Origin of the sequence: Parahaliea maris, from assembly GCF_008064665.1 — a bacterium.
In the GTDB taxonomy this organism is placed as follows: domain Bacteria; phylum Pseudomonadota; class Gammaproteobacteria; order Pseudomonadales; family Halieaceae; genus Parahaliea; species Parahaliea maris.
The window spans coordinates 1-57,671 of sequence record NZ_VRZA01000001.1 but is presented as its reverse complement, the minus strand read 5'-3'; the positions used below and the strand labels follow the sequence as shown (position 1 = coordinate 57,671).

Genomic DNA, 57,671 nt, shown 5'->3' with positions numbered 1-57,671 from the left:
AAAACACGTCCTGGATTCGCTGCCAGACGCTTCTTGCTGGCTGTCGTGTCACGCTGTCGACGCTGTTGTTCCAGATTAGCTTGCCCTCGGCATCAAGGCTCACTTCCCAGCTGTTGTCTGGCTGTATGTCGCGATCGATGAGGGTGTTGACTACTTCCGCAAGGGGGGGGCTGTCGATGAAGACCCCCATTTCGGAATTGATCACGGCAGAGCGGGGGTCGTAATTCATGGAACCGATATAGACCGTGCGGTCATCGATCGTCATGGCTTTGGTGTGCAGCCCCATGAAGCGGCTCCTGACCGGGGGTGTATCGGCTACTGTCTGTTGGGTGCTGCCGTCATGTCGGAGTTCGTACAGGTTAACTCCCGCTTCAAGCATACGCTTGCGCCAGGGCTTGTAATGACTGTTGACGGCGGGCACATCGTGGGACGCGAGTGAATTGGTTAGCACGTCGATGCTCACTCCGTGGGAGTCGAGCCCCTGGAGTGTCTTGATGGTCTGGTCGTTCGGGATAATATAGGCGTTGACGACCCGCAGTTCGGTGCGCGCAGTGCGGATTGCGCGGCGGGTTTCTTCCAACATCACATGCTCCAGCGTCTTCCCGCGCGGACGGTCGGACGTCACCCGGGCTATCCCTGGCAGGACGTCGCTGGAGAGCTGAGCAAGTTCGGTCGACCAATCGGCTGGCGCAATGGGTATTTCGCTCAGCTCCTGTGCCTGGCGCAGATCGGACAGCATGTTTGCCCTCGCCTCGGCGGTATCGTTTGCTGTCACGGGAATATCCAGTGCACTGGCGGGCAAGACCCACTCGCTATTCCAGAATTCATCGAATACCCCGGAAGCCTGGGCCGCCACCGGTCCCACCCCAAGAACGTCGAGATCACGAAAGTTGAAGTGGGGGTTGAGCCCCATGTATTCATCGCCGAGATTGCGCCCACCGAGTACGACAGCCATGTTGTCCACAATCAGGGCCTTGTTGTGCATGCGCTGGTTGACGCGACCCGCTTCGAGCAGTGATTCCCCCACGCGGCCGCCGATTGCGCGCCGGGACCAGGGATTGAACAACCGCAACTCCACATTGGGGTGCGAATTCAGCCGTGCGGCGACGGTATCACGCTGTGAAACGCGGCCCGAGTTTTCCAGCAGGGTGTTCAGGTCGTCGACCAGTAGCCTCACCCGGACGCCGCGGTCTGCCGCGGCGATGAGTCGGTAGGCGATCAGCCGCCCGCTGTCGTCGCCGTACCAGAGGTAGTATTGCAGGTCGATTGACTGACGGGCGGAGTCGATCATCCGCAGGCGCCACTCCAGGCCCGAGCGATTATCATCCAGCAGCAGAAAACCGGAGTATTGTTCACCGTGGGTAGAGGCCACCTGGTTGGCGATACGGGAAAATGGACCTGAGACAACAGGCGGCAAGGCATACTGCGGTGGCGTTGCCGTTGGTATCGAGACGGGAGAGGCACAGCCGCCAAGCCCCGTGAGAAGCACGGCCAGTAACGGCAGCCATCGTCTGGTGAATCGGGAATGGATACTCACTGCGCTTCCGTTGCCTCTGGTATCAGTTCAACGGAGGTACGCTCCCGTACGGGGTCTACCCAGTCCAGTAATTCGACCCCGTCCAGGGGTTGTCGGGTGTCGTTGAGAATCAGCACAACTCGCAGGCCGTCCGTGTAGTAGTGGTCCTGGGTATCCGATTGCCCAGACAGTATACGCCGGAGGGGGCTCCATGGGGCTGCGTCATTTCCGCACACTGTAATATTTTGTAAACCTCGTACCAGTCCCGTCGGGGAATCCGGTATCTTCAGCTGTATCCACGAACTGAACGTCTCCTGACCCATGAAATTCAAACGCATCATCTTCTGGTCTCACCTCATCGCGGGGGTGACCGCTGGCCTGGTAGTTCTCAGCCTCTCCCTGACGGGGGTACTGCTCACCTATGAGCGGCAGATCGTCTCGTGGCTCGATCGCACCAGCATTGAAGGTGAGGGCGGCCGGCTACTGAGTGCCGAAGAGCTGGTCGTGCGCGCGCGGGCGGTGACGGAAGGGCGGGCTACTGCACTGTCATTCAGCCGTTCTCCCGAGGACCCGGTCACGGTCAAGCTGGGGCGACGCGAGTCGCTGTTGCTCGACCCCCGTTCCGGAGAGGTGCTGGAGGGCGCGGTCGGTGCCAGGAAGTTTTTCCACACGGTGACGGTACTCCACCGGTGGTTTGCGCTGGAGGGGGCCAGTCGGGATACCGCACGTGCTGTGACGGGTGCCGCCAACCTGGTGTTCCTGTTCCTTGCGCTTTCCGGCCTGTACCTGTGGCTCCCCCGGCGCTGGAACTGGCGCCTGCTCAAAATGAACATGCTGCCCCGGCGCCACTACCCGGGCGCTAAAGCGCGGGACTACAACTGGCATCACGTACTTGGCTTCTGGTGCCTGATACCCCTGGTGGTGGTGATCGCCACCGGAGCGGTTTTCTCTTACGGATGGGCGAACAATCTGGTCTATAGCGCATTCGGTGAATCGCCACCGGTTCGCGGTGGGCCACCACAGGCTGAAGCTACGGCGGCAGGCTCTGTGGTATCGCCTGCAACGACCCTGGATTTCGACTCCCTGAAAGCGGTTGCCGAGCGCCACGATGCAGGCTGGACCGCACTCGCCCTGCAGTTACCCTCGCCCGGGGACCACAACGTCGATTTCGAAATCGATACCGGAACCGGCGGGCAGCCGCAGAAGCGGACTACCCTCAGCCTGGACAGAAGTTCCGGTGAAATGGTTGCTGTGAGTGGATTCGAAGACAACTCCCCCGGGCGGCAGGCGCGTATCTTCATCCGTTTTTTGCATACGGGGGAGGCTCTGGGCCTGTGGGGGCAGACCCTGGCCGGCCTGGCTTCACTGGGGGCGTGTATCCTGGTGTACACGGGGCTGGCTTTGGCCTACCGGAGGCTGGTCGCACCCTTGTTGACCCGGGCCATGCTGACGGACTGACCGCCAATTTGGGGTAAGTCCGCTTTCTCGTTGAAAAAGCGCACCGCTCTGAGGATACTCGGGTCAAACCTGAGCCGGTAACGGTGCCCCATGTACAAAGCCCTGTCGAGCCTGCTGGCGTTCACCTGTCTGAGCTGGCTGGGCTATGTGTTTTTCAAGAAGTCCCTGGCGCTGACCAATATCACTATTTTTCAGTTGCTGGGCTGGGCCTGGGGCCATCATCCGAGCGGCAAACTGCTGTGTTTTGTGTTTGCCCTGATGTTCCTGACCACCTTTACGATGATGGTATCCACCACCCAGAAGTGCCTTGATACGCTGCTGGGAACTCCCAAGACGTTTGTCTACGTCGGTGATGAGCTGATGAATCGCTACCAGCGCTACTTTGCGGTGGACGATCCCGAGCGCGAAATCAAATCCCTGCCGCCAGCCGACGGCCATACCCTGCGTTTCAGTTACCCCACCGCACTGGATACCCTGTTTACCCGGCGGGTGTTTCTGGTCAATGGCGAAGACTCCCGTCTGTACACCGCGGCCGACAGCGCCGGGGTGGTCACGGGCGTATTTTATTCGCTGTTTTTCTACTTCGCCGGCGCCATGTGCGTGGTGATCCTGCACACCGTCGCCCGGGACTATATGGCCGGGCAGGAGCGTACAGTCACGCCTTTCGATTCCTTCGTCGAGTTTATTGTGGTGCTGGCCTTTCTACTGGTGATGAACGCTGTGTTGCTGGTCACCCAGGGCACTGCCTACAAATTGAAGCTCTCGAAACCGGTCGAGCAGTCTTCTACCCCGGAGCTGCGGCTGGCCTACCAGCCCGGAGACCGCGTGCAGGTGCGTCTGCTGGAGGAGGTCAAGCAACCCAATACCGGTAGCGACAGCGGCCTGGTGGGCAACCGCGCCGCCTATTACCTGGTACAGCTGGATACGCCCCAGGGCATTCCGGTCACGGCCGCCTTCCAGTTTGGTTACTGGCGCAAACAGCAGGACGCGGTGGAGGACTTTTCCCGGGCCCTTGCTCTCAACCCGGAACTGGAGTGCGAAGTGATGGACGACCTGACCCTGCGCCCCACCCGGCTGAAAAGGGGCGCAGTGAACTGGTTCAGGGAGTACGGCCCGGCCGCTGGCGAGTGAGTAGGTCGATAAAGCGGGAAGGGAGCGCCAATCTGCCCACCTGAGCGCTGGCGAGAGGCATCCGTGCCCATTTCACGCTAAAATCGCCATCTGTCGGAGAAAGCGACATGCCTTGGTGGTTTTTTCGCCGTCAGACTTGCCTCCGGCGCCAGCGCTAGTAAAGTGTGCGCCTCGTTTTTATCGGGGGGCTGGCGTTGTTGCCGGAATCCCGCAAACGCCCGTGATGGGCGCAATGGAGTGAAGTAAATGAGCACACCGGTTGCCGTGGTAATGGGGTCCCAGTCGGACTGGGAGACCATGAAGGAAGCCTGCGATGCCCTGACCCAGTTCAATGTGGGCTGGAAGGCCGAGGTGGTGTCCGCCCACCGGACTCCCCAGCGCATGGTCGATTTCGCCAAGAGTGCCCATGCCAACGGCTACAAGGTCATCATTGCCGGTGCCGGCGGTGCGGCGCACCTGCCGGGCATGATTGCCTCCCTGACCCCGCTGCCGGTGCTCGGTGTGCCGGTGAAAAGCAGCACCCTGTCGGGCTGGGACAGCCTGTTGTCCATCGTGCAGATGCCCAAGGGCGTGGCTGTGGGCACCCTGGCCATCGGCACCGCAGGCGCCTGGAACGCTGGCCTGCTGGCGACCCAGATGCTGGCGGTGGATGACCCGGCCCAGCTCGCGAAAATTGCCGACTGGAAAGCCTCCCGTGCCGAGGAAGTGCTGGCCAACGCGGAGCTGGGACAGGGCTGATGAATCGCGTACTCGTGCTCGGTGGCGGCCAACTCGGGCTGATGATGGCCGAGGCCGCGGCCAGGCTGGGCCTGGTGGTGGACCGCTACGACCCCGAACGCGCCCTGTTATTGCCGGGCACTTCGGATCTGGCGGTGCCGATCAGCTGGGAGGAGTGCCTGGAACGCTATCCGGTGATTACCGTGGAGCGCGAAGCCTTTCCGGACAGCGGCCTCTCGGCCGACCTGGCCAACAGCGATCGCTGCGTGGCCCGGGGTGCCCTGGCGGTGATCCCGGACCGCTTCACCCAGAAGAGCATGCTCGACAAGCTGGGTATCCCCACCGCACCCTGGGTGACCCTCGACAAGGCCGCAGACCTGAACGCTGCCGTCGAGCAGTTTGGCGGTGTGGTGGTCAAGGCTCGCAGTGGCGGCTACGACGGTCGCGGAACCTGGATTGTGGGTGAGGGCGGTGATCTTGCCTCCGTTCCCGCCTCCGAACTGGCGGGCAAGGCGATTATCGAGCAGAAGATTCCCTTCCGTCGCGAACTGTCCATTGTTGGCGCCCGCAGCATCAGTGGCGAAACCCTCTTTTACCCGCTCACCCGCAACTGGCACGTGGACGGCATTCTGCGCCTCAGCCTGGCACCCGCCAACGCTACGGCTGCCCTGCAGAAGCCGGCGGAAGCGATGCTCGCGGGCATCATGGAAGAGCTCGACTACGCCGGGGTCATGGCCGTCGAGTTCTTTGAAGTGGACGGTCAGTTGATGGTCAACGAGATCGCGCCGCGGGTGCACAACTCCGGGCACTGGACCCACGAAGGCGCCGACTGGTCCCAGTTCGACCTGCACGTACACGCCCTGGCGGGGGTGCCGCTGCACGCGGTCAATGTGCATGGCTGTGCCGCCATGGTGAATATTATCGGCACACCCTTCGAAAGCGCCTGGCTGCAGCATCCGGGTGTGGTGCACTGGTACGGCAAGGATTATCGCCCCGGGCGCAAGCTGGGGCACGCCAACCTGGTGGCGGACTCCCTGGAAGGTCTTCGCGCTGGACTGGACGCCTGGGCCGATGTGTTGCCCGACGGCTACCAGGCGGTGCTGGAGTCCGAGCTGGCGCTGGTGGACGGCTGAGCCTCAACCAGCGCGCCCCGGCGCTATCTACACCCCCCCTGGACCCCCCTACACGCCCTCAGTTCACCAGCGCTTTAGTGAAGTCGCCAGCGCGCTCGCGCTGGGCGATACACAACTCGATGGTTTCCTCCGTTTGCGCCAGGCTGCGCTCATGCCCGGGCGCCAGCGCACCGTGTTGCCGGTACAGAGCGCGCAGTTCCTCCAGTCGCTCGCTACTACAGAAAGCCCGGGCAAGGGCGGGCGTACGGCGGCGCCACTGGCCGGGTATCTTCTCCAGCACCTCGGCAAAATGGCTCTGGAGCCATTCCCAGTGTTGGTCCTGCAGCTGCGGTACCGCCATCGCGGTGGCGATCAGGCCGAAGGATTCACGTGGCCCTACAGACTCGCTCAGCGCCAGTCGCTGCACTTCTGCTGCCTGTTCGCTGTGAATGGCGGCGCCAATGGCGTTGGCACTGGCGCTGTCGAAGCGGGGGTCGTCCAGCTCGCCCCTGAGCTTGACCAGGTGGGGCAGAAAAGCCGTACCCGTATCCTGTATGGCGACGGCCAGCGCCGCGTCGTAAAGGTCGGAGTCCAGCGCTTCGGGGGCGCGCTCGCCCTCAAAGCCGGTAAAGGCAATGGAACGTTTAGCCAGATTCTCGCGCGCCTGGGTGTCTACACCGGTGCGCGCCATGAAGGCCAGCACTTCACTGTGCAGCAAGGCCTGCTCTGGCTCCTCGCTGTCGGCTGTACGTTCAAGCACCGGTTGGTACAGCGAGGCCAGTAAACGGGTGAAATCCGGCTGCGCCTCATCCTGCAGGAAGCGGTGCCGATAGGTCTCGAGTGGCCTGAAAGGCGCAGTGATCACCTGGCGTCGGGAGGCTCCAGAGGAAGCGCGTACCACCTCGAGCAGCGTGCTGGCCGCGAGCTGTCCCGCGTCAAAGGCGGCGAACGCGCTGTCCACCAGCGACAACTGCTCCTGGGCGGATAGCCCCCCGAATTGATCCAGCAGGGCCTGCCATTGGTCACTGGCAACGTTCCAGCGGTAGTAACCGCTGCCCTCGGCATTGGGCAACAGCCAATGGGGGCAGTTCTCGGCATCCAGCGGCAGGGTTTGTGTTGATTCTGTCAGCATAAGGCACTGCCGGCCCTGGTCGCTGCGCAGGCACAGGGGGATGGTCCACTGCTGGCCACTGTCCTGGATCGCCGAGCCGATGGGGCGATAGCGTTGCTGGCGGATCGCCACCTGGGGGCCGGCTTCGGCGATGCAGTGCAGGTTGATGCTCAGCAGGGGAACGCCTTTCTGCTCAACGAAACTGCGAAAGGTGTCAGTCAATTCGGGGGTATCCGTCTCTTCCCCGATCACGCGATAGAAGTCGTCCGAATCAGCGACGCCGTCAGCGAAAGTTTCGACATAGCGGCCCAGGGCCGGCCGGAACCGTTCCGGGCCAAAATAACTGTCGACCATGTGGATTACCGCCAGGCTCTTGGCGTAGGTGATGGCGTCGTAGGCGTTGCGAATATCCTCGTTGCCGGCAATGGGCTCCCGAATCGCGCGAGTGCTGGCCAGGGAGTCCAGCTGCATCGCGCCGAGGGCGCGAATGGCAGCGTTCAATTCGTGGCCGCCGTCCGGCTCGAGGATGGCCAGGTCGAGGGGTGTTCCCCAGGTGGCGAAGCCCTCCTTGAGCCACAGGTCGTCCCACCAAGGGGGTGTGACGAGGTTGCCGAACCACATGTGGGCGATCTCGTGGGCGTGGACACCGAGCAGCGCCAGGCGGGCCCCCGGCGCTGGTTCGTCACCCTCGACCAGAACCAGCTGCTCGCGATAGGTGATGGCGGCGGACAGTTCCGTGGCACCGCTGGGCCACTGGGGCGCGGCGATGATGTCGAGCTTCCTGAACGGGTAGGGCCGCTGCAGCTCCTGCTCGAAGATTTCCACCATGCGCGGTGTTGCGTCGAGAATATAGGCCATGTCCGCCCCGCGGCCCTTGCGCGCAAACCCGCGCAGCGGCACAGGCTGCTCGCGATAGTCGCTGGCTGGAATCGCAGGACGTTCCACCACGTCAAAGGGCCCCACCGCCAGCGCCAGCAGGTAAGTGGGGGTGGGGCGGCTGGTGGCGAAAGTTACTTTTTTCAGTCCAGTTCCGGCGGGTGAGCTGTGAACGACCGGCTCGTTGCTGATAGCGATGTAGTCCTCGGGAATGGTCAGGCTGATATCGAAGGGCGCCTTGAAGCCCGGCTCGTCGAAGCCGGGAAGGTACTTGCGCGCCTGGATCGATTCGGACTTGGCGAGGGCGTAGGACTCTCCCTGCTCCTCTACCTTGAACAGGCCCGCCAGGTTGCGGTCGAAGCGGGCGCTGTAGGCCAGCTGCAGGGTTGCGGTGCCGGGGGGCAGGGTCTCGGCAAAATCAACGCGCACCACGCCGCTGTCGAGGACTTGCGAGTAGCTGGCGGTTACCGTCTTGCCGCCGGCGGGTTGAATGATGGCCTTGCTGACCTGCAGGTCCTTGCCGTGGATCCAGATGTGGTCGACTGCTCGATCAAGCTGCAGGTCGATGTCCACCTCACCGGAAAAGTCATCGAGGCGCGGGTCGAGGAACAGGTTCAGGCGGTAGGCCGTGGGGTGAACTCCTTCGGGGAGCGGCCCGTCGGGGGCCTCACTCGCATTCGTGGCGTCTGTTGCTGTGATGGTGGCAGCCGTCTCTGGAGAGGCCTCCGAATGGTCGGAGCGGTCACAGGCGGACAGCATGGCCATGGTCAGCAGGCCGAACAGGATCAACTTTTTCATAGGCAGCGCGGGTTGAGCAAAAGCGTTTATTGTAAAGGCTATTGCGGTGAGTACCACCCGGCTGCCCCCTGAGCACAGGAGGTCCCCTCTCCTGCGCCCATGGGTACAAAAAGGGCTGGATTACTCAGAACGCCTGCCCCGGCGGTTCCTTGCCCAGCGCCACCGAACCGGTGAACAGGTGCTGCCGTTTCTCCTGCAGCGGGTGAAAGTGGGAGGCCATCACGTCGCGCAGCAGGCTCTCGATGCCGTTGGCGCGCATGAAGCCGGGGACGCCGCAGGCTTCCACCGCCTTGGCGCAGACCACCTTGCAGGCCTCGGCAGCCACGGTTTTGCGCTTCACCATTTCATTGACGGTGTCGGTGTTCGCCGCAAAGGTGTAGCCGTCGGCCATGCGTACCATGTCGTCCACCATTACGCGGGCGGTGGTGAGTGCAGTTTCCATTTCCCCCACGATATAGGGCGTCACCGGGTCGTTGCTTGCAGCACAGCGCGCGCGTGCCCTGGCTGCGGCCTGCTCCGCTACGCCCAGGTAAACCGACATGATCAGCGGCAGTGCGACCGGCAGCACTACACAGTACATGGCGTGAAAATCACCGCGGGGGCGACGTGCCACAATGCTTGCTTCGGGTATGAATACCTTCTCGATCTTCACGCTATTGGAGCCGGAGCCGCGCATGCCCATCGGGGCCCAGTTGTCGAGCACGGTAACCCCTTCCGCGTTCAGCGGCAGCGGGAAGTGCAGTACCTGCCAGCCTTCCTCGGAGTGCTCATAGGGGCCCGAGGTGACCAACAGGTTCGCGGCCGGTGAGCCGCTGGCGAAGTGCTTGGTCGCGGTGTACAGGTAACCTCCCTCCACTGCCTCCATCTCCCCGTTGGAGGCCAGCCAGTCCCCGGCGCCGGTGCTCACCAGGCGCAGCTCGTTGGCGGCCACTTTCTGCAGCATGGGGCCGCCTCCCTGGCCATGCAGGTCCTTGTAGACGTTGGCAGCCACCACGTGCTGGTGCATGGACAGTGAGAGGGCGGTAGAAGGATGGTAACCCGCCACCTTGCGGAGCAACTCCGCCACATCGGCGTAGGACATTCCGCCGCCGCCATGCGCTTCAGGTATCAGCGCAGAGAACACCCGGTGCTCGGCCAGCAGGTCGTAGTTCTCCCTGGAAAATGTGTCGGTTGCGTCCGCCTGTTCGCCATTGCTGGCGAGAGTCGGGCCGATGGTTTCGATACAGTCTGTGATACGTACATTGGCTTTCATTTTTTATCTCCCGGGCAGAATCGCTGCCCCGCGTTCGTTAGAGTCCGCCACCAGCACTGGTGCGATTGATTGTAGTGAAGTCTGCTTTACCTGCCGCCAGCAATGCTGCCGGGTGTGGCAGTTCACGCTCGACCGGGCGCTGCACGCTGCCGTATTTACCCCCGGCAAACACCAGGGGATGCCCCGGAGATGTCCCGAAGGCGCTGACCTTGCCGACGATCAGCAGGTGGTCCCCGAGGGCTACCTGCCGATAGAGCCGGCAACGTAACCAGGCGCAGGCGCCGGGTATCACCGGCCCGGCCGGTCCACTGCTATCCAGTCCGGCGAACCTGTCTACGCCGGGCCGGGCAAAGCGGTCAGCCACGTAGCGCTGGTTCTCGTCGAGGAACGAGAAGGTGAACTGGCCACAGCGCTGGAAGGTGCGATAGCTGCCCGCCTGTCTGGCGATGCACCAGCCCACCAGAGCCGGTTCCAGTGAAATGGAGTGAAAGCTGTTGATCGTCATCCCCGCGGGCGCACAGCCTTCGGGAGCGGTGGTGACCACCGCAACCCCGGTGGGGAAGTGTCCCAGCGCATGGCGCAGCGCCCGGGTGTCGATGGGTTTGCGATTGCTTCTGCACATGACTGATTCCTCCGCGTCGGTGTGCCTTGTACGTGATCCAAGGTACCCGGGAGGCCGCCTGGCAACTACTTCACAAGTTGCAGCGTTGCACTACACTTTATGAAGTAACCCACTACCAGAAGAGAAGTCATGCCAGAAAGCGGTTACGGGCAGTTTTGCCCGATCTCCAAGGCCCTGGAGATCCTTGGGGAAAAATGGACGCTATTGATCATCCGCGAACTGCTGATGGGGGGGACGCGGTTCAATGAATTGCAACGCGGGCTGGCGTCGATTTCCCCCTCACTGTTGACCCGGCGACTGGCCAGCCTGGAACAGGACGGCCTGCTGGCCAAGCGGAAAATCGCCGGCCAGAAAGGCTACGAATACTTCCCCACGGAGTCCTGCAAGGAACTGCTCCCCGTGCTGGAGCAGGTGGGGAGCTGGGGTATGCGCTGGGCCCGCAATAACCTCGTCGAAAACGATTTCGACATCGAACTGCTGATGCTTTACATGGAGCGCAGCATCGATCCGGAAAAGTTGCCAGGGCGGCAGGCGGTGATCTGTTTCAATTTCACCGACGTCACGGAATTCCAGCGCTGGTGGGTGGTGGTGGAAGAGGAAGACGTCGATGTCTGTGTACACGACCCGGGCAAGGAAGTGGACGTCTACATCAACGTTGAATTGCGCGCCATGTGTGAACTGTGGATGGGTGACGTCAGCTACCGCAGGGCCCAGGCCGACAAACGCCTGCAACTGCTGGGTGACCCGGCGCTGACACGCAGCATTGGGAGTTGGATCACACCGAGTATCTTCGCCGGTATTGAGCCCGCCACAGCCATCGTTGCGGCCCAATGAACTAGCAGGACATTGTCATCGGCCGCGTTGCACTCGCCTTATCTTGAAAGCGTCATTACTGGCGCGCACTGATTTTCCGGTTCATCACCGTTTGCGTCGCCTGATCATACACCGCCGTCATGCGCTCGATGGTACCCGCAGAACGCTTTAACGCCGTGTCGAAATCCTTCAGGTCATCCAGCAAGCGGATCAGGATTTCTTCCCGCAACCGGGCGTATTCGCTGGTGGCCTCCATGCCCTTGTCGGTGAGGCGATAGCCCGCTTCCCGCTTCGAACTCCCCGTGACCCGTTCGATCAGGTCGTCCTGCTCCAGTTTCTTGAGTGAGTACTGCAACGTGGAGACATCATTGCGGTTGAGGAACATCAGCAACTCGGACAGATTCTGGGCGCCACCGCACATTCTGATCGAGTGCAGCAGGGCAACGGACCGGTAGCTCAGGGGAGAACCGGAGGCCGACTTCTGTAACACCGTGCTCCAACGACTGAATGCTTCGATGGTGCGAATGATGGCGAGTTCGACACGAGTCAGTTCAGCAGCCAGCTCCGAGCTGGACATGTAATTTTCGTTTTCGTTAGTCATTTTCATTAAATTCAATAGGTTAGGGATTTTCAAAGACAAACAGTACAGCTAATAAATGGGCATAAAGCATGTAAATTACATGCAATAACCATAAATAATTGCCATAGAAATAGCTAGATTAAAATAAGTTGACCTCGCTGTAGAGCCTGATAAGTTTTTTAGCCATCCCGGGTGCCCGCATCCATCTGGTCCGAAGCGACCGCCAACAGGCGCAGAGACCAGGCTTTACCAACAACGACTTGGAAGAGGCCGCTCTGGCCTGTAGGGGAGAACCATGCGTACACATAACCGGACATCAGTACTCGGCCTCGCCGTTGCCACGGCCATTCCACTGCTCTCAAATGCCTCGGTTTCGCAGGCTCAGACCGGCGTAAGCCGCGGCGGCCTGGAGGAAGTGATTGTCTCTGCCCGCCGGGTGGAAGAAACCTTGCAGGAAGTGCCTGCCAGTGTATCGGTGTTGACGGAGGATGCGCTGCGTCGCACGGGTGTCACTTCAGTAGAGGGTGTTGTCGGTCTGACACCCGGCGTTACGATCGTGACCAACTCGACGGAAGTGGGCGACACACAGATCAACATTCGCGGTATCAATGGCGCCCGGGATGCCGAGAACAATGTGGCCCTGGTGGTCGATGGCATCCTGAAAACCAATACCGCACAGATCGCCCAAATCCACGGGAGCCTGGTACAAACCGAGGTGATGAAGGGGCCGCAGGGCGCCTACTACGGCCGCAACGCAGCTGCTGGCGCGGTCATCCTGACCACCAGGAAACCCGGGGAAGAGTTCTCTGGCGATGTCGCGGTAAAAGCCGGCCAGCAGAATCACCTGGGTGTCACCGCCGTCATCGATGGCCCCCTGAGCGACAACGCCGGGTTCGTGCTCTACGGCGATCACTATGAATCTGACGGTTACTACCGCAATCGCAGCCCGGTACCGACTGCTCGCGGGAACACGGTGGACGCGCGGGACAATGACACCCTCGGTGCCCGTCTCGTATTCACGCCGACCGATACCCTCGAGCTTGACGTCAAAGCGCGGTATTCGGAATACGAGGGTTCAGCGCTCACCTTCAATCCTGTCTTCAGCCTGCCCGGCTTTGCCGCGGCCCTCGGTGACCCTCTGTTCGACGAGGACGTCAACGATCACAACTACGACTTCATCGGCAATATCAAACCCGAAAACACCCAGGAGACGACAGAGTTCTCCGTGAAAGGCACCTGGGACCTGGACGATTACACGGTGACCGCTTGGGGCTTGTACTCGGACGTCGAGCAGGCCTGGATCGCAGACAGTACAGCGGCCTCATTTTACCGCTTTGAATTGCAGCCCTCCTGTCGGCAGACAGCCGTAGAGATTTTCAATTCCGGTTATCTGCTGCCCAGTCCACAGGTGTTGCTGCCGGACCCCTTCAGTTCGGTGTATGGTCCCTTTGGCCCGACCACTTGTGACGGCACCCAGTACCAGGCCCGGGCTCAGGAGGACCTCAGTGCGGAAGTACGCATCGCCTCCGATTATGACGGCCCCCTCAACTGGTCGGCTGGCGCCTATTATCTGAACCTGGAACGGGAAACGTCAGTCTCCATTGCCGAGGACCAGGGGCAGGGCGCGATTCTCCAGCCCTATAACCCCCCGGAGTCGATCAACCCCACCTCCCTGATGTTCGCCGACCGTTTCGACACGGACGTCTATGCGGTATTCGGCTCGCTGGACTATGACATCTCCGAGCGCCTGGATCTGTCTTTCGCACTTCGCTACGACCGCGAAGAGCGGGAGGTGAGCAGTCGCGTGCCGAACGTACTGGACCCGGCCACGGGAGCTCCCATCAACCCCGGTCTGCCAGCCGAGGGGACCATACCGGATGCCGGGAATACCTACTCCAAATGGCAGCCAAGGGTAAGCCTGAATTACATGCTCAGCGATACCTGGAATACCTATGCGAGCTGGGGGGTAGGATTCAAGGCAGGTGGCTTCAACAACCAGGGTAGCCGCCAGATACTGGAAGAGAACTACAACATCCCCCTGGGCTCCGGGCTCGACATCACCGATGAGTACGGTGAGGAAACCTCCAGTGCGTTCGAGCTGGGCGCCAAGGGCACCTTGGCGGATGGACTGGTGACGCTGGATATCGCCGCCTACTACACCGAAGTCGACGATATGCAGTTCTTTGAGTTCTTTACCGGCTCATTCGGCTTGCTGAGAGTGGTTTCGAATATCGACAAGGTGGAAATCTACGGTGTCGAAACTACCATCAATGCCGCACTGACCGACAATTTCTCGGTATTCGGCAGCGCGGCAGTCAACGACAGTGAAATTATCGATAACAGCGCCCGCCCGGGAACCGAGGGCAACAAGTCGCCCTATACCGCGGACTATACGTTCAACGTCGGCGCCCAATACATCCTGCCCCTCGGTGATGACATGGAACTCTCCCTGCGCGCTGACTGGCGTGTAACGGGCCCCACCTGGTTCCACACGGTACAGGAGAATGAGATACGGACGTCATTCGATCTCTTCTATCCGGGCCTGGGCTTCGCGGATTACTCCAAGTCCGAGCGGGATGCCTACGACACCCTCGATCTGCGCATCATGCTGGCTGCGCACGATTCCTGGCGGATTACCGCCTACGGGACCAACGTGCTCGACGAAGATATCGTCGCCGAAGTGATCCCGGCCGTGGAGTTTGGCGGGTCCTTTGTTTCCCCCGGCGCCCGGAGAACCTTCGGTGTCGAACTGGGTTACCAGTTCTAGCAGTACGGCTTGCGCAGGAGGTTTTACGGTATGAGCACCAGTCAGGCAGACAGCAAAGGGTATGTGGGCAAGTTCGTCCGTACCAAGGAAGGACGGGCCCCGTTGTTGGGGAAAGCAAAATACACCAACGACTACACTTTCGCCGGACAGTTGTACGCCCACATCCTGCGCAGCCCCCACGCATCGGCTGTGATCAACAGCGTCGATGTTTCCGGCGCGAAAAAGGTGGCGGGTGTCCGCCTTGTGATGAGCGGGCGGGAGGTGGCCGAGTACACCAATCCCATTACGGACTATCTCGACCCGGCTGTATTCGGTGGTAAGTCCGCGGACATTCGCCCGATGGCGGTAGACCGGGCCTGGTGCTTTGGCCAGCCCGTCGCCATCGTGGTAGCGGACGATGCGAATATCGCGCGCTATGCAGCCTCCCGTATCCAGGTGGACTATACGCCCCTGGAGGCGGTGACCGATGCCGAGCAGGCACTCGCCGAGGATGCGCCGCGGGTGGTACCGGAATGGGACGACAATCTCCTGATGTACGTGCCATTCGTGTTTGGCGATACCGACAGTGCCTTTGCCTCGGCGGCGCATGTTGTCAGCACCGAGGTCGGTATTCACCGGTTCTCCACCCAGCCGATGGAAACCCGCTGCTACAACGCGGTGTGGGAGCACGATACCGAGAGCATCACACTCTACGCGACCTCCCAGAATCCCCACCCCTTGCGATTGGTTCTGGCTGAAACCCTGCGCATGCCGGAAAACAAGATTCGGATTATCGCTTCAACCATCGGTGGAGCGTTTGGCATGAAGATGCATGGCCACCCGGAAGAATCCCTGTTGTGCCTCATGGCAAAGTTGACCGGGCGCCCGGTGAAGTGGGTCGAAAGCCGTGAGGAGTGCCTGCTGATCGGCGCGCGCGAGCAGCGGCACTACCTCGAAATGGCCTTCGACGACGAGGGGAGAATGCTCGGGTTGCGCGATCGCTTCTATGCCAACCTCGGGGCCCCCTCTGCCTGTCCGGGCTGGGGCATGGCCTTTCTCACGGGCCTGACCATGCCCGGCCCCTACCGGGTTCGCGATATCGACGTGCAGGTGCATGCGGTCAATACCAACAAGCCCTCCTGGAATGCCGCCCGCGGTTACGGCAAGGAGTCGACGGCGATCGCCCTGGAGCTGGCGATGGACCATGCGGCCCGCCAGTTGGGTATGTCCCCTGTGGAACTGCGGCTCAAGAACTTTATCCGTCACGACGAGTTTCCCTATGGCAGCCCCACTGGATTGATGTACGACTCAGGCGATTATGGCGGTGCCCTGAGCAAGGCACTGGATGCTATCAATCATGAGGACTGGTTGGAAAAACAGGCGCAGGCGCTGGCTGAAGGGCGGTATATCGGCATCGGAGTTGCCTTTGAGCTTACGCCGGAGGGCGGTGCCATCCCGGGCACCATGGTCGCCGGTTACGATTCCAGTACCGTTCGTGTCGGCCCTGACGGGACCGTAAGAGTGCTGACGGGCATTACCAGCCCCGGTACGGGCAACGCGACCGGTATTGCCCAGATCGTGGCGGACGAGTTGGGCGTGGATATCGATCATATCGAGGTATTGCAGGGCGATACCAATGCGTCGCCCTACGGTTTCGGTAATTACTCGGGACGCAGCACCATCGTCGGCGGCGGTTCGGCCGCCCTGGCCGCGCAGGATGTCCGCAAGATGATCGACAAGGTCGCCGCCGCCCTGCTGGAAGTGGACCTCGAAGCACTGGAATTCCAGGACGGCCTGTACTTTGGCCGTGGCAAGCCGGGTACGCCGCTGTCTTTTGCCGAAGTGTGTTACGCCGCCTACACCCGGGCCTATGATGTGGCTCTGTGCATCGAGCCCCCTCTGGAAGTCACCCGGACTTTCCGCCCACCCTCGATTCGCCATACGCCGGACAAGAACGGTCATATCAATCCTTACCCCAGCTATTCCAATGCGGCTTACGTCAGCGTGTGTGAAGTCGACCGGGAGACCGGCAAGGTTGAATTGCTGGCAATTTCTGCCGCCCACGACTGTGGCAAGGTTATCAACCCGGTGTTGGTAGAAGGGCAGGCTTGCGGGGCGATCGGATTCGGCCTGGGAGGCGTGTTGAGCGAGGAAATTACCTTTGATGAAGGCGGTCGTCAGCTCACCCGCAGCTTTGTCGACTATGTCATGCCGCGCATGAGTGACGTCCCTGACATCACCATGGTGCATCACGATTCACCCAACCCGGATACCTATCTGGGGTTGAAGGGGGCCGGTGAGGCTGGCGTCGGCGGTTCCGCCGCCGCTGTGGTCAACTCCGTGAACAACGCGCTGCAACCGCTGGGCGTGCTGATTCACGACCTGCCGTTGAGTCCTCCCCGGGTCTGGGCCGCTATCCAGGCGGCGGAAGGAGGGCACTGATATGAGCCTGTATCCAATGTATGCGCGGCCGCGTTCCGTAGAGGAGGCCGTGGGTCTGCTGGCCGGGTTGAGTTCCGGTGCCGTGGTTGTCGCCGGCGGGCAGGAACTGATGCCGGCGGTGAATTCCGGCACCCTGATGCCGGAAGTCTTCATCGATGTCGCGGGAATCGAGGCGCTGCGCGGTATTGATTTCAATGAGGGTGTCCTGTCGATCGGGGCACTCACCGTCCACAGAGAACTGCAGGGGAATGCCCTGGTGGGTGAGCATCTGCCGTTACTCGCCAATAGCGCCTCGCAGGTCGGGGGTGGCTGGCAGGTTCACAACCGGGGAACGATTGGCGGCAACATCGTGGCCATGCATCCACTCTACGACATCGCACCGTCGCTGCTGGCCCTGGAGGTAGAACTGGAGATTGCCGATGAGTCCGGTGTGAGGACCACGGCGTTCGCGGATGTGCTCACGGACACCCGTCACGGCCTGGGCTCCGATAGCCTTCTGGTGCGCGTGCTGGCCAGGCCGCAGCCATCGGGTTCGTGTTGGGGCTACCAGAAATTCAAGAGTACCGGCGGCGCCTATGGCTCTGCCAATGCCGCTGCCATTGTGCAGTTGGACGGACAGTCGTTGTCTGCGGTCCGATTGGTGGTGGGCGCGGCTGCCGAGAAACTGGAAGTCATCGACCTGTCCCACATTGTGGGCAAGCCCTGGTCGGAAGACGTGGGGCGAACTATCGAGGCTGCCTGCCGAGAAGCCATCAGCCAGCCCCTTTCCGACCAGCAGGGTGACGCTGAATGGCGCAGGGCGATGGCGGGTGTCGTGGCCCGGCGTGCGGTGCAACAGGCGATTAATTCGCAGCGAGAAGAGGGGGCTGCCTGATGGAAGATTTGCTGCACATGAGCGCGCTTATTCAGTTGCGCATCGATGGCGAGTTGCATGAACTGGAGGTGCTGCCGAATGCCACCCTGCTGGATGTCCTGCGGGATGAAGTCGGTAAGAAGGGTACGCACATGGGGTGTCGTACCGGGCACTGTGGCGCCTGCACGGTAATGATCGACGGCAAGGTTGCCAAGTCCTGCATCACCCTTGCCGCCAGCCTGCCCCGGGCGACGATCACCACCATAGAAGGCTTGCAGCAGGATGGCGAGATGGGGCCGATCCAGCAGGCCTTCTGGGACGAGGCGGGCCTGCAGTGCGGTTACTGTGCACCGGGCATTCTGCTGAGCACGGCTGAACTGCTGGCCGACAATCATCAACCGAGCGCCGCCGAGGTGGATCAGGCGCTGGCGGGAAATCTGTGCCGTTGCACGGGTTACCAGAGTATCAAGCGCGCAGTGCACAGTGCCTGCGTTCGTATGTACCCGGACCAGGAAACCGGAATTGAGGAGGGTTGAGCAATGAGTGAAACAGAGCATCTGAAAATCAGGGTGGAAACACCCACCGCCGAAGCCTTGAAACCCTTTGGGGTTGTCCTTGGGCGCGATGAAAGCGTGGCTCCGTTGCCCATTGATCTCTATGAAGGCAGGGTCAAGGTGCGCCGGGCCGGCAAGTTTGTGTCGGATGACAAAACCGAGATGACGGTCTGTACCCTGCAACGCCGGCCGTATATTGCCGAGTACATGGAGCGGCATACCGAGCATACGCAGGCTTTCGTCCCTCTTGGGTCAAAGCCTTTTGTTGCCCTGTTCGCTCCCCCCAACGAGGAAGCGCTCCCTGACCTCAAGGAGATCAGGGCGTTTCTGTTCGACGGCTCCGCCGGATTCATGATGCACCGCGGGACCTGGCATGAGTTTCCCTTTGCTGTGCTGGATGATACCGACCTGCTGGTGATACTGCGCAGCGAGGCGACGGAAGGCCTCAAGAGTGATAACGTCATCGGCAACGAGGCCGTGGGTCCCGACCTGGAGAAGCGCGACATGGCGGCCAGGTTCGGGGTGAAAATTGAGCTGGAGCTGTAGTTCTCCCTGCTTTCATTGTGCAGCTTTCGGCTGCATCGCTCCATTCCGTTGAGTGTAGCGGGAGGAGTTTACTTGCCAGAGTTTGGCGCCGGGATATCGGCCATCCGCTGCCGATAATCCCAGCTGAATATCTGCGTAGGGTCGATGGATATCAGCACTTCCTCGGCCTTGCGCGACAGCAACCACTGGGCCAGGGAGGAATCAGTGCCGCCCAGGTAGCGCACCAGTAGCCGGTTCAGGGTGTCACGTTCACCCAACGGCGTCAGCCGGGCAGAGCCCTGCCCGCGAACCCCGTGGTAAGGGGGTTCATTCGGCGCGACCTCGAAGCCAACCCGGTTGTTTGCTCGCAACAGCCGTACCAGGTGTGACTTCTGGTGCGAGACACACTGCAGGGAGCCGTTATCAAGCAGATACCAAACCGAAACCACCACCGGGACCCCTTCAGGGTCCACGCAGGCTAACCGCAAGGGATAGACCGACTGTTCGAGAAACGACGAGACCTGGCTTTCCAACCAGGGACCTTTGAGTCTGGCATTCATGGAGGCAGCAATTCTCCGGTCGCGGGTTACCTCGGGATTGCTTCAGTATGCCCCGACATAAGGCTCGCTTGCTACCAGTGCGTGATGGGGAGGGCCGGTTCCAGCGTGTGGTGAGTGGGCTACCCTGGTTGATGCTCCTGCCAACACCTCCGCCTAACCAGGCACCGTGTTTGCGCCGCCATCTATTGGCCTTCCCACGACCAGTAACTCCCGCAACACCCGGTTCATCTGTCCCAACGCAGGGTCGGCCCGAACGCCCAGCGCATCCGGCACCCTCGCAAAAAAACAACGCGCCGCCGCCGCTGCCACCACGTCGAACACCCGGGCATCGCTGCAGCCCTGCTCGCGCAGGGCATCCACGTCCTCCTGCCGGACCGTGGACGGTGAGCGAACCACCTTGTCCGCCAGGGCCATCATGGCGCGCTCGGCCGCCGTCAGGCTGCTGCTGGAGGGTTCCTGCAGGATGGCAAGTAACTCCTCCTCGCTGAAGTGCTTGCGGCAGAGTTTACGGGTGTGGGCCAGCGCGCAGTAGGTGCTGCCCATGGCTCGGGCGGCGGCCAGTGTGATCAGGCTGTACTCTCGATCACTCAGTTCCTCCCGAATAGTGTCCTGCAACGCCGCCCAGGCTGACATCACCCGCGGGCGATGACTGAATACGGGGGCATAGTTGGGCAGGTAATCGAGCCGGCCCTGAAGTTGCCGATACATGGCCTGCACCTCCGCGGGGGCGTCGGCCGGGTCGATGGTGTTAATAAACGTCATGGCGATCTCCTCACGCGCTCTTGCGGGGGTGGAGCCACTGGGGCAGCAGACGGTCGATGTCGATGGGGGCAACGCCATCCAGTGAGATGCCAACGGCGGCCAGTTTCTGTTGCAGCGCGCCGCTGCGATAGGCCGTGAACAGTTCGCTGCAACCGCCGATGTGCTCGCCGCCAATGAATATCTGCGGGATGGTGGGGCTATCCACCTTTTGCCGCAGGGCTGCGCGGATACGGACGCCGCGGTCCTCATTCTGGAACTCGACAGAGTCGAGATCGACACTGTGGTACTCAACACCCAGAGCGCCGAACAGTTTGCGTACCGACCAGCAGAATTCACACCACTCCAGGGCAAACATAACGACCGGCTGTTGATCGATGGTGTCATCCACGAAGTGGCTGGCGCCAAAGTCTGGCACGACTTCGGTGACCGGCTGTGGCACGGAGCTGCCACCACCGAACTGGCAGCCCGGCGTGGAGTGGGACAGGGCCAGTTCGCCCTCATTCATGTCGACACTGATATCTTCAAACAGCGGCGTCGACAGGTAGCGCTCTCCGGTATCGGGCAGCATGCACACGATGTTGGTCCCGGGGGGAGAGCGGCGCGCCACCTGCAGGGCCCCGGCCAGTGTGGCGCCACTGGATATGCCTGCAAAGATTCCCTCCTGGCGGGCGAGCTCCCGCGCCAGTGACAGGGCCTCGTCTCCGGCTACCCCCACGACCTCGTCTACCAGCTCGGCGGTGACGGCGTCCTCGGTCAGGCGGGAAATGAAGTCGGGCGCCCAGCCCTGCATCAGGTGAGGCCGGAACAGCGGGTGACTGTCGCTGGGGGAACCATCGTCGTGGCGGGCCTGCGGGATGCCGCTGGCCATCACCGGGCTGTTGTCTGGTTCAACCGCTACCACGCGAGTCTGGGGGCTCGCCGCCTTGAGGCCGCTGGCTACGCCCTTGAGCGTGCCGCCTGTACCGAAACCCGATACCCAGTAGTGCAGGGTGTCATCGCCCATGTCCGCCAGAATTTCAGGGGCGGTAGTATTGCGATGGGCCTCTGCGTTGGCTTCATTCTCGAACTGGCGGCAGAGGTAGTAACCGTGGGTTTCTGCCAGCTCCCGGGCCTTGTTGATCATGCCGGTGCCTTTCTCGGCGGCGGGGGTGAGTACCACCTTTGCCCCGAGGAAACGGAGCAGTTTGCGCCGCTCCACGCTGAAGTTCTCCGCCATGGTCACCACCAGGGGGTAACCCTTCTGCGCACACACCATGGCCAGGCCGATGCCGGTATTGCCGCTGGTCGCCTCGATGACGGTCTGCCCGGGGCGCAACTCGCCGCTGCGTTCCGCCGCCTCGATGACCGCCCGCGCCATGCGGTCCTTGACCGAACCCATGGGGTTGAAGGCCTCGACCTTGACATAGAGGTTGACCCCTTCCGGGGCGAGTTTCTGCAACCGTACCAGCGGGGTGTTGCCGATGGTGTCGGTGATATTGTCGTAACGTGCCATGACGATCTCCTTAGCTGTTCAGTGCGGCCCGAAGTCGCCGCGTCATCTTCAGTGCCAATCCTGTGGCCAGAGCAGGGTAGTGAGCGTGTAAGTGAGCGTGGTTTTTTCACCGCCGACCGTGGGGGTTGGTTCGGTGGCTCCTTCATCTATAATCTGCGGATCACAACCACGGAGGGGGTGGTGGATGACGGCGGATCTGAGTCTGCGGGTGCTGGGTGACCTCAAGGTCAAGCGTGGCGGGGTGGCGCTCGCCCTGCCGCCGTCCCGCAAGACCCGCGGATTGCTTGCCTACCTCGCCCTCGACCCGCGTAACCACCGGCGGGAGCAGCTCTGCGAATTGCTGTGGGAAATTCCCGATGACCCCCGTGGCGCCCTGCGCTGGAGCCTGTCCAAGATTCGCAAGCTGGTGGATGACGAAGATCGCCCCCGAATCCACGCAGATCGCAGCACAGTCGGCTTTGATACCAGCGATGTGGCCATCGACCTGTGCCAGTTGGAGCAACTGGTCAGCGGTAATCTGGCGGCGGTTCCCACGGATTCCCTCGAAGCGGGTTCGGAGGCCTTCCAGGGCGGCTTTCTGGCGGGCCTGGAACTGCCCGACCAGAGCGAATTCCACACCTGGTGCATTGGCCAACGGGAGCGGGCCCAACGCCTGCAGGTGGAATTGCTGGGCTGCCTGGCTGAGCGCCTGCTGGACGACCCGCCGCGGGCCCTGGTTCATGTCGAGCGCCTGGTTGGCCTGTCGCCCTACGACGAGCCCGCCCGGGCCAGGCTGGTCTCCCTGCTCAGGGAGCAGGGCCGCAAACCGGAAGCCGAGCAGCACTATCGGTTGGGATTGCAGAAGTTACAGGAGGTGGGTGATCCCGGCAGCGGCCTGTTGCAAAAGGCCTGGCGCGGGGCCAGCCAGGGGGCGGGCCAGGCCCGGCCGGCAGAGCCGGCTGCGCAATCCTCTCCCGCTGCGGCCGCGGCCCACGACCTGGTCGGCCGCGATGATGAGATCGGCCTGTTAACCAGCCTGGTCGAACAACTCCCGGTCGCTACCCGGCCCAGTCTGTTGTTGATCCGCGGCAACCCGGGGCTGGGCAAGAGCGCCCTGTTACAGCTGACCGCCCGCATTGCCCGGGCCAAGGGCTACGGGATTCTCAAGGCCAGCGCCTTCGAGTCAGAGCAGGTGCGGCCCTTCGCGGTATGGAACGATGCCCTGCGCCGGGCCCTGCCGGACAATCCGGCCAGCCGCCTGCTGTCCGGAGGGGAGCCCATCACCCGGGACCAGGCCTTTGCTGCCCTCAATGACTTGCTCTGCGAGGAGGTGGGCAAGCGTCCCGTGGTCATCCTGTTCGACGATGTGCAGTGGTGCGACGAATCCAGTGTGAGCGCCCTGCATTACGTGCTGCGCGTCAGTGCACGCCAGCCCTTCCTGCTCGTGGCCGCCGCCCGGGAAACGGAGCTGCGGGATAATGCCGCAGTGCAGGCCGCGGTGCGCGACCTGCGCCAGAACCGCCTGTTGCAGGAGGTCCGCTTGCAGCCCCTGTCGGCTGAACTACTGTGCGAACTGATCGAGCGCGAGTGCCCGGGGGTGGATGCCGCGCGCCTCAGTGAGCAGTGCGCGGGGAACCCCTTGCTGGCCCGCGAACTGGCCCGGGCGGTGGCGGAGGGGGGCAGCGGCGAATCGCTTGCCGAGATGGTGCACGACAGGATGTCACGGCTGGAACCCGGGGTTGCCGAGGTGCTGCACTGGGCCGCCGTGCTGTCGCCGCGAATCAGCCTGAATACCCTGGTACAGGTGACCGGGCAGGAACGGGAGTTGGTGGAGCGCGCGGTCGAGGCGGCAGAGGGGCAGGGCATTCTGCACCCCGGCCCGCGGGGGTTCCGCTTTGCCCACGACCTGGTCGCGCTTGGCGTCTATCAGCAACTCAGTCCCGCGCGACAGCAGGTCATGCATCGGCGGGTGGCCGAATTGCTGGAGGAGGAGGCCGCCACCGACCTGTCGCTGGCCGCCGACCTCGCCCATCACGCGACCCGCAGTGGCGACCCTGCCCTCGCGGTGCGGGGGCTGGTGTCTGCTGCCCGCCTGTGCCTGCGCTTTTACGCCAACGACGACGCCCTGGAACTCTACCGCAAGGGCCAGGAGCTGGTGGCGGTGCTGGACCCCTGTGATCGCGTGTGCCTCACCCTTGAGCTCTGCGACGTGCGTATGAGTGCGGCCCCCCTGGAGGACTGGCGGGCCGCGGTGGAAGAGTACGTTGCGCTCGCCGAGCAGGCCCTGGATTGCGGGGCCCTTTCCCACGCCAGGCTGGGCTACCAGATGGCCAGCTATGTCCGCTGGATGCACGGTCAGTGGTCCGATGCCCGGCGCGATTCGCTGCAAGCCGAACGGGTGGCCCGAGCCGGGTCCGAAGAGGCGCATATCCTGGGTATGGCCGAGGCCGCCAAGTGTCTGGTGCTATTGGAGCGAGACCTGCCCCAGGCGGACGCCATGGCCATGGAAGCCGGCGCCCTGGCCCGGCGCGCCGGTGTGCAATGCCAGGCCTTACCCACGGCACTGGGCCTGTTGCGGTACTACGAAGGGCGCATGGAAGACGCAGTGGATCATCTCGAGGAGGCCCGTACCCTGTGCAAAGCGCGGGGTGACCGCCTCAATGAGTACATGGCGAGCGAATACCTCGCGGTGGTAGAGGTAGAGCGGGGTGATTATGCGGCGGCCCTGGACCGCTGCCAGACCTTGCTGGAAATCGGTACCCGGCTGCGGGAGGGCAGCGAGTACCCCTTCGCCTGCGCCATGCAGGCCCTCAGCCGCTATGGCCTGGAGGGTGACGACGGGGAACTGGAGGCCGCGATTGCCGCGGTGCGCACGGCCGATGCCAAACAGCGCCTGACCTTTCTGCTCAATCGCGCCGCAGCGCTGGATATACAACATGGCCGCCATGAACAGGCGCTGGCGCGGGCGTCCGAGGCCCTGGAGTTGGCCCGGCTCATGGAGAGGCCGTCCGAGATTCTGCTGGCCCGGGTCGCGCTTGAGCAACTCCGGCGGGGCAGTGAAGACACTGAACCGGCGGAGCCCGGAGAATTCGATGAGGGGGCCGCAGCGCCCTGGGCCCGGGAACGGGCCGCCACCCTGTTCCCGAGAGAAAGGAGGAAAACCCATGACCGACGTCGTTCTTGAGCGGGAGTTTGACAAAGCCATGAGCACCGGTGGATTCGCCGAGATGGCTCATGAGGTGGTGGGTTGCCTGCCACTGTACCGGGTGGAATGGCAGGAAAGCCTGCTGGCGGAAGACGGCAGTCGCCTGGTCTGCCGCTTTGTGGCGCCGGATACCGAATCCGTGCGCATGATCTCCCGCGACTACCCGGCTCGCAACCGCACGGCCTGGGCGGGCGCAGTCCATGACACGGGGCGGACCGAGGCCGTTGCCGTGGTGGTGGAAAGACGCTTCGATAGCGAAGCGGACCTGGATGCCCTGCAGGCACAGGAGGACGCCCATGCCTGGTGCCTGGAACAGCACCGGGTGACCTTCTTGCGCACTTTCCTCTCGGGTGACGGCAAGCGCATGCTCTGCCTGTACCACGCCCCGGATGCGGAGTCGGTTCGCCTCGCCCAGCAGCAGGCGGGTATGCCGGTTGAGCGGGTCTGGGCTTGCCGCGGCTTCAGCCCGGCGAACTTCCCCGGTGAGTAACTGCCTGAAAATCTGAAAAACCACGCACGTTTCCACGTTCACTCTCACGCTGGCTGGCGAGACTGGTTGCATCGGCGGGACACAGGGTGCCGCCGCCCTACGAGTCACCAGGAGAGTTGTTATGAACACCTATACCAAAATTGTCGACAATGGCGTCAACGTTCCCGCACTGCTGGATGCGCGCGAGGCGCTGTCGCAGGCCCCCGAGGCGGCCCAGTTCCGCTGGCGGGCCACCTGCAACTGGATCAATGGTACCCACTGTCAGTCCCAGGTAGAGCAGTTTTTCGGCCTGGGTGAAGACCAGTGCCACAAGCGCTGCTTCACCTTCGACGCTGACCATCCCGAGATTTTCGCCGCGGAGGACCAGGGCGCCACCCCGGTGGAATATGTGCTGGTGGGCCTGGCGAGCTGCCTGACGGCGGGTGTCGCCTCGGTCGCCCAGCACCGCAACATCCAGTTGAATATGGTGAAGGTCTGCATCGAGGGCGATATGGACATCCAGGGCATCCTCGGTATCGATCCCGATGTGCGCAATGGCTATCGGGGGATTCGTGTCCTGTTTGAGGTCGACGCCGATGCCACCCATGAAGAGATCGAAGCGGTGGTGGCCCAGTCCCAGAAGCGCTCCGCCGTGTACGACATCATCACCAATCCCACCCCGGTGGAAGTTGTGGTGCGCGGATGAACACCCACTCCCTGACTCCGGGGCACCGTCGGGTCAGCGCCGTCATCATCGGCGCTGGCCAGGCCGGGCTGGCCATGAGCCATTGCCTCTGTGCGAACGGCATCGACCACGTGGTGCTGGAACGGGGTGAAGTGGCCAACAGCTGGCGTCGGGAGCGCTGGGACTCCCTGCGCCTGTTGACCCCGAACTGGCAGAGCCGCCTCCCCGGGTTTGGCTACTCCGGTAGCGATCCCGATGGCTATATGAGCATGCCGGAGGTGGTCGACTTCGTGAGCGGCTACGCGCGCACCCTGGATGCGCCCATTCATACCCACACCACCGTTACCCGGGTGAGCCCGGTTGAAGGCGGATACCGGGTAGCGACGGATCGCGGAGAGTGGCAATGCCGGGCCCTGGTGCTGGCCACGGGTGCGTTCAATCGCCCGGTTGTGCCGAAGGTGGCGGACGCCATCCCCCAGGTCGGTTCGGTCAAGGTACGCTCAATAACATCCCACGCGTATCGCAATCCCGGCCAGCTGGGTAAGGGCGGCGTGCTGGTGGTGGGTGCCGCCGCGACGGGCCTGCAGATTGCTGACGAACTGCAGCGCAGCGGCCGCCAGGTGATTCTCGCTGCCGGTGAACACGTGCGGATGCCCCGGACCTATCGCGACCGGGATATTCTCTACTGGATGCACGCCACGGGAATGCTGGACGAGTGTCATGACCAGGTCGAAGACCTGCGCCGGGCCCGCCGTTTGCCTTCCGCCCAGCTGATCGGTACGCCGGCTCGCGAGACGCTCGACTTCAACACACTCGTTAGTCGCGGTGTCCAGGTGGTGGGACGCCTGGCGGGGGTTGACGGCAACCGCCTGCAGTTTTCCGGTTCCCTGGCCAACGCGGTCAAGCTCGCGGACCTGAAGCAGGGAAGACTGCTCCAGCGCATCGATGATTTCATCGAGGAGCGTGGACTGGCAGGCGAGGTCGGCGCAGCTGATCGGCCCGAACCCACACGCCTGCCGGATCCACCCCGTCTCGACCTGGATTTGCGCAGTGGTGAAATTGACACCGTGCTCTGGGCCACGGGTTATCGGCCGGATTACTCCTGGCTGGACCTGCCGGTGCTGGATGCCAAGGGACAGCTGCAGCACTCTGGGGGCGTAGTGACGAATGCGCCGGGGTTGTATGTCATGGGGCTGCCGTTCCTGCGTCGTCGCAAGTCGAGTTTCCTGTTCGGGACTGAAGATGATGCGCGGGATATCAGTGAGCATCTGGTGGCCCACCTTGGCTGTGCCAGGACCGGTTTGTGCAGCGCGTTGGCCTGAGCAAGGAGTCTTTGTGCTGCTCCCGCCACTGGCAACTGCACTGAGGCGCCAGGTACCTGAGGGTCAGACCATCTTCAGGCGCTCCTCCACCAGCGCCCTGAATTCCGGTCGCCAGTCCGGGTCACTGCGCTCGATGTACTGGCGAACACCGGGATTCGCCACCAGTTCGTCAATGACCCGGGCACTACCCGCGAATTCTTCTGGATCATGGGACAGTGTCAATTGACGTATATAAGCCCCCTGGATAGAAGAAAAGAGATTGCGCAACAACAGCACGAAACGAAAACGCTCCTTGCCATCAAGGGCGTCGAGATCCTTGCATCCTTTCAGAAACAGTTCGCCAAGTTCCGGATAAAGCAGCATTAATTCACGGGACCGGTTACCCGATTCCACGTTGCGCTCAAAGGCGGCCAGCCGGGTTGCCTCCATGTTGCTGGCAATCATCTGGGTGTTCTGGCGAATCTGTACACCCAGATACACCAGCGATATAAAGATCGCCACGGCACCAATCAGTTCGGCACTGGCGCCGAGCGCTTCCCAGTCCATGGTCTGCTCCCCGTATCAAAGCACTTTATGTCAGGCAGTATACGAGCGCCTTGCCGGCCGGGCCAGACAGCCGCTGACGGGCGCGCGAGTACCAATGCCCTGGTGCGGCGCACCAAATTTGAAGGTCCATCACAGGGCACTTGCACCAAAACGTAGGCGGCATGGGTGTTCATGCACGGTGTTGTAGTACTCAAGTTGTTGTTTTAAGTAAATAAATTATTTATGGCACAAGATTTGCCAACCAAGAGGGGAATGACACTGATGACGATTTATCGTCGTTAGACAACCAGGATACGAGAGCAAAGGCGCTCCCAACCGGACTGTTAACACAGCCCCGGTGGGAGCGCCTTTTTTTGTGCGCGGAAAACTATGAATCTGCAACTTGCCACAGAGCTGATATCGCCGGACGTACCCGTAGTGGTTTACGGCGACGAACCCCACCAGTCCTACAACCGGGTGCAACTGAGCAAATTGCTGGCTGTAGACTACATGGTGCGCATGGCCGCCGGCGAATGAAATGGGTAGCGACTTAATAACTGATACGAGGATCTGATATGACACCCGAACAGGTAACACTGGTAAAAGACAGCTGGAAGCAGGTGGTCCCCATCTCCGAACAGGCCGCCGAGTTGTTCTACGGCCGCTTGTTTGAACTGGACCCCGGCCTTCAACCCCTGTTTAAAGGCGATATGAAGCAACAGGGGAAAAAGTTGATGACGATGATCAACACCGCCGTCGTCTCGCTGGATCGGCTGGATGACATAGTGCCCGCGGTACAGGACCTTGGGCGCCGGCACGTGGGCTATGGGGTGGAGGATTCCCACTACGACACGGTGGGAGCCGCTTTGTTATGGACCCTGGGTCAGGGGTTGGGGGAGGGTTTCACCGACGCGGTGAAAGAAGCCTGGACCCTGACCTATACGACCCTGGCGTCGGTCATGATTGACGCCAGCAAAGAGTAGACTGCCGGGCGTTATTTGACCCGCTTGACGGGGACACTCTGCCCCGTGCCGACCACCTCCATACGGTGAAGCCCGAGGAGGTGGCGCGTAATGACGACCTCGGGGCTGTCCATCTCGGTGCGCCAGGTGGTTTTGTAGCGCTGTTGCCAGACCTGGCCATTCTCGAGCTTGAAGCGGGTGTCGCCCGACCAGCCCTCGAACTTGCCGAGAATCCGGCTTCGCATATCATCGGGTAGGGGGCGGGCCTTGCCGAAGTCCTGGTATGTCGCTGTGGGCTGGGAGGACGCTGTTGCTGCGCTGGTCCCGGATTGAGCTACCGCCTGCGCGGAAGTGCTCGCCTCACGAGGTTCATTTGCGGCCACGCCCTGTGCTTCAGTGACCGTCGGCGACGGAATGGCCTCGGGTTCTGCGTCGGCTACCGACCCCGAACGCTGTAAAATCCATTGCAGCAGCAAGTCCTGCTGCTCGCCGGACAAGTTATCCAGGCCCATTGCCCGCATCTCCTGATCACTCATGAGATTGGTCAGCTTTCCGCTCTGGGCTATAAGCTCTGCAGAGCAAAGCAGGGAGGTCGCCAGTACCACACTCGTGAATCGAATTGTTTTCATAGTGGCTCGTGATTCAGGTGCTCCAGACAAGATTAGCAGTGCCTCTGTCTGGTGAACAGCGGCTATCCTTCCCGTAGTTTGTGTAAGTTGACCGGCCTGGTATCCACTCGCTCTCAGCGGGATAAAAAAACCCCGCCAAACGGCGGGGTTCAGTACGTTTGAGGTGCCCGGTAACGGGCGAGCAGTCGACCTTCCTACGACCTTCCTAGAACCGGTAATTAAACCCTGCTGTGTAAATCCTGCCCAGCACGGTGTACGTGGACGGGAAGGTATTACCGTTGTTGAAGGACGTGGAGCCCGCATCGTTGCCCACAATGGGCGGGTCTTCATCCGTGAGGTTTTTCACGCCAAGGCTGACCTTGAAGTCTCCCTTCCAGGAAAAGTCATAACTGGCGAACAGGTCGAAGTAATCGTAAGAGTCGATGCTGCGGAAGGGGGCGAACAGGCCCGCCCGCTCCGGCGGCTCCGCATCGACACTGTCGAAGTGCATCCAGTTGAGCGATACCGTGAAGTTGTCGATGTTCCAGGTGGTGCGCTGGCTCCACACCGTTTCCGGCAGCGGGTCACAACTGGTGCCGTAGAAGCCCTTGCAGTCCAGAACCGGAGTGATGCTTGAACTCTGGGACTCCTGGGTCAGGTAGTGGGTGATGTTGCCTGAGAAATCCAGGTTACCCCAGCGACCGATGGTGAAGCCAAAGTTGAAACCGATATCGAGGCCCTCCGCCTGCAGGTAATCCAGGTTGGTGGTAAACAGCTCTACCCCGGAAGCGGGCAGTGTCAGGTCTCCGCCAATGCGTTTGATCTTGGCACACTCGCTGGCCTGGGCGGCAACGTAACAGCCGTTCAGGACTTCCTGCGCCGAGAACTCCCCGATAATGTCGGTGATATCGATGTCGTAGTAATCCACCGAGAGCGTGAGATAGTCGGTGAAGTTGAAATCAGGCGTCCAGACAATACCTGCGGTAAAGGTCTCGGCCTGCTCGGAATCCGGCGGACTACCCGGGTCGCTACCGTCAAAGGTGTTGATCTGGTTGGAGACGATGTCCTGCACCGTACCCACCTGGGCAGCGGTCATGCCAGTGGATATACACAGCGCCTCCAACTCTGGCGTGATATTGCCCGCGTTGGCTACGGAGCAGGGATCGATCTGGGCGTTATCCAGGCCCGTCACTACCGGTGAGAACAGTTCGCCGACGTTGGGAGCCCGGTTCGCTTCCTGTTGCATGACGCGGACCAGCAGGCTATCCACCGGACGCCAGTTCAAACCCAGCTTCCAGGTGTCGACCGTGCCCACCGAGGTGTAGTCCGAGGTGCGCCAGCCATACTCGAAGTTCAGTTCGTCGACCAGGGTCATGCCCTCGATCAGTGGCCAGAAACCCTCGATGAAAAATTCCTCGACGGTATAGTCACCGGCAATGGGCAACAGGTTACCCCCGGCACCACCCTGACAGCTGGCGGGTGCGAGTTTCAGGCACTCATCCGGCTCCAGGGAACCCGCTTCGTTACGGTGCTCGTATCCGAAGGCGATCGCCATGGGGCTGTCGGCCGTAGGCAGGGTAAGGAACTCAACCGGGCCGTCGAAGGTCAGGGAATAGATGGTCTGCTCCACTTCCTGGCGCTGCAGTGCAATCGCCCGGGCGTAGCCGGCCATTTCCGGCGTAATGGTGCCAAAGCCACCAAACAGGTTGAGGGGAACGCAGGTCGAGTCGCCGTTGGCGCAGTTGACTCCGTCGCTGGAATCGAGGGCATTCTGGATGTTGGTCAGGTTGGTGTAACCGTCGCGAACAGTCGTCAGGTTGGACTCACCGTACTGGAATGAAACGTCGTAGCCCCAGTCCGCGAGGAAGCCAAGCTCCCCCTTCATGCCGACGGTCATCTGGAAATAGTCGCTGTCGAATTCCTCCGTACGACCGCCCAGTTCCACCGTGCGACGGCGCAGCTGCATGGAGAGGTAATCCTCATCATCCACCACGCCGTTGCCATTGGTGTCGTCCCAGTTGGTCAGCCCCTCCGGGTTGAGTGCCCCGGCAGCGAGCGCATCATTACCCGCGTTGATCATGTATTGCCGTGCCTGGTCGGACAGGAAGGCGTTGTTCAGTGGCACCATGAAGGCTGCGCCAAACGTACCGGATGGTGCGACCTGCTGTACGACCGAGTTGTTTGCGAAGTTGATGTTCGCATAGGCGCTGTGAGCATCGGTCAGATCGAAATGGCCGACCGCCGTCGCGTTGTAGCGCTCGTTGGGGGTCTGGAAATAGTTCCAGGGGTTGAAGTTGAACAGGCTGCACTCCGAGCCGATGGTGCCGTCGTCGCGGAACTGGCCATTGGCGGGGCCATAACCCACCAGGGCGAAGCGCGTCGGAATGGCTGTTGTGGAGCCGCTACCGGTGATATCGACCACGTCCGGTCCGCCACAGCCCGCGGGGGGAGGGGTCGGGGCCCGTCCAGCGAGGAAGTCGTCATAGCCGCCGCCGGTATTGGAGTCGATACCCAGCAGACCTTCATCGCGATCACCCAGCAGAATCGACTTGCGCTCATTCCAGCCGACATTCAGCACCACGTTACCGCGATCATTGGCGACGTTCGCCCCCAAAGTGAGGTTGACCCAATTGGTCCTGCCGTCGTTGTCTCCGGTCTCTGTGCGGCCGAGGTCCAGTTCGACCCCTTCGAAATCCTTTTTCAGGATGACGTTGATGGCGCCGGCAATCGCGTCGGAGCCGTACACCGCTGACGCGCCACCGGTGATCACGTCGACGCGCTCTATCAATGCTGTGGGAATGGTGTTGGTGTCGACCTCGCCGTCATAGTTGAACGGCGTCATACGCTTGCCGTCCATCAACACGAGGTTGCGCTCCGGCCCAAGGCCGCGAAGGTCGATGGTGGCCTGGCCAGCGGTGCCGTTGTTCACTGCCGAGCCATCACCGGGAATCGTCGATGGCAAGCCGCGCATAATGAACTCGAAACTCGGGCTCTGCTGATATTGAATTTCCGCCGCGCTGACCGATGCGACCGGGCTCGAGGAAACCACCCCGGGGGCCGTGATGCGGCTACCGGTGACAACCACTTCCTCGATCATTTCTTCCTGGGCGGATGCCACAGCTGGCAGGAAGGATGAAACCGCCAATCCTACGGCGGTGGATACTGCTGTGCTGAGTCTTCTCTTTTCAAACATTTTATTACCCCCCAAACACTCGGTTTTTTACGGGACTTTTTTTGTTTGTGTGATCAGAGAACTGCCCTGGTAGAGAGTGCTCGTTAGGGTGTCTCCCTGACTACCTCCACTTGCAGGTGAACCGCCGGCAGTTGTCGCGCAGTTCACATTTACTGTAACGAAGTGTTATGGGTGGCCATCAGTAGAAAAATTTCCTATATGCGAAAAGAGTTTAAACAGGAGGTTCTATAGTCTTTGCGATTGCAAAAACACTGTTTTACAGACCAAATGGGAGCTAACGAAATTCGTTATATAACCAATTGTTTTTGGCGGCAGGTTGTCCGATCAAACATTTTGAGCGTTATTCGTTGGACGGTGCTTGACCTGGCTGCGAGTTAACAAGCTGAATGAGGCAGAGCCTGGTTGAGAGCGAGTACAACAGCATGGCGCTGCTGTACTCGCAGGTGAAGGGGTTAATCAACGAAGAGGTTAGGGTCCAGCGGGTCACAGAGGTGTGGGTCATTTCCCTGTGGGTTGTCCCAGACGGTGTATTTATAGACACCTTTCGGGGTTTTCAGGTCTATCGGGGTGCTGGTAACCAGATGATCATTTGTTGTCTTGAATGCGGGAGTGGCTTTAAACGGCGAAAAATAGATGGCGAATCTTGCGTCGGTGGCGGGCTCCCAGCTTCCATCGACTTTGTGCACCGCTTCCCAAGTGACTTTCTTACCTTTGAACGCAGCCGGACAGGGTTCGAGGGGTTCCTTGGGACACCAGACTCCGGGTTGTTCCTCTTCAAATTCAATCTGCAGGGTTACGTCATCGCGATTTGGTCTGGGAGTTGAACTGCATAACAGCACCGTATCGCTGATGTTGACCTGGTAGGGGGTGAGCTCGGCACACCCAGCAAGGGTTCCCAATAACGCCACTGTCGTCAGCAGCGCTGGCTTGGAGCGCCTCGCATTGATGTCGTTGATGATCGACTGCATAACTTCCTCCAGTTTTTCTCTTTCCTTGGTTGAGTACCGCTGGTAATTATTCACTGTGCCCCCGGCTGGAACTCCGGCCAGTCGACCAGTGAGCAAAGATTGGCATCGACCACTATCAGGTGCCTGGGATAGCCATTGGCCACCGCTTCACGCAGGGCTTCCCCCGCGCGCTTGATCTCGTCAATCGCACAGAAGGTTGTGGCAGCGTTGTACTGAACGTAAACGGCTCCCGGCGCAAGAGACCTCGCCTGCTCAATATAGAAAAGGGCCTTTTCTCTCTCGCCGACACTGGCGTAGTAATGGGCTATCAGTCCCAGCGTTTGCGCGTCGGTGGCATTGATCGTCAAAGACTCTTCCGCGAGCTCAATGGCCTTGCGGTACGTCGACTCTGCCAGTTCCTCCATGCCTTCGAGGTGCCGGTAGGCATCCGCCAGGTTACCCAGCCAGTGGAAGTGCTGGGGGCCGGACTCCAGGGCCTTCAGGTACATCCTGGCGGCCTGGCCGAACTCACCCATCAGGAACAGACTGGTGCCCGCGTTGGAGTAGGCGATGGCCGTAGGCTGAATCTCGAGGGAGCGCTGCAGCGCCTCCGCGGACGCCGCGAAATCACCGAGCATCAAGTAGGCCGCGCCCAGCCCGTTGTAGGCCTTTGAGGTATCCGGCATCAATTCGGTGATGCGCTTGTAATGAGGGATCGCCTCTTCAAAGCGGCCGGCATCAAACAGGAAAGTGGCGAAGCCCCGATAGGCCAGCCAGTAGTTGGGTTTTAACTGGATGGCAGTGCGGTACGCTTCCTCGGCCAGTTCCGGCTGATTGTCGTCGTGGTAGGTCTCGGCAATGCCAAGCACTGCGTCGACATTGGTGGTGTCCAGCTTCAACGCGCGCTGGTAGCTCTGCAGGGCCTGTTCGTATTCCCCGGACACCCGGTACAGGTTGCCCAGCGCGACCAGCACGGCGACGCGGTTGCCGTCCAGTGTCAGGGCCTTGCGGCAGGCTGTTTCCGCCGAACTGAACTGGGCGGTATCGCGGCCCTGGGAGTAAAGCGCCAGGCGGGCGTCACATATGCCGGCGAAAGCATCGGTATAGGCAGGCTCCAGGTCGATGGCTCGCTGGAACAGCTGTACCGCGCTGATGATATCTTCCTGACTCAGGGGGCCGCGCAGGTATTCCCGTCCCTGCAGGTAGTAGTCGTAGGCTCTAGGGGCGAGTTCTGGACGATCCTCGAGGATGGCGCGGGAGCTGTCGGACAGGATGACCTGCAGGGCATCGACCACTTGCCGGGCTATCTCGTCCTGTATCTTGAACAGGGACGTGTAACTGCGGTCGTAGGTCTGCGACCAGACGTGGTAGCCGGTTTTCATTTCGATAAGCTGAGCGGTTACCCGTACCTGATTCCCCGCCCGGCGTACACTACCCTCCAGCACATGGTCCACACCGAGCTTCTTGCCGACGTCCCGCAGGTCGACCGACTTGCCCTTGAAGTAGAAAGAGGAGGTGCGAGCTGCCACGTTCAGTTCACTGAGCCGGGCCAGCAGGTTGAGAATCTCCTCGGCCAGCCCGTCGCCAAAGTAATTGGCCGATGGGTCATCCGAGAGGTTGTCGAAGGCCATCACCGCGATGGCGGGGCGGTCATAAATTGGCGGGTGAGGCGGCCGGGTATCCGGCGTGAGGCGCTCCAGATAGAGGAATCCCACCATTCCGACGAGTGCCACGATCAGGAACAGTTCCAGTATCCGGTAGGGAGACAGCTTGAACTGCTTCAGGTCGATGCTGTTACTTGGGGTTTCGACAATGCCCTCGGGGGTCAGGTCGAACACCCAGGCCAGGCCCATGGCGAGGGGGAAGCCAGCGGCCGCTACCGCCAGCAGCGAGGTGATCGCCCAGTCGGGAAGGCCGAGAATCGGGAAAAACACGTCCGCGACCTGCAGCAGTGCCCAGCTCCCTGCGGCGTAGAACCCAGCGACCCGGTAAACACCCCGACCTTTCAGCTCCCCCAGGAACCGGCGAATATCCATATACCTGGCGTCCGGCACAGTCTACAGGTTAGTGTAGACCAACCTTCGAGAGGGTGGTGTAGGTGTAGGCCTATCCCCCCCATACGCTGTGCCATTTCCGGCATTCGGCGAGTCAGGAAGTCCTGCAACGCCCTGACGCGGGCGCTGCCACGCATATCCCGGTGGTAGACAAACCACATGTTGGAGGCGTCGGCTTGTAGTCCGAACTCTGCCTTGATCAGGCTCTGACCAGTTCCGGCCAGGCGCTGCAGGGCTCCTACCGGACCTATTCCCATACCCTCCACGACCGCGGAGTGTATGTCGGTGAAGCTGTTGGACTGGAAAACCACCTGGGTTGGATCAATCTTTTCGATCAGTTGCCGGATTCCGGAAATCTTGCGCTTCTCACCCGTCGGCAACACCCAGAGATGCTGGTTCACCTCGTGGATGCTGGTGGGCAAGCCGTAGCTCTCCACGTAACTGGCGGCGGCAAAATATTCCTGGGTGAGGGGGATCAGTTTCCGGGCAATGAGGTCGGGCCCACGAGGCTGTGGGCCCAGGCGGACTGCGGCGTGTACATCCCCGCGTTCCAGGGACAGCACGTCGTCGGTGGCGACGACCTGCACCCGAATCTGTGGGTACTGTTCCCGAAAGTCATGCAACAGTGGGGCAAAGAAGGGTGAAAAATCCGAGACAGTGGATATTTTCAGAGTCCCCGAGGGGGAGCGGTCCAATGTCGAGAGCGAGGACATGAGGCGATGCATGTCGCCTACGATGGGCTCCATACGCTCTAGCATCAGGCGCCCGGCATCGGTCAGTCTGTACCCGCGCTGATGCCGGATGAACAGGCGGATACCCAGCATTGATTCCAGGCGGTTGACCCGCCGCAGCACGGTAGAGTGGTTGAGCCCAAGGACGTTGCCCGCGCGACTGAGACTGCCCTCCCGCGCCACGTGGTAGGTGGTGTGCAGGTCGTCCCAGTGAAAGGATTCCGGGTTCACTCTGTATCCTCCTCGCCCGAGCCGGATGAAGCCCAGGCGTGACAGAAAGTTCTGTGCGTAAACGCACAATAATTGTCAATGAATTGCCATGTTTCGAGCAAGCGGAGTTCGGTATCTTTGTCCACTGAGACTTTTTCCCCGACCGTGACTGCGGAGCTTCAATGTTCAGGAACACCTCACGCTCCTATGGCTGGATTGCCATTGCACTGCACTGGCTGATGGCGTTGGCAGTGTTTGGCATGTTTGGCCTGGGGCTGTATATGGTGGAGCTGACCTACTATGACGCCTGGTACCACGGCTCCCTGGCAACCCACAAGGCGATCGGCATTCTGGTAGCGCTCGCCTTCGTCGCCCGATTGCTGTGGCGCGTGGTCAATCCGCGCCCGGGCGGGCTGGCAACGAGAGCCCTGGAGAACCGGGCTGCCCACCTGGTGCATTGGGTGTTGTACGGCTTGCTGGCGGCCATTTTCGTCAGCGGCTACCTGATCTCCACGGCGGATGGGCGAGAAATCGAGGTATTCGGATTGTTTGGCGTCCCGGCCACGCTCACCGGTGAACACCAGGAAGATATCGCCGGAGAGGTTCACGAAATTTTGGTCTGGGTAACGATGACGCTGGTTGTCCTGCACGCGCTTGCCGCGCTGAAGCACCACTTCATCAGCCGGAACAGTACGCTCAAGCGCATGTTCCGTCCCGGTCTGTAAACACCCCTTTTTTTCAATCGCTTACTGTGAAGGAGTCATCCCCATGAAAAAACTGCTGATCGCAATGTCAGTGTCTGCCTCGGCCCTGGCGTCGATGGCTGTGAACTCCGCGGACTACGTCATCGACACCCAGGGCGCCCACGCCTCCGTCAACTTCAAGGTGAAGCACCTGGGCTACAGCTGGCTGACCGGTCGGTTCAACACCTTTGAGGGCAGTTTTGAATGGGACAAGGAAAATCCCGCAGCGTCCTCGGTGGCAGTTTCCATCGACACCACGTCGCTGGATTCCAACCATGCCGAACGCGACAAGCACCTGCGCAGCGGTGATTTCCTGGAGGTCAGCAAGTACCCCACCGCGTCCTTCAAGAGCACCGCTTACAAGCCCACCGGCGAAGGTACCGGAGAGCTTACCGGGGAGCTGTCGCTGCGCGGTGTCACCAGCACCATCACCTTCCCGGTTGAACAGATTGGCGAAGGCGACGACCCCTGGGGTGGCTACCGGGCCGGTTTCTCCGGGTCCACCAGCATCATGCTGGGAGATTACGGTATGGGCGGCCCGCTGGGGAATATCCCCGTGGAACTGGAATTGAATGTGGAAGGCGTCCGCCAGTAACGCTCCGGACCCTGCACCCCCGCCCTCTGCTCCCGGAGCACAGGCGGGGCAGGGTGGCAAACCTCCGACGGGCTGGCGCTCGTTTTATCGCCAGCGCATTTCCAGTGGTTGCAGCTCCAGTGGGCCGGAGTGGGCCTGTACGCTGGAAGCGAACATGTTGACGTAGGCTTCCAGGTCCCTTTCCGCCTCGTACAGATAGTCATAGGGTCCTTCTATGCCACCCTCCCGGGTGTGGAAGTACCACTTGCCAGCATCCATGAAAAAACGACTGGGCTTTGAGTGACTATTCAGGTCCGAGTCTGTACCCCGTAATTCGGTCATCGCGATCACCCCCATGTGACAGCTCCGAAACACGTGCCACGAGTGAAATCGTAACGGCACCCTTACACTATGGACCATTGTTCAAAAAATGCACAATTGGCGTATTGCCCCAAAGGGGGTAGGCGGTTTCGGGGGGGGGGGGGCGAAACCTAACGGCTCACGGCAATCAGGCTGCTACTGGCGCTGGGCTCCCAGTCGAGGATATCGATGTCCCGGGGCAGTCGCTGGTGGTAGAACTTGCGGTGTTGCATCATCAGTTTGTCGAGATCTGCCCGGGTTTTCTCCCCGGCCTCGATTTCAAATAGCTTCTCGCGCACCGCGTTGAGGGGATCGAAGTCACACTGTGCGCAAGCTGGCAAGCGATCCGAAAAGGCCTTCAGTTTGATCGCGTCCATGGCGTCGATACTGTAATCGAACACTGAACCGAGGGGACTGATCTTCCGGTAGTCACTGCAGCAGATATAGTACTGGCCGCTCCAGCCGATGAAGATAAAATAAAACGGTGCCGAGCAGAGGGTGGATGTGCGCGCCTCCGCCATAATCTGCCGGGCCTCGACGGTGAACCGGTCACTTTCTGTGAAGTAGTGGCCGTTGTCGCAGGCGCCGCCGCGATTATTCTGGTCGAAGGGTAGAATCGTGGTTATCCCCTTGCCCTGCCAGTACTGGGACATCTCGTCGAACTTGTCCCGATTGAGGTCGTGGCGAACAATACTCAACATCACCTCTATCTGCCGGTCTTCCACCTGCTTTGCCAGCTCGAGAAAATGCAGCACGTTGCTGTGCGTACGCTCGAAATCGAGGTTGTAGACCAGTTCGTAGTCTTCACCCATATCGGAAATACTGAAGCAGATACCGTCGAGACCGGCGTCCAGCAGCGCCCGGGCCCTGGCGTCGTCCAGCAGGCTGCCATTGCTTGTCATTTGCACTATTACGCCCTGTGACTTGGCATACCTGACAAACGCCACCAGATCCGGATGCAGGGTTGACTCGCCTTGTCCGGTAAAGCTGATGCGTGGGATACTTTCGAGCTCTTTTACCCGCTCGATAACCTGGACAAAGGTTTCCATGGACATGAAGCCCTGGTCCGGGGTTTCATCCCGGGGGCAGAAACTGCACAGTGCGTTACAGCGGTTGGTGAGTTCTACGTCGACAAGACGATCTCGGACATCCATCTGCGGTCCCTTGGGTGGGGTGGGATCAGTTTGAGTTATTGCAGGCATTGTATTACAGGGGAATGCGGGGCGGCTATGGGTGACAAAGCGTGGATGCAACACTGACGCAGGGGGTGCGTGCTTTTCAGCGCGGCCATTACGAAGAGGCCTTGCGATTGCTCGCTCCGCTGGCTGAACAGGGAGAGGTACGGGCCCAGGTTATCCTCGCCCGCCTTTACTACGCGGGCAACGGGGTGGAGCAAAGTGACGAACGCCACCTCTACTGGCTGGAGCGGGCAGCTGACAACGGTGACAAGGCGGCCCGTTCCCGGGTCAAGAAACTCAGACGTAAAGAACTCCATTCGTGATGTTATCGGAACAGCAGCGGGCTTTTTTCGAGATCTTCGGCTATCTACGCTTGCCAGGGTTGATGGCGGATGTCATCGGTGAGATTGACGCTGCTTTTACCGCGACATTTGCCGAGTACCCGGGAGAAATAGTCGAGTGGGTGCACGAAACCCACGAAAACAGGATGCGTCGTTTCATTTCCGGTGTTACCGGGAAGAACGACTTCCTCGATGCGCTCACACGTGAACCGCGCATTGCGGGCCTGGCCTCGGCCCTGTTGGGAGAGGACTACGTATTTCGTGGTAGTGACTGCAGCATCTATGACTGCGGCACCCTGTTTCACAAAGACGCCTACGGGGCCAATCTCGCCTACACCAATATCAAGATGGCCCTATACCTGGAACCCATCGACGAACATTCGGGAGCGATCCGGGTGATACCGGGAAGCCATCATCGCGGTGACAAGTTCGTCAGGCAACTCAACCCCCATGTGGAGAGTGGATTCAGGGACCTTGGTTTGAGTACCGGGCAGGTACCGTCCACGGTATTGCCCAGCGAGCCGGGTGACCTGCTGCTGTGGAATTACCGGCTGATTCACGCCACCCAGTACGGCGGGAACCAGCGCCGGATGCTGGCGCTCGAGTTTTCCGAGAACTATTGATTCCGGGCGTCAGTCGTCACTCGCCGCATTGAGCATGGCCATGTCATCTTCTGACAGTGCCAGCGTGGCGCCATTAACCAGTTCCTGCAACTGTTCCATCGAGGTGGCGCTGGCGATAGGGGCGGTGACGGAGTCCCGGTGGATTATCCAGGCCAGTGCCGTGGCCGCCAACGTGGCCTGATTGCGATTCGCGATGGTATCCAGCGCCGCCAGGATCGCCAGGCCGCGATCAGTCAGGTACTTGTCTACCATTGTCCGCCGGGCAGAGGAGGCAAGATCCTCCGCCGTACGGTATTTGCCAGACAGAAAGCCACTGGCCAGCGAAAAATAACTCACCACGCCCAGGCCGTTCTCCTTGCAGACCTTCTCCAGTTTGCCTTCGTAGCCGCGCCGGTCGTACAGGTTGTACTCCGGCTGGTGAGCGACGAACCGGGGGAGCCCATTGTCCCAAGCCACCTGGAGACATTCGGCCAGCCGGTCTGCGTCGTAGTTGGAGGAGGCGATAGCTCGCACCTTGCCGGATTCAATCAGGGTCTGGAATGCCTCCAGCGACTCCGCGAAGGGGGTGTCACGGTCATCCAGGTGGGCGTAGTAAACGTCGATATAATCCGTCTTCAGCCGCTTTAGCGAAGCGTCAGCCGACCGGACGATATTGGCTGCCGATAGACCACTGGAGCCATCGCCCATAGGCATTCCCACTTTGCTTGCCAGTACGACCTGTTCCCGCTTGCCAGAAGATTGCAGCCAGTCGCCAATGATGGATTCTGATTCGCCACCCTGGTGGCCTGGCACCCAGGCAGAGTAGACATTGGCGGTGTCCACCATATTCACACCCTGATCGACCAGGGCATCCAGCAGGGCGAAGGATTGCGTTTTGTCCACCGTCCAGCCGAAGATATTGCCGCCAAATACCAGCGGTGCAATGGCAATATCGGAATTGCCCAGACTGACTTTTTTCACAGCGTTCTCCTGCAGGTGTTCAGGGTGTTCGCAGGAGTCTACAACCCTTTATCCGCATTGATAATGGTCAGGCGGTGGAAGGATCAAACAGCCGCCACCGCGTTAGCCTGCGCCTCTGTATACCCCGTAACAGGCCGGAATAGGCAGTCCGGTGCTGCGCCAGGTTGATTGCTTCTGCCCTATAGGCGCTCGATTTCCAGTGCCGCCAGAATAAAGGGCCCGACGCCGTGGGGGTCGTTATCCACCTGGGGCTCGCTGATGTAGTAGTCAAAGGTGCCGGGGCGGTAGGGGTTGCCTCCCAGGCCTGCGCTGCCACAGATGCCAGTGAGAGTGACCTCTCCGCTGGTTGGGTCCAGCTTGACCAGTTGTTTGACGAGCCCGTCGAAGGCACGCCGTGCGACAGGAGCCAGGTCGCGGTCCAGGTAACCCCGGTTGACACCACGGGCAATGGCATAGGTGAACATCGCACTCCCGGAGGCCTCCAGATAATTGCCCGCACGGTCGCCCTGATCCAGCACCTGGTACCAGAGGCCCGAAGTGTGCTGCACGGATACCACCGCCTTCACCAGTCGCTGCAGGATTTCCAGCAGTTGACCCCGCCCCGGGTGATCGGCTGGAAAGTGTTCAATCGAATCCACCAGGGCCATGGCGTACCAGCCCATGCCCCGGGACCAGAACTCCTGTGACAGCCCCGTGTCACTGTCCGACCAGGGTTGTACCCGGCTTTCGTCCCAGCCGTGATAAAGCAGGCCAGATTCGGGGTCGCGGGTCTTCTGCTCTATGAGGGTGAACTGGTGGGCAATATCGTCAAAGCTGGCAGGCGGCTCGTCAAAAACGGCAGAATACTGGGCGTAATAAGCCGCCCCCATATACAGGCCGTCCAGCCACATCTGCCAGGGGTAGATCAGTTTGTGCCAGAGTCCGCCCTCACCAGTGCGGGGGTGCCAGTCGAATTGGTTGCGCAGGGTTTGCATCGCAGTGCGATAGCGCTCGTCACCCGTCTGCTCGTAGAGCAGGAACAGCAGCTTGCCGGCGTTGATGGAGTCGATGTTGTAGTCCCAGGTGCGGTAGCCCTGAATCCGGCCCTCGGCATCGATGAGTTGGTCTACGTAGGTTTTCGTGTAGTCCAGATACTCCTGTCTACCCGTGCGCTGGTACAGGCGTTCGAAACCCAGCAGGGCCAGGCCGTAGGTGTACCCCCAACTCGGTTGGGTCAGACCCTTGTGCGGGCGCATTGCCCAGGCTTGTGGACTGCGCTGCATGGTGGAGTCCGCGAGGCGGGTTGCCCAGGACAGTGCAGCGGCGGCCGGTTCCGCGCCAGTGGCGGAGTCCATTGGGCCCGGGGCGGCGGTGATCGTCCAGGGCAGCATCAGCAGGAGAGTGGTGAGCAGGAGTTTATGCATGGACAGCCTCACTTATTGCATTGTGATTCAGGGGGAAGCGGGTCGGTGTCGAGCGCGAGAAGCCACCCGCGTAGCGCGGTTGGCTGCATCGTTCGGGAACGGAGAGGCAGCGCAAGCCGGACTTTTTGAACGCCCGGCTTGCGCAGAAGGGTCAGAAGGTAGCGCGCAGGCCCAGCAGGATTTCCGTGCCGGTCGAGTTGAACTCCCGGATCAGGTCCATATCACCGGTGGGGCCGGTGGTGTACAGGCGTTCCTCCTCATTGGTGAGGTTGTAGCCCTCCAGTGTCAGCTGCAGGTAATCGGTAATGTTCCAGTAGGCCGACATATCCAGGCGGGTGGGACCGGTGGTGCCGTGCTGGGCGTTGCCGTTGGAACCGGTCTGGTCGGTAATGTAGTCGTCGCGGTCATTGACCACGAAGCGCAGGCCGAACAGGTCGTTCTCGTAGTACACGCCGACGTTGTAGCTGTCTTCCGACAGGCCCTCGAGTGAGCCTACGATACCGTTACCGAATTCCGCCTCTGACTCCACGTGGGTGTAGTTGGCGAAGGCGCCGAAGCCCTGGATGGGCAGGAAGTCGAAGTTCTGCTGGTAGCCGATCTCGTAGCCGTCCAGGTCCGCACCCTCACCGTTAACACTGGTGCTGATATTCCAGTCATCGCTGTCCGGCGAAATCAGGCTGGGATCAAACAGCGGGCTGTCGGGGTTGTACTGGGGCAGAGCGGCGACCACGTTGCGTACATCAGACGGGAGCGACTGGCTTTCCAGCGTCTCGCCTGTAATAAAGCTGTCGATCTCCTTGCGGAAGAAAGTCAGGCTGAGCAGGCCGGTGTCGTTGAAGTACCACTCTACACCCAGGTCCACGGAGTCGGCGCGCAGGGGTTCCAGGTCGGGATTGCCGATGGACACGTTCTGGTTGATGGGGGTCACGTCGACCGAGCCCGCCAGGCTGCCCAGCCCCGGGCGGCTCAGGTTGCGGCCCATCGCCAGGCGCAGCAGAACGTTGTCGTAAAACTCCCACACCAGGTTGGTGGAGGGCAGGTACTCGGTGTAGTCCTGCTCGAAGGTGGTGGGAATGAAGCCGCCGAGACCGTCGCTGCTCACGCCGCGGGAAGTGAGTTCTGTCTTGACCACCCGCAGGCCCACATTGGCTGTGAAGGGCCGGCCCAGCAGTTCAGTGTCGAACTCGGCTTCGACATAACCGCCCAGGGTTTCCTCCTCCACATCGAAGGTGTTGGAGTCATCCGGTACGAATTCGAACTGCCCGGCGTTGTACTCCCGTATGGAGGCGCCAAAGTCTGAAACCAGCCAGTCTTTGGGGAAGCCGGAGGGGCTGTCGAGGGCGGCGCCAAAGTCATCCAGTACCTGCGAGGCGCGCCGCGTATTGTCGGCGCTCACGGGGGCCAGGTCCGGATTGATATTGATGGGGTTGAAGCGCTTTGACTGTACCTGGCGGTTATTCCAGATCAGGCCCGTGCGTACCAGGGAGGTATCGCTGGTGATTTCGAGGTCCATTTTGAAGGTGTCGTTGTCGCGTTCCACCCTGTCACGGCGCAAGGTCGGCCCGGACCAGTCATAGTTTGCGGGATCCAGTATGTCGAAACCGTAAGACATTTCGGCAACGTCAGAGTCATCTTCGAAAGAATAGGAGAAGGGGTGTCCCTCCTTCGCCGTGATGTTGAAGCGGTACTGGTCCTCGTCGTGATCGGAGGTCGCGTTGCCGTACATCACATCCAGCGTCATGTTGTCGCGCAGCAGGAACTGGCCGCTGACCACGGTTTGCAGGAACGACGTCTCGCTGAACTGGCCGCGGCTCTCGGAGCGCGGCTGGACGTTGTCGAAGGTGCCTGCGGTGATAACGCGGCCAGCGTTGTCCAGGGTGACCTCCCGGGGAGTGATGGAGTCCTGCAGGTTACGGAACTGGGCGAAGTAGTTGTAGGACTCAACATCAGCGTCCAGTTCAGAGCCGACCACATCCAGGCTGAAGGTCATGGTATCGACCGGCCGGTACTGGAAGGAGGCCACATAACCACTGCGCTCCTGCTCCCGGTTGAAGGAGTCCATGCGCGGCAGGCGCGGGTGCCAGAGGTAATCCAGTTGCTGGGTGGGGTCTATGGCTTCACCGGGGTAGTTGGCCTGGGGATTGGGGGTGCCATTGATAATGGTATCGGCGTCGGTGCCAGCCCAGCTTCTGCCGTTGGAGAAGGGTGAGGTATAGCGAACTGTGCCGAAGCCGTCCTGATGCACCGTGCGATCGGACTGGGTGTAGGAGACCAGTACCCCGATCGTGTCGTCCATAAAGGTATTGCTGTACAGGGCGACCAGGCGCGGGTCGAGTTCCTCGGTATCCAGGTTATAGGACCCCTGGCCGGAAAGCAGGATCTTTTGCCCGGGGTTGTCGAGTGGTTTGTGGGAATACAGCTCTACCGTGGAGGCCAAACCGCCTTCCTCGATATGGGCAACTCCGCTCTTGTTGATGGTGATCTTGTTAAACAACTCGGAGCCAAAGACATTGAAGTCAAAGCTGCGACCGCGGTTGATGCCGCCCGAGGAGTCCAGCCCGCCCGTGCCCGAGGGCACTTCCATGCCGTTGAGAGTGACGCGTGTGAAGTCTGGCCCCAGGCCGCGAACGGTGATGTTTCGCCCTTCGCCGCCTTCGCGAGTGATGGACACGCCGGGTACCCGTTGCAGTGATTCCGCCAGATTGAGGTCGGGCATTTTGCCGATATCCTCGGCGACGATATTGTCAGTCATGTTGGCGCTGTCGCGTTTGATATCGCGAGCCGCCTCGAGAGACTGCCGGAAGCCAGTTACCACGATTTCCTCCAGCACCATGCCTTCCTTGTCGCCGCTCGTTGGATCCTGCTGCGCCAGGGCCAGTCCGGATCCGAGACCAGAAGCCAGGGCCACACATACTGATAGTTTGGTCTTTCTCATCTTCATCGGATTTCCCCCTCCTCGGGTTATTATCAAAATGTTCTGAAGATTCTCTGTTGTAGTTGTTCTTGAGTTACTCCACCGCGGCCTCGGTGGCCGCGAGCGAATCGATTCGGGCGTCGATGACCTGGTCATCGACCCGTACATTGTTGAGTTGCAGGTTGCTGGCGTTGCGAATGTCGAACACCTGCTGCGATGTATCCACGGTCACGTTCTCGAAGCGGACGTCGCGCAGCGGAGCGCTGGCGGGAGCGCGGACAAAGAACACTGCCCCTACATTGGCTGCCTGAATGTCCGTGAACGTGATGTTGCGGTAGACGGTGTCGAACTGGCCGCCGTGCTCGCTGGGATAGTCCAGCTGGAACCAGAACAGATTCTCGAAATCCTCCACGTTTGCACCGCGGATATAGATGTTTTCAACCACACCGCCGCGGTCGAGATTGGATTTGAAGCGGAACGCCGAACTGCCCTTGCGCAGGGTGTTGTCCAGAATGTACACCTCGCTGATGCCGGCGGACATTTCACTGCCGAGGCCGATGCCGTCTTCGCCGCCCATGTCGTTGTTGCGCACGACAATGTTCCGGCTGGGGCGGCCGATGGTTCTGCCATCGAGGTCACGACCGGACTTGATCACCACCGAGTCGTCACCGGTGCGAAAGACACAGTCCTCGACGACCACATGGGTGCTGGATTCGACATCGACGCCGTCGTTGTTGGGAAAGTGGCTGTCGACCCTGATGCCGCGTACCGTGGCGTGATCGGTGTACACGAGGTGGTTGACCCAGAACGGGGAGTTGGTCGCGGAGAAGCCTTCCAGTAACACCCGTTGTGCCCCGAACAGCTGGATCAGGTCTGGCCGCAGGTAGGTGCCCTCGGCAAAGACGCGCTGCTCGACCGGTACGCCGTTGAAACCGAGCTTGCGGATACGCAGTACGTCTGCCGCCTGCTGCTGGTGCCAGCCGTGAAATTCACTGTTGGCGTTGCCGTCGATGATGCCGCTGCCGGAAATGGCCACGTCGGTGACATCCCGGGCGTAGATAAGGGGCGAGTAGCTGAAGACCTCGGTACCCTCCCAGCGCTGTTTGACCACCGGCAGGTAGTGTTCCGCTTCGGGAGCGAACAGCAGGCGGGAGCCACTCTGCAAGTGCAGGTCGACGCGGCTTTTCAGCCGGACCGGGCCCTCCAGGTACCAGACCCCCTCGGGCACGACAACCCGTCCACCGCCTGCCTGTGAGGCCGTATCAATGGCCTGCTGCAGCGCTGGCAGGGCGTTGGCGTGCTCACCTGGTTGTGCGCCGTAGTCGCGGATGTCGAAGGTGACATCGGGGATGTCGGGTAATTCGATGGACGCCACGATGGCGTCGGCGCGGCTCCAGTCAATTGCGGTCTCTGCCCAGGACGGAACGCTCGCTGCGCAAGCAAGGCACACCAGGGCCCGGCCCAGCAGGGCGGACATAAAACGGGTGTGCGAAGAGGCTGTGTTCATGTTCCGGGGCACCTTGAGCCGCGTTTGCGACGAGTACAGTGTTATGTTGTTTTGCTACCGGTGGCAAGAATACTACCGCATTGTGCCATCGGTGGCAATAGTTCTGCGGTGAGTGATCTTTACGCCAATTTCCAGCTGCAGCCCGACCACTTCCCGATGCGCGGCTTGAAAGATAAATCCATTTAAATCAGATAGATACGCTTTGGTAAGGAATTCATCAGGGAATCATCCGGGCGCCGGGATGGGAATTCGGTGCGTGCTGTATAGACTTTGCCGGACATTCCATTGCTGACAGGGACAGGTGGCGCGACATGACAGGAACTGCACGGTATTTTCACCCCATACTCTCGTTTTCACCGCTGGCGATTGCTATCGCCGCGGACCCGGTCATGGCCCAGCAGGCGGCCGGGCCGGGCGCCGATGCAGGCCGGGAGCCGCTGTTGATGGAGCACGTGCTGGTCACGGCCTACCGGCGCGAGATGTCGGCCGATGAAGTGGGAGGCAGCGTCTCGGTACTGACCGGGGCTGAGCTGGCCCGGACCGGTACGGACGATCTCGCAGGAATGCTGCGTCAGGTGCCTGGTGTATCCCTGAGCCAGCCACTGAAAAACCGCTCTACGATCAACATTCGTGGACTCAATACCGACATCGGGGAGACCCAGCTGACCCAGGACCCCGCCGCCCTGTACATCAACGACATGCCGGTGACAGGGACCTATGCCGAGCTCTACCAGCCGGACATGAGCCTGTACGACGTCGAGCGGGTGGAATTCCTGCGCGGGCCACAGGGCACCTTCTTCGGTTCCGGGGCACTCGCGGGCGCGGTGCGCATCGTCACTCACAGCCCGTCCCTGGAACGCATGGAGGGCGCCTTGCGGGCCGATTACGCCAACGGGGGCGATACGGGAGCGCGGAGCCGGTTCGACGGCATGGCCAATGTGCCGCTCATCGAGGACACCCTGGCACTGCGGGTGGTGGGGTCCTGGCGAGAGGACGACGGCTGGGTCGAAAATGTGCAGCTGGGTACAGACAACCGCTATGAAGACAGCAATTTGCGGGCCACGCTGTTGTGGCAGGCCAGTGAAAGGCTGTCCCTCGAATTGAGTGCCATGCGTATCGACAGCGACCCGCAGGACGCCGACAGCTGGAACCCGGAACTCGGTGAATACCGCCGCAGCTCCCCGATCCGCGAGGGGCGACAGGCGGAGATGGATCTCTACCACCTCGATATCGACTGGCAGCTGAACGAGACGCTGCGATTGCAGTCGCTGACCAGTGTGCGCGAGAGCGAGGCCAACTGGGACGCGGTGCTTAACAACGTGCCTGGATTCGGAGCGCTGTACACGCAGAGTGGCCCGTTTGCCAACGAGACACTGGTCCAGGAGGTCAGGCTGGTTTCTGAAGGGGCGCGACTGTCCTGGGTATCCGGTGTGTACTACCTCGACACGCAGACCGACGCCCCCCTCAATCTCTACCTGGAGGGGCTGCAGGCCCTGGTGAACGGCATACTGGGGCCCGGCGTGCTGGCAGATGACCTCTTTGTGTCCGGCAAGACGCGACATACCTTCGAGGAACAGGCCGTCTACGCCGATGCCACCCTGCACCTCAGCGAGCAATGGTCAGTGACGACCGGGCTGCGCTACTTTCGTACCGACAGTCGCTATCGGCAGTATGCAGCGCAAAACTTCGACTTCGCTACCTTTGCCCTGCAGCCAACGCCCGATTTCAGCAACGACATCGATGACAGCGACTGGACCTGGCGTGCGGGGCTGTCCTGGGAGCCTGCGGATGACCGCCACTACTACGCGACGGCATCCCGCGGTTACCGCGCCGCCATGACCAACCCGAATTACGGCCCCAGCTTTGTAAACCCGGATGACATCTTTATTCCGGAAGGCTACCAGAGTGACCAGACCCTGAACCTGGAAGTGGGTGCCAAGTTATTGTGGTGGGACGGCAGGCTGCAGACCAATGTGGCCGTTTACCGGACCGAGTGGACCGATATCCAGGTGGACGCCCTGCGGCCATCGGACCAGTTGAATTACATTGCCAACGCGGGTGACGCCCTGGCCCAGGGCGTGGAGCTGGAATCGCGCCTGGTATTGCCGGGCGGTCTCGGCGGGCGGCTTGCATTGACCTGGCAGGACGCGGAGATCGAGGATACAACGCCCGAGACGTCGTTCTATTCAGGCGCCGTCGAAGGTGATGCGCTTCCCGGGGCGGCCGACTTTCTCGCGGCTGCCGGGCTGGTCTACGAATGGAGCGCCTTTGCCAGTAGCCGCTTCGCTGCGCGGCTGGACTCCCAGTACGTGGGTGAGAGCACCAATCGCTTCTCCAACCTCAGCGGTCAGTCGCTGGCCAATCCCGACAAGGCGGACAACAGTAGCTATACCAACGTCAGTGCCAGCCTGTCGCTGGCGACAGAGCACTGGACGGTGACGGCCTATGGCGAGAATCTCACGGATAATGACAAAGCGATCCTCAATCTCGGCAATACCCGCGACAATCGTTTGCTGACCTTGCGCCCGCGCACCGTGGGCCTGCGCTTTGACCTGCGCCTGTGATGAGCGTGTCCAGCGACCGGGTGGGAACCTCGCCTTATTCGTCTGCGCACTGGTTTCTGGCAGGGCTCGTGGCGCTGGCGGCAGCGGCGTTCTACCCCTCCTGGCTGCTGCATTTTGTGCAGGCCAGCCCGCTGCAGCACATGCACGGGCTGACGGGAGCGGCCTGGCTGCTGTTATTGATCAGCCAGTCCTGGCTCGCTCGCACCGGGTATCGCAGCGGGCACCGCTGGCTGGGGAGAAGTGTCCTGTTAGTGGCGCCGCTGTTCGTGGCCTGCGGGCTGGCGTCCATTCACGCCATGTTGAATAGCGAGCATCCGCTGGCGGTGCGTTTCGGTGTCAATATCGCCTTCATGAACGCCATTGCCCTGATAGCTTTTGCGGGCTTCGTCGGTGCTGCACTGCGGGACCGGGCCCGGCCCCAGCGCCATGTTCGCTGGTTCGCCTGTAGCGCCCTGTTATTGCTGACACCGGCCTTGTCCCGCTTTATCGGTTTCTGGGTGCCGGGGCTCCTGATGAGCTCCCTGGATCAGTATCCGGTCAATCTGCGCCTGGCCCAGGGCGTGTTATTGGCGGTCTTGGCGGGCCTGTGCCTGCACAGCCGCTGGCGCGGCGCGGGGGGCGAGCCTTTTGTGATCTGCGGGGTGGTGGTGTTCGCCCAGCAACTGGGCTTCGAGCTTGCCGGCGCGGGATCCCTGTGGGGGGGCTTTACAGAGTGGTATCGGCAGCTACCCATCCTCATACCTTCATTGCTCGCTGCTGCGCTGGTGGTCACACTGCTGTGGATTGCCTGGCGGCGCGGTACACCGCGCCAGGCTTAGGGCATCCGCTGCGCCAGTTGTTGCTGATACCACCGGCGTTCTGATTCCAGGAAGGCGCGCTGACGGTCGATGAGGGCCTCCAGTCTGGGGCCGCGCAGGGTGTCGATGGGTTCAGGAGCCAGCAGGATGACCTGCGAGTAAAACGAGAAACGCTGGTCGATCGCTGCTTCCAGGCGCTCGAAGGCCTCTTCCGTGCGCCCCAATAACGCCAGGAAAACGAGGTCGTCGATGCCGGTGGTGTAGCCTCCCCGTTGCAGCTTGCGCGTGCGGTCGATGTGCTGCAGGGAAGCCTGAGAAAGCTCACGCATGGCCTGGTCCTGGCCAGTACGGGCCAGAGCCGTGGCGAGTTCGCGTGCTGCCCAGATATTGATATCGTTGATTTTCGGCGGACGTTCCGTCAGCTCGGGAAATGTCTCCCGGGCGAGGGCGATAATTGCCTGCCAACGCGCCTGCGCGGTGTAGAGCGAGAGCAGTTGCAGCTTGTAGTACTGAACATCCGGATAGCGCTCGATCTGCTCCAGTACGATTTCGGTAGCGCGTGCGTGGTCGCCCTGCAGCTCCGCTTGCCATTTGCGGGCCTCGTAATAGTCCGGGTGGTCGGCCAATAGGTGGTCAATGCAGCGGAGAGCGGTGGCATTGTCCCACAGTTGCCAGTGCATCAGGCACACGGCCCATTGCCGGTGGGGGTTATCCGGATCCAGGTCGCGCTCGGCCATGTAGTAAAGCATGGACTGCCCCGGCTCACCGAGCTGCATATGCCAGCGAGCCAGCAGGCTGAGATTATTGGCCGCATCCGGGTGAATGCGCAGGTTTTCCTCGATCACCGCGACCGCCTGTTCCGCCAGGCCCATGCCCCACAATACGCGCCCCAGCAGTTGCTGCAGGCGGTTGTTGCGCGGGTCCTGGGCTGCGGCGCGGCGCAGCACAACGAGGCTCTCCTCGTTGCGCTGGCGCTCTGACAGCCAGCGGGCGTAGTCCGCCAGCACCTCCGGATTGTTGGGCCCGAATTCCAGCGCCTGCTGGAAGGCATCCTCCGCCGCTGCCTCTTCGCCCCGCTGCTGGAGTATCTGGGCACGCAGCGCGTGTGCTTCACTGAGAATCGGGTCCAGGCGCAGGGCGGTATCGAGGTGCTGCGTGATAGAGGCCAGGATGGCCTCGCGCTCTCCGGAAGGGTAGATGTGCACCACCGAATCGGCATGAATCGAGGCGCGCAGGGTCTTCGCCAGCAACAGGTGGGGGAGGGCGTATTCGGGGTCTGCAGCCACCGCCTCCTCGAGGTATTGCGTTGCGTCGAGGTAGCCCGCCTGGGTGTGCCGGTTGTAGGCCTGCCGTCCGCGCAGGGTGAGCTGGAAGCTTGCGGCGGTCGGCTCGTACTCGTCCTTTTCCCCGCGCAGCAGGGTGCCCTTGAGTGAAGCGACGATGGCATGGGCAATATCGTCCTGGATGGAGAACAGCTCGTCGATATTCCGGTCAAAGCTGTTGGACCAGACTTCCCGTTCGGAATCGCCGCGAATCAGGCGGGCGATAACCCGCAGGCGGTCCCCCTGTTTTTGCACACTGCCTTCCAGAACGTGGCTGACATTCAGCGCCTCGGCAATCTGCTCGATGGTCATTCCCCGGTTGCGCAGGGAGAACGATGACGTGCGGGCGGTGACCTGCAGCTCGTTCACATCCGCAAGTCGCAGAATGATCCAGTCGCTGATGCCCTCACCCAGATATTTTGGCTCCTGCTCACCGCCCAGTTCCTGAAAGGGGAGCACTGCCAGGGTCGCCGCGGCCGGTGCAGGGCTATCGGTGTTGCGCCAGGGGTAGGTCAGGAGGAAAGCAATCAGTACCGCGGTTACCGCGCCGTAGGCTGCCCATCTGGCGCTCTGCGTGCGCACCGGGGCTGCGGTGGCCGTTTCGGTGACCAGTTCCAGTGGCGGCGTTTCCGGAACAGTTTCTTCGGCTGCTGCGGCTGGTGGTGGGGTTGGGGCACGTTGCGGTGGCGGGAAGCTGGCGCGATAACCCCGGCGCGGCAGGGTTTTGATGTAGGCGTCCCGCTGCTCCCGGTCGAGGGACTGGCGAAGTATGGAAATCGCCCGGTTGATGGAATCGTCGGAAACCACCCGGTTGCGCCATACCTGCTCGATCAGCTCCGCGCGGGTGATCAGGCGGTCCTGGTTGGACAGCATGTAATCCAGGACCCTGGCGACGGTTGGTTCCAGCCGCACCACATCCCCGGCCCGTGTCAGGTCGCCGGTATCGACATCGAACTGCCAGGGTCCGAACTCGTGCGAGACTCCCAAAGCTGTTTCCCTTCCCCGGAACGCCGGCGCTCTCCCGCCGGCCGCGCAGTGTTAGTTATCGCTCTACTATAGCGATGTGGTGGAGGGAGTCCACTCCGCTCGAAGCAGGGGGGAGGCTTACCCGGGAACTGACCGTGGTCAGTGGACTCCCTGAACCCCTGCCGGAGCACGCCCGTCCAGCCCGGCATTCTCCAGCAGTGTCTGTTGCCGGTTGTGGCTCTGCCACAGGAAGTTGGCGGGGAGGCCGAGACGCTCACTGGCCAGCGCGGGAGCGGACTCGGGATCAAACTTGCGTTCAGCCAGTTGCCCCATGACTTTCAGCAGCATGCGGTCGAATAGCGTGAGGTCCCAGGTTTTACCCAGCGCGAGCTTTTCACGGACCAGGGGGGGGAGTAGCGATACCGAGGCGCGGGTAATCGCCCGTTTCACAAACAGGGGGATGCCGCCAACAGAGTCACTGTTCTGGGCAATATCAAGGAACTCGGTGTTGATGGGGTGGGATTCAAAACCGGGGGCCAGGGCTTCCATCATCACCATAAAGTCCGCCTCCGATTTCGCGGTACGGGTGACGCCGTAAAGCGCTGCCAGTTCGCCGCCGCCGTTCCAGAAACGGTCTTTCTCATCGTCTGTCAGGCGGCAGACGAATCGATCATAAGCGGTGACAAAGCCATAGGATGCCGTGGCGTACACCCAGTTGAGCAGTTCGGGATCCATGGCCCGGTAGCTCTGCCCTGCCGGTGTTTTGCCTTCCACCTTGTGGTGCAGGCGGGTGATGCCAGCAATCATCTTCTCCGCAGTTTCCCGCTGGGCGTACACGCCGACCATGGCCGCCAACCCGGTCCGCTGGGAGCGACCGATGGGATCGATCTTGTAGGTGGAGTGGTCCCAGACCCCGCTGCGGATACGGGGGTCGGCAAACTCGAGCAACACCGCGCAGATGCCGCCGATACCGAGGGCGATAGGGTTCTTGTAAATGCGCCATTGCATGGAATCGGGAGCGCAGTAGGCCGGTGCTCCCGGGGGATTGGAGAAGTCGACGCTGGGGCCGCTGCCCTGCTTTATGTTGGTGCGCATGATGGTCATCCCGAAAGTTAACGGCTGATATACTTTAAATGGTATCAACCGATATATTATTTGCAAGCAAGTTTGTCCGGCGCGCCGGCGCCGGATTTGTGAGGCAAGCCTCAACAATCGGCAGCGGATTCCGGTTACTGGTCTATAGTCATTACTAGGTTTTGGAGCCCACCTGGAACCCGTTGTACAGATTCACCCGAATTCCACGGCAGTTCAGTTGACGGGTATGTGGGCGTGTATGTGCAAATGGGCGCCATGGCGCCACCGCGCATCCTTGTTCTGTCTGCCAGCTGAGACGTGGTCCAATGACTTGCATGAAGGTAACAATATGAAAAAGCTTGCACTCGTTTTAACTGTATCGATGTTGCCCCTGGCGGCGATCGCAGAAGATTACGTTTACGACCCCGGTACCTATTGGACTGTAACCGCTGTTGATACACACCCCGGTCATTTCGATGATTACCTGGAAAACATTAATGGGGCGTGGAAAAAGAGCATGGAAATGCTGATTGCTGATGGCAAGGTGCTGAGTTACCGCATGATGTATAACGTCAATGGTGCCAATGATGAGCCGGACCTGTATCTGATGGTGGAATGGAAGTCTGGCGCCGAAATGCTCGACACGCCTCGCTCCTACTACGATGCACAGAACGAGAAATTGTTCGGTTCACTGGACAAGGGGCAGGAGCAGAACATCAAACGCGGTGAGATCAGGACCATCATGGGCGAGACACTGTTGCGCGAGATCACGTTCAAGTGAGGTAGGGATTACCGGGGGCTTTGGCCCCCGGTCTTGATTTTCTGCCGCTGCGGCGGCTCCTTTCCGGCAATGTTGCCGTGGCAGGGGGGCGGTGGGCAGCGGGTGGTTGTGGTCATCACGCTGGCGAAGCGACGTTTTTCGGGTAAAATACGCGCCTTTTCCGGATCAGATTTATGGGCAGAGCGTACCAGAACCGCAAGGAATCCATGGCCAAGACCTCGGACCAGAAGGCCCGGGTCTACAGCAAGCACGCACGCGTCATCTACGTGACCGCCAAGCAGGGCGGTGTCGACCCGTCTGGCAACCTTGCCCTGCGCAGTGCCATCGATCGAGCCAAGAAGGACCAGGTCCCGGCGCATGTCATCGACAAGGCCCTCGACAAGGCCAGGGGCGGGGCGGGTGAGGACTTCGCGCCGGCCCGCTACGAGGGTTTTGGCCCCGGCGGCTGCATGGTCATCGTGGACTGCCTGACCGACAATCCCAACCGTACCATTGGTGACGTACGCCAGTGCTTCACCAAGACCAAGGCCAAGCTCGGCACCCCGGGCAGCGTCAGCCATTCCTTCGACCACTGCGCCATTTTTGTCTTCCCCGGTGACGACGAAGAAGCCGTGCTGGAAGCACTGATGCTGGCGGATGTCGAGGTCGAGGACATCGAGTCCGACGACGGGAAGATCACCGTGTTTACCCCACCCACCGAGTTCGCCAAGGCGCGCACGGCCCTCAACGAATCCTTTGGCGAAATCGACTTCGAAATCGAAGAGATCCAGTTTGTGCCCAGGGAAGTGGCGGCCATTCCCGCCGAGGATGAGCCCATGTTCGAGAAGTTCATGGACATGTTGAACGATGTGGAAGACGTCCAGAAGGTCTACCACAACGTCGGGTAACAGCAGGTGTCCCGCAAACCCGTCGCGCAGGACCCCGGCTGTCCCTGCGGCAGCGGGCAGCACTACAGTGCCTGCTGCGGCCGCTTTATCGATAGCGAAGAGTGCGCCCCAACGGCCGAACAGTTGATGCGCTCACGCTACACGGCCTTTGCCCGGGGCGAGGCCGATTACCTGCTGGCGACCTGGCACCCGGCGACACGTCCCTCGCGGGTGCGCCTCGATCCGGCGCAACGCTGGATCGGCTTGCGTATCCTTGGCAGTGAACAGGGCGGACCGGAGGACGATACCGGCACGGTGGAATTCGTCGCCCGCTACAAGGAAGCCGGGCGCGGCCATCGCCTGCACGAGGTGAGTCACTTCGAGCGTATTGGGGGCCGCTGGTTCTACCGCGAAGGGGACTACCAGTAACAATTTCCCGGGCCTGGTTTCTTTTCCTCTGCCGTTGATGCTCCTGAAACTTTCCATACCCGGGGTGGGTTTTTCGCCCCCCACAGGTTTTCAGGCTGCGAGTGGCGCGCCAGATCGTAGAAAAAAATAACTATAAAAATCAATGAATTGCATAATTCCTGGTAATTGCTCGGCAATATATCGGCGTTTCATCAGGTTCCCGTGCCTGTCTCATCCTAGCCTCTGACCAGGCAGCCGCAAAAGCCGCGGAGGGCTCTCGCCCGCTTGTCCAACGGTACTTCCCCGGCTGCTCGTGCACTGGCTGCATCGCCATCAATATGTTCTGGGCTAATGAGGAAAGATGCCATGAAGAAACGCCTGATGATCGCCGTCCTGGCCGCGGCCACCTGTACACTCCCGGTACAGGCTGAGCCCGCCACTGCTAACGCATTTCCCAAGATAGTACCGGTGCTCACCGGGTCCCCGGTGGAGGGTTTCACTATTGGTCGTGGGACGACGGCCTACAGCAGCTCCATCGATGGCTCGATCTACAAAGTTGACCTGCGCAGCGGCGAGGGTGCGGTCCTGGTAGAGCCCGAAGATAACTTCAACGTGGAAACGGATTGCTACAAGCTCGGTATGCGAGTGGACCCCCGCAGCAACTACCTGTACGCGGCGGGTTGCTATTGGGGCAATGCCTGGGTATTCGACGCCGAGACGGGTGAGGAGGTCACCACGATCCAGTTGTCGCCCTTTGGCGAGGTTATCAACGATATCGCAATTACTCGCGAGGCGGTCTATTTCACCAACTTCAGTGCCCCCTTCATCTACCGGCTTCCGCTGTCACGCAACGGTCAATTGATCGAGGGGGAAGGCGCGCTGCCCATCCCGATGGTGGGGGATGACGAAGAAAATACCCCCTTCACGGCCAACGGAATCGTGGCGACCCCGAAAGGGGATGCCCTGATTATCGGGGACTCGGTGACGGCGCAGATTTACCGTGTGGACCCGCTAACGGGACACTCGGACCGGGTTGCCGTTGAACCGCCCCTGACCGGGTTCATTGACGGCATCGTGATGCATGAACGCACGCTTTATATCCTCACCCCGGCTAATCCCGGCGACCCTGACGATATCGATCGCATACAGGTGGTGTCGCTGGACAAGGCACTGCTGCAGGGTAGGCTGGTTGGTTATATCACCGATCCGGACAACCTTGACGGTGTAGCCAGCGGCGCGATTCTCGGGGATTCCCTGTACGTCAACAATGCCCACTACACGACCTACCCCGAGCCCGATACGCCCTACGAACTGACCAAACTGAAGCTCAAGGAGGTTGAGCCCTTGCCCTGATCTTGGGCCCCCGGCGTTTCACGCTGCAAAAAGCCCGCTGACCGCGGGCTCAGACTGCTGACAAACCCCGGTTATTTAGCCGGGGTTTGTTGTTTTCGGAATACCACCGTCTTTGCTCGACGTCTCC

Annotated in this window: 48 protein-coding genes and 1 pseudogene (1 of these 49 running past the window's edge); 26 read left to right on the top strand and 23 right to left on the bottom strand. The window is 61.1% G+C overall.

The genetic code is table 11. The features are described 5' to 3' along the window. On the bottom strand, positions 1-1,417 hold the 5' portion of the coding sequence (locus tag FV139_RS00235; RefSeq protein WP_148066247.1) for a phospholipase D family protein. It extends 29 nt beyond the left edge of the window; 1,417 of the gene's 1,446 nt are visible here — the first part of the coding sequence; the start codon lies at positions 1,415-1,417; the stop codon falls past the left edge of the window. A 420-nt stretch (positions 1,418-1,837) separates the two neighbouring features. Between FV139_RS00235 and FV139_RS00230 the strand changes: the two genes are divergently transcribed. From FV139_RS00230 to FV139_RS00215, 4 genes are all read left to right on the top strand, one after another. Continuing rightward, positions 1,838-2,974 carry a PepSY-associated TM helix domain-containing protein gene (locus FV139_RS00230; protein ID WP_148066246.1) on the top strand — a complete coding sequence of 379 codons (1,137 nt, stop codon included), beginning with the start codon at positions 1,838-1,840 and terminating at the stop codon, positions 2,972-2,974. Between the two features lie 90 nt (positions 2,975-3,064). Continuing rightward, a complete protein-coding gene (locus FV139_RS00225) occupies positions 3,065-4,105 on the top strand; it encodes a hypothetical protein (RefSeq protein ID WP_148066245.1) in 1,041 nt (346 codons plus the stop codon). 246 nt (positions 4,106-4,351) lie between these two features. After that, on the top strand, positions 4,352-4,843 hold the full coding sequence (gene purE, locus FV139_RS00220) for a 5-(carboxyamino)imidazole ribonucleotide mutase (protein WP_148066244.1): 492 nt from the start codon (positions 4,352-4,354) through the stop codon (positions 4,841-4,843). Next, positions 4,843-5,955, top strand: coding sequence for a 5-(carboxyamino)imidazole ribonucleotide synthase (locus FV139_RS00215; RefSeq protein WP_148066243.1), 1,113 nt, complete (start codon positions 4,843-4,845; stop codon positions 5,953-5,955). Before purE ends, FV139_RS00215 begins: the two co-directional genes overlap by 1 nt. A gap of 58 nt (positions 5,956-6,013) precedes the next feature. Here the strand turns inward: FV139_RS00215 and FV139_RS00210 are convergent, their stop codons facing one another. From FV139_RS00210 to FV139_RS00200, 3 genes are all read right to left on the bottom strand, one after another. Continuing rightward, a complete protein-coding gene (locus FV139_RS00210; protein WP_148066242.1) occupies positions 6,014-8,719 on the bottom strand; it encodes a M1 family metallopeptidase in 2,706 nt (901 codons plus the stop codon). A gap of 124 nt (positions 8,720-8,843) precedes the next feature. Then, positions 8,844-9,971 carry an acyl-CoA dehydrogenase family protein gene (locus FV139_RS00205; protein WP_148066241.1) on the bottom strand — a complete coding sequence of 376 codons (1,128 nt, stop codon included), beginning with the start codon at positions 9,969-9,971 and terminating at the stop codon, positions 8,844-8,846. A gap of 37 nt (positions 9,972-10,008) precedes the next feature. After that, a complete protein-coding gene (locus FV139_RS00200) occupies positions 10,009-10,593 on the bottom strand; it encodes a flavin reductase family protein (RefSeq protein WP_148066240.1) in 585 nt (194 codons plus the stop codon). 129 nt (positions 10,594-10,722) lie between these two features. Here FV139_RS00200 and FV139_RS00195 point away from each other — a divergent pair, with 129 nt between their 5' ends. Further along, positions 10,723-11,427 (top strand): winged helix-turn-helix transcriptional regulator, encoded by a 705-nt coding sequence (locus FV139_RS00195; protein WP_148066239.1) that lies wholly within the window; start codon positions 10,723-10,725, stop codon positions 11,425-11,427. Between the two features lie 55 nt (positions 11,428-11,482). Here the strand turns inward: FV139_RS00195 and FV139_RS00190 are convergent, their stop codons facing one another. Continuing rightward, complete coding sequence (locus FV139_RS00190) at positions 11,483-12,007, bottom strand: winged helix DNA-binding protein (protein ID WP_187276326.1); 525 nt, start codon at positions 12,005-12,007, stop codon at positions 11,483-11,485. A 274-nt stretch (positions 12,008-12,281) separates the two neighbouring features. Between FV139_RS00190 and FV139_RS00185 the strand changes: the two genes are divergently transcribed. The 5 genes from FV139_RS00185 to FV139_RS00165 are packed head-to-tail and all read left to right on the top strand — an operon-like array spanning position 12,282 to position 19,127. After that, positions 12,282-14,753, top strand: coding sequence for a TonB-dependent receptor (locus FV139_RS00185; protein ID WP_148066237.1), 2,472 nt, complete (start codon positions 12,282-12,284; stop codon positions 14,751-14,753). 30 nt (positions 14,754-14,783) lie between these two features. Further along, entirely contained in the window at positions 14,784-17,174 is a 2,391-nt protein-coding gene (locus FV139_RS00180; RefSeq protein ID WP_148066236.1) for a xanthine dehydrogenase family protein molybdopterin-binding subunit, read from the top strand. A 1-nt stretch (position 17,175) separates the two neighbouring features. Next, complete coding sequence (locus FV139_RS00175; protein ID WP_148066235.1) at positions 17,176-18,048, top strand: FAD binding domain-containing protein; 873 nt, start codon at positions 17,176-17,178, stop codon at positions 18,046-18,048. Positions 18,049-18,065: 17 nt separating this feature from the next. After that, entirely contained in the window at positions 18,066-18,563 is a 498-nt protein-coding gene (locus FV139_RS00170) for a (2Fe-2S)-binding protein (protein WP_148067007.1), read from the top strand. A 3-nt stretch (positions 18,564-18,566) separates the two neighbouring features. Beyond that, positions 18,567-19,127 carry an ureidoglycolate lyase gene (locus FV139_RS00165; protein WP_148066234.1) on the top strand — a complete coding sequence of 187 codons (561 nt, stop codon included), beginning with the start codon at positions 18,567-18,569 and terminating at the stop codon, positions 19,125-19,127. 68 nt (positions 19,128-19,195) lie between these two features. On the opposite strand, the gene FV139_RS00160 is transcribed toward FV139_RS00165, so the two are convergent. The 4 genes and pseudogenes from FV139_RS00160 to cysK all read right to left on the bottom strand — a co-directional run. Further along, entirely contained in the window at positions 19,196-19,666 is a 471-nt protein-coding gene (locus FV139_RS00160; protein WP_148066233.1) for a pyridoxamine 5'-phosphate oxidase family protein, read from the bottom strand. A gap of 153 nt (positions 19,667-19,819) precedes the next feature. Continuing rightward, positions 19,820-20,428: a carboxymuconolactone decarboxylase family protein gene (locus FV139_RS00155; protein WP_187276325.1), complete on the bottom strand. Its 609-nt coding sequence runs from the start codon at positions 20,426-20,428 to the stop codon at positions 19,820-19,822. 10 nt (positions 20,429-20,438) lie between these two features. Continuing rightward, positions 20,439-20,783 carry a glutaredoxin domain-containing protein gene (locus FV139_RS21175; protein ID WP_235898525.1) on the bottom strand — a complete coding sequence of 115 codons (345 nt, stop codon included), beginning with the start codon at positions 20,781-20,783 and terminating at the stop codon, positions 20,439-20,441. A 96-nt stretch (positions 20,784-20,879) separates the two neighbouring features. Next, positions 20,880-21,920, bottom strand: a pseudogene (gene cysK / locus FV139_RS00150) (cysteine synthase A); the annotation flags it as partial. A 184-nt stretch (positions 21,921-22,104) separates the two neighbouring features. Here cysK and FV139_RS00145 point away from each other — a divergent pair. The 4 genes from FV139_RS00145 (at position 22,105) to FV139_RS00130 (ending at position 27,580) form a co-directional block, all read left to right on the top strand. Continuing rightward, the gene (locus tag FV139_RS00145; protein WP_148066230.1) at positions 22,105-25,083 is read left to right on the top strand and encodes an ATP-binding protein; all 2,979 of its coding nucleotides are present in this window, start codon (positions 22,105-22,107) and stop codon (positions 25,081-25,083) included. Continuing rightward, entirely contained in the window at positions 25,064-25,594 is a 531-nt protein-coding gene (locus FV139_RS00140) for a nickel-binding protein (protein ID WP_187276324.1), read from the top strand. Before FV139_RS00145 ends, FV139_RS00140 begins: the two co-directional genes overlap by 20 nt. A 121-nt stretch (positions 25,595-25,715) precedes the next feature. Continuing rightward, positions 25,716-26,279, top strand: coding sequence for an OsmC family protein (locus tag FV139_RS00135; RefSeq protein WP_148066228.1), 564 nt, complete (start codon positions 25,716-25,718; stop codon positions 26,277-26,279). After that, a complete protein-coding gene (locus tag FV139_RS00130) occupies positions 26,276-27,580 on the top strand; it encodes an FAD-dependent oxidoreductase (RefSeq protein WP_148066227.1) in 1,305 nt (434 codons plus the stop codon). The genes FV139_RS00135 and FV139_RS00130 overlap by 4 nt, the downstream gene beginning before the upstream one ends. A 63-nt stretch (positions 27,581-27,643) precedes the next feature. On the opposite strand, the gene FV139_RS00125 is transcribed toward FV139_RS00130, so the two are convergent. Further along, on the bottom strand, positions 27,644-28,126 hold the full coding sequence (locus FV139_RS00125; RefSeq protein WP_148066226.1) for a hypothetical protein: 483 nt from the start codon (positions 28,124-28,126) through the stop codon (positions 27,644-27,646). 369 nt (positions 28,127-28,495) lie between these two features. Here FV139_RS00125 and FV139_RS21000 point away from each other — a divergent pair, with 369 nt between their 5' ends. Both FV139_RS21000 and FV139_RS00120 read left to right on the top strand, forming a co-directional pair. Continuing rightward, positions 28,496-28,642: a hypothetical protein gene (locus FV139_RS21000; RefSeq protein WP_187276323.1), complete on the top strand. Its 147-nt coding sequence runs from the start codon at positions 28,496-28,498 to the stop codon at positions 28,640-28,642. Between the two features lie 38 nt (positions 28,643-28,680). Beyond that, positions 28,681-29,088 (top strand): globin family protein, encoded by a 408-nt coding sequence (locus tag FV139_RS00120; protein ID WP_148066225.1) that lies wholly within the window; start codon positions 28,681-28,683, stop codon positions 29,086-29,088. Positions 29,089-29,099: 11 nt separating this feature from the next. On the opposite strand, the gene FV139_RS00115 is transcribed toward FV139_RS00120, so the two are convergent. The 5 genes from FV139_RS00115 to FV139_RS00095 all read right to left on the bottom strand — a co-directional run bounded on the left by FV139_RS00115 (position 29,100) and on the right by FV139_RS00095 (position 36,831). Beyond that, positions 29,100-29,696, bottom strand: coding sequence for a hypothetical protein (locus tag FV139_RS00115; RefSeq protein WP_148066224.1), 597 nt, complete (start codon positions 29,694-29,696; stop codon positions 29,100-29,102). Between the two features lie 205 nt (positions 29,697-29,901). Further along, positions 29,902-32,868, bottom strand: a complete 2,967-nt coding sequence (locus FV139_RS00110) for a TonB-dependent receptor domain-containing protein (RefSeq protein ID WP_148066223.1) — start codon at positions 32,866-32,868, stop codon at positions 29,902-29,904. Between the two features lie 452 nt (positions 32,869-33,320). After that, on the bottom strand, positions 33,321-33,836 hold the full coding sequence (locus FV139_RS00105; RefSeq protein ID WP_148066222.1) for a hypothetical protein: 516 nt from the start codon (positions 33,834-33,836) through the stop codon (positions 33,321-33,323). A 50-nt stretch (positions 33,837-33,886) separates the two neighbouring features. Continuing rightward, on the bottom strand, positions 33,887-35,851 hold the full coding sequence (locus tag FV139_RS00100; RefSeq protein WP_148066221.1) for a tetratricopeptide repeat protein: 1,965 nt from the start codon (positions 35,849-35,851) through the stop codon (positions 33,887-33,889). Next, complete coding sequence (locus FV139_RS00095; protein ID WP_187276322.1) at positions 35,821-36,831, bottom strand: LysR family transcriptional regulator; 1,011 nt, start codon at positions 36,829-36,831, stop codon at positions 35,821-35,823. The genes FV139_RS00100 and FV139_RS00095 overlap by 31 nt, the downstream gene beginning before the upstream one ends. A gap of 161 nt (positions 36,832-36,992) precedes the next feature. Between FV139_RS00095 and FV139_RS00090 the strand changes: the two genes are divergently transcribed. Both FV139_RS00090 and FV139_RS00085 read left to right on the top strand, forming a co-directional pair. After that, a complete protein-coding gene (locus tag FV139_RS00090; RefSeq protein WP_148066219.1) occupies positions 36,993-37,535 on the top strand; it encodes a cytochrome b in 543 nt (180 codons plus the stop codon). 43 nt (positions 37,536-37,578) lie between these two features. Continuing rightward, the gene (locus FV139_RS00085; RefSeq protein WP_148066218.1) at positions 37,579-38,148 is read left to right on the top strand and encodes a YceI family protein; all 570 of its coding nucleotides are present in this window, start codon (positions 37,579-37,581) and stop codon (positions 38,146-38,148) included. 84 nt (positions 38,149-38,232) lie between these two features. Here FV139_RS00085 and FV139_RS00080 read toward each other — a convergent pair whose 3' ends face one another. Both FV139_RS00080 and FV139_RS00075 read right to left on the bottom strand, forming a co-directional pair. Further along, complete coding sequence (locus FV139_RS00080) at positions 38,233-38,469, bottom strand: DUF6316 family protein (RefSeq protein ID WP_148066217.1); 237 nt, start codon at positions 38,467-38,469, stop codon at positions 38,233-38,235. Positions 38,470-38,618: 149 nt separating this feature from the next. Further along, complete coding sequence (locus FV139_RS00075) at positions 38,619-39,641, bottom strand: radical SAM protein (RefSeq protein WP_187276321.1); 1,023 nt, start codon at positions 39,639-39,641, stop codon at positions 38,619-38,621. Between the two features lie 89 nt (positions 39,642-39,730). On the opposite strand from FV139_RS00075, the gene FV139_RS00070 reads away from it, so the two are divergent. Continuing rightward, positions 39,731-39,988, top strand: coding sequence for an SEL1-like repeat protein (locus tag FV139_RS00070; protein WP_148066215.1), 258 nt, complete (start codon positions 39,731-39,733; stop codon positions 39,986-39,988). Further along, complete coding sequence (locus tag FV139_RS00065) at positions 39,988-40,629, top strand: phytanoyl-CoA dioxygenase family protein (RefSeq protein ID WP_235898524.1); 642 nt, start codon at positions 39,988-39,990, stop codon at positions 40,627-40,629. Before FV139_RS00070 ends, FV139_RS00065 begins: the two co-directional genes overlap by 1 nt. A gap of 9 nt (positions 40,630-40,638) precedes the next feature. Here FV139_RS00065 and FV139_RS00060 read toward each other — a convergent pair whose 3' ends face one another. The 4 genes from FV139_RS00060 to FV139_RS00045 form a co-directional block, all read right to left on the bottom strand. Continuing rightward, positions 40,639-41,589 (bottom strand): aldo/keto reductase, encoded by a 951-nt coding sequence (locus tag FV139_RS00060; protein WP_148066213.1) that lies wholly within the window; start codon positions 41,587-41,589, stop codon positions 40,639-40,641. Positions 41,590-41,768: 179 nt separating this feature from the next. Next, positions 41,769-42,992, bottom strand: coding sequence for a glycoside hydrolase family 88/105 protein (locus FV139_RS00055; protein ID WP_235898450.1), 1,224 nt, complete (start codon positions 42,990-42,992; stop codon positions 41,769-41,771). Between the two features lie 151 nt (positions 42,993-43,143). Beyond that, positions 43,144-45,927, bottom strand: a complete 2,784-nt coding sequence (locus FV139_RS00050; RefSeq protein ID WP_187276320.1) for a TonB-dependent receptor — start codon at positions 45,925-45,927, stop codon at positions 43,144-43,146. 73 nt (positions 45,928-46,000) lie between these two features. Further along, entirely contained in the window at positions 46,001-47,413 is a 1,413-nt protein-coding gene (locus tag FV139_RS00045) for a glycoside hydrolase family 28 protein (protein WP_213003984.1), read from the bottom strand. 311 nt (positions 47,414-47,724) lie between these two features. Between FV139_RS00045 and FV139_RS00040 the strand changes: the two genes are divergently transcribed. Both FV139_RS00040 and FV139_RS00035 read left to right on the top strand, forming a co-directional pair. After that, entirely contained in the window at positions 47,725-49,977 is a 2,253-nt protein-coding gene (locus FV139_RS00040) for a TonB-dependent receptor (RefSeq protein WP_148066211.1), read from the top strand. Beyond that, positions 49,977-50,795, top strand: a complete 819-nt coding sequence (locus FV139_RS00035) for a hypothetical protein (RefSeq protein WP_148066210.1) — start codon at positions 49,977-49,979, stop codon at positions 50,793-50,795. Before FV139_RS00040 ends, FV139_RS00035 begins: the two co-directional genes overlap by 1 nt. On the opposite strand, the gene FV139_RS00030 is transcribed toward FV139_RS00035, so the two are convergent. Both FV139_RS00030 and FV139_RS00025 read right to left on the bottom strand, forming a co-directional pair. Further along, positions 50,792-53,083 (bottom strand): winged helix-turn-helix domain-containing protein, encoded by a 2,292-nt coding sequence (locus FV139_RS00030; RefSeq protein ID WP_148066209.1) that lies wholly within the window; start codon positions 53,081-53,083, stop codon positions 50,792-50,794. The genes FV139_RS00035 and FV139_RS00030 overlap by 4 nt on opposite strands. A 138-nt stretch (positions 53,084-53,221) precedes the next feature. Further along, entirely contained in the window at positions 53,222-54,157 is a 936-nt protein-coding gene (locus FV139_RS00025; RefSeq protein WP_148066208.1) for an oxygenase MpaB family protein, read from the bottom strand. A gap of 328 nt (positions 54,158-54,485) precedes the next feature. On the opposite strand from FV139_RS00025, the gene FV139_RS00020 reads away from it, so the two are divergent. From FV139_RS00020 to FV139_RS00005, 4 genes are all read left to right on the top strand, one after another. Further along, on the top strand, positions 54,486-54,917 hold the full coding sequence (locus FV139_RS00020; protein ID WP_148066207.1) for a hypothetical protein: 432 nt from the start codon (positions 54,486-54,488) through the stop codon (positions 54,915-54,917). A gap of 173 nt (positions 54,918-55,090) precedes the next feature. Continuing rightward, complete coding sequence (locus FV139_RS00015; RefSeq protein ID WP_148066206.1) at positions 55,091-55,804, top strand: YebC/PmpR family DNA-binding transcriptional regulator; 714 nt, start codon at positions 55,091-55,093, stop codon at positions 55,802-55,804. 6 nt (positions 55,805-55,810) lie between these two features. After that, positions 55,811-56,212 (top strand): YchJ family protein, encoded by a 402-nt coding sequence (locus tag FV139_RS00010; RefSeq protein ID WP_148066205.1) that lies wholly within the window; start codon positions 55,811-55,813, stop codon positions 56,210-56,212. 345 nt (positions 56,213-56,557) lie between these two features. Continuing rightward, the gene (locus tag FV139_RS00005) at positions 56,558-57,544 is read left to right on the top strand and encodes an SMP-30/gluconolactonase/LRE family protein (RefSeq protein WP_148066204.1); all 987 of its coding nucleotides are present in this window, start codon (positions 56,558-56,560) and stop codon (positions 57,542-57,544) included. The last annotated feature ends 127 nt before the right edge of the window (positions 57,545-57,671 follow it).

Bases quoted from the DNA above. Each gene is read 5' to 3' on its own strand.
- FV139_RS21175 (WP_235898525.1), bottom strand. From the start codon at position 20,783: ATGTTTGCCCTGGAGTGGTGTGAATTCTGCTGGTCGGTACGCAAACTG.
- FV139_RS00065 (WP_235898524.1), top strand. From the start codon at position 39,988: ATGTTATCGGAACAGCAGCGGGCTTTTTTCGAGATCTTCGGCTATCTA.
- FV139_RS00190 (WP_187276326.1), bottom strand. From the start codon at position 12,007: ATGACTAACGAAAACGAAAATTACATGTCCAGCTCGGAGCTGGCTGCT.
- FV139_RS00140 (WP_187276324.1), top strand. From the start codon at position 25,064: ATGACCGACGTCGTTCTTGAGCGGGAGTTTGACAAAGCCATGAGCACC.
- FV139_RS00005 (WP_148066204.1), top strand. From the start codon at position 56,558: ATGAAGAAACGCCTGATGATCGCCGTCCTGGCCGCGGCCACCTGTACA.
- FV139_RS00075 (WP_187276321.1), bottom strand. From the start codon at position 39,641: ATGGATGTCCGAGATCGTCTTGTCGACGTAGAACTCACCAACCGCTGT.
- FV139_RS00110 (WP_148066223.1), bottom strand. From the start codon at position 32,868: ATGTTTGAAAAGAGAAGACTCAGCACAGCAGTATCCACCGCCGTAGGA.
- FV139_RS00225 (WP_148066245.1), top strand. From the start codon at position 3,065: ATGTACAAAGCCCTGTCGAGCCTGCTGGCGTTCACCTGTCTGAGCTGG.
- FV139_RS00170 (WP_148067007.1), top strand. From the start codon at position 18,066: ATGAGCGCGCTTATTCAGTTGCGCATCGATGGCGAGTTGCATGAACTG.
- FV139_RS00230 (WP_148066246.1), top strand. From the start codon at position 1,838: ATGAAATTCAAACGCATCATCTTCTGGTCTCACCTCATCGCGGGGGTG.
- FV139_RS00180 (WP_148066236.1), top strand. From the start codon at position 14,784: ATGAGCACCAGTCAGGCAGACAGCAAAGGGTATGTGGGCAAGTTCGTC.
- FV139_RS00055 (WP_235898450.1), bottom strand. From the start codon at position 42,992: ATGCATAAACTCCTGCTCACCACTCTCCTGCTGATGCTGCCCTGGACG.
- FV139_RS00105 (WP_148066222.1), bottom strand. From the start codon at position 33,836: ATGCAGTCGATCATCAACGACATCAATGCGAGGCGCTCCAAGCCAGCG.
- FV139_RS00185 (WP_148066237.1), top strand. From the start codon at position 12,282: ATGCGTACACATAACCGGACATCAGTACTCGGCCTCGCCGTTGCCACG.
- FV139_RS00080 (WP_148066217.1), bottom strand. From the start codon at position 38,469: ATGACCGAATTACGGGGTACAGACTCGGACCTGAATAGTCACTCAAAG.
- FV139_RS00100 (WP_148066221.1), bottom strand. From the start codon at position 35,851: ATGGATATTCGCCGGTTCCTGGGGGAGCTGAAAGGTCGGGGTGTTTAC.
- FV139_RS00040 (WP_148066211.1), top strand. From the start codon at position 47,725: ATGACAGGAACTGCACGGTATTTTCACCCCATACTCTCGTTTTCACCG.
- FV139_RS00050 (WP_187276320.1), bottom strand. From the start codon at position 45,927: ATGAGAAAGACCAAACTATCAGTATGTGTGGCCCTGGCTTCTGGTCTC.
- FV139_RS00090 (WP_148066219.1), top strand. From the start codon at position 36,993: ATGTTCAGGAACACCTCACGCTCCTATGGCTGGATTGCCATTGCACTG.
- FV139_RS00210 (WP_148066242.1), bottom strand. From the start codon at position 8,719: ATGAAAAAGTTGATCCTGTTCGGCCTGCTGACCATGGCCATGCTGTCC.
- FV139_RS00215 (WP_148066243.1), top strand. From the start codon at position 4,843: ATGAATCGCGTACTCGTGCTCGGTGGCGGCCAACTCGGGCTGATGATG.
- FV139_RS00205 (WP_148066241.1), bottom strand. From the start codon at position 9,971: ATGAAAGCCAATGTACGTATCACAGACTGTATCGAAACCATCGGCCCG.
- FV139_RS00045 (WP_213003984.1), bottom strand. From the start codon at position 47,413: ATGAACACAGCCTCTTCGCACACCCGTTTTATGTCCGCCCTGCTGGGC.
- FV139_RS00200 (WP_148066240.1), bottom strand. From the start codon at position 10,593: ATGTGCAGAAGCAATCGCAAACCCATCGACACCCGGGCGCTGCGCCAT.
- FV139_RS00115 (WP_148066224.1), bottom strand. From the start codon at position 29,696: ATGAAAACAATTCGATTCACGAGTGTGGTACTGGCGACCTCCCTGCTT.
- FV139_RS00155 (WP_187276325.1), bottom strand. From the start codon at position 20,428: ATGACGTTTATTAACACCATCGACCCGGCCGACGCCCCCGCGGAGGTG.
- FV139_RS00130 (WP_148066227.1), top strand. From the start codon at position 26,276: ATGAACACCCACTCCCTGACTCCGGGGCACCGTCGGGTCAGCGCCGTC.
- purE (WP_148066244.1), top strand. From the start codon at position 4,352: ATGAGCACACCGGTTGCCGTGGTAATGGGGTCCCAGTCGGACTGGGAG.
- FV139_RS00175 (WP_148066235.1), top strand. From the start codon at position 17,176: ATGAGCCTGTATCCAATGTATGCGCGGCCGCGTTCCGTAGAGGAGGCC.
- FV139_RS21000 (WP_187276323.1), top strand. From the start codon at position 28,496: ATGAATCTGCAACTTGCCACAGAGCTGATATCGCCGGACGTACCCGTA.
- FV139_RS00165 (WP_148066234.1), top strand. From the start codon at position 18,567: ATGAGTGAAACAGAGCATCTGAAAATCAGGGTGGAAACACCCACCGCC.
- FV139_RS00015 (WP_148066206.1), top strand. From the start codon at position 55,091: ATGGGCAGAGCGTACCAGAACCGCAAGGAATCCATGGCCAAGACCTCG.
- FV139_RS00195 (WP_148066239.1), top strand. From the start codon at position 10,723: ATGCCAGAAAGCGGTTACGGGCAGTTTTGCCCGATCTCCAAGGCCCTG.
- FV139_RS00025 (WP_148066208.1), bottom strand. From the start codon at position 54,157: ATGCGCACCAACATAAAGCAGGGCAGCGGCCCCAGCGTCGACTTCTCC.
- FV139_RS00120 (WP_148066225.1), top strand. From the start codon at position 28,681: ATGACACCCGAACAGGTAACACTGGTAAAAGACAGCTGGAAGCAGGTG.
- FV139_RS00085 (WP_148066218.1), top strand. From the start codon at position 37,579: ATGAAAAAACTGCTGATCGCAATGTCAGTGTCTGCCTCGGCCCTGGCG.
- FV139_RS00035 (WP_148066210.1), top strand. From the start codon at position 49,977: ATGAGCGTGTCCAGCGACCGGGTGGGAACCTCGCCTTATTCGTCTGCG.
- FV139_RS00145 (WP_148066230.1), top strand. From the start codon at position 22,105: ATGACGGCGGATCTGAGTCTGCGGGTGCTGGGTGACCTCAAGGTCAAG.
- FV139_RS00135 (WP_148066228.1), top strand. From the start codon at position 25,716: ATGAACACCTATACCAAAATTGTCGACAATGGCGTCAACGTTCCCGCA.
- FV139_RS00160 (WP_148066233.1), bottom strand. From the start codon at position 19,666: ATGAATGCCAGACTCAAAGGTCCCTGGTTGGAAAGCCAGGTCTCGTCG.
- FV139_RS00020 (WP_148066207.1), top strand. From the start codon at position 54,486: ATGAAAAAGCTTGCACTCGTTTTAACTGTATCGATGTTGCCCCTGGCG.
- FV139_RS00125 (WP_148066226.1), bottom strand. From the start codon at position 28,126: ATGGACTGGGAAGCGCTCGGCGCCAGTGCCGAACTGATTGGTGCCGTG.